General features: G+C 64.4%; 45 protein-coding genes and 2 pseudogenes (1 of these 47 cut by a window edge). 22 read left to right on the top strand and 25 right to left on the bottom strand.

What is annotated here, in order from left to right; all coding sequences use genetic code 11:
- The 3 genes and pseudogenes from Q8R73_RS18230 to Q8R73_RS18220 form a co-directional block, all read right to left on the bottom strand.
- Nucleotides 1-179: pseudogene (locus tag Q8R73_RS18230) on the bottom strand (amino acid ABC transporter substrate-binding protein); the annotation flags it as partial.
- Entirely contained in the window at nucleotides 176-1,057 is an 882-nt protein-coding gene (locus Q8R73_RS18225; RefSeq protein ID WP_305720945.1) for an alpha/beta fold hydrolase, read from the bottom strand. The gene Q8R73_RS18225 and the pseudogene Q8R73_RS18230, both read right to left, overlap by 4 nt.
- The gene (locus Q8R73_RS18220) at nucleotides 1,054-1,470 is read right to left on the bottom strand and encodes a hypothetical protein (RefSeq protein ID WP_305720949.1); all 417 of its coding nucleotides are present in this window, start codon (nucleotides 1,468-1,470) and stop codon (nucleotides 1,054-1,056) included. The genes Q8R73_RS18225 and Q8R73_RS18220 overlap by 4 nt, the downstream gene beginning before the upstream one ends.
- A 326-nt stretch (nucleotides 1,471-1,796) precedes the next feature.
- Between Q8R73_RS18220 and Q8R73_RS18215 the strand changes: the two genes are divergently transcribed.
- The 3 genes from Q8R73_RS18215 to Q8R73_RS18205 all read left to right on the top strand — a co-directional run bounded on the left by Q8R73_RS18215 (nucleotide 1,797) and on the right by Q8R73_RS18205 (nucleotide 4,946).
- Entirely contained in the window at nucleotides 1,797-2,765 is a 969-nt protein-coding gene (locus Q8R73_RS18215; protein ID WP_305720944.1) for a tripartite tricarboxylate transporter substrate binding protein, read from the top strand.
- Nucleotides 2,766-2,938: 173 nt separating this feature from the next.
- The gene (locus Q8R73_RS18210) at nucleotides 2,939-3,424 is read left to right on the top strand and encodes a tripartite tricarboxylate transporter TctB family protein (protein WP_305720943.1); all 486 of its coding nucleotides are present in this window, start codon (nucleotides 2,939-2,941) and stop codon (nucleotides 3,422-3,424) included.
- A gap of 13 nt (nucleotides 3,425-3,437) precedes the next feature.
- Nucleotides 3,438-4,946: a tripartite tricarboxylate transporter permease gene (locus Q8R73_RS18205; protein ID WP_305720942.1), complete on the top strand. Its 1,509-nt coding sequence runs from the start codon at nucleotides 3,438-3,440 to the stop codon at nucleotides 4,944-4,946.
- A 22-nt stretch (nucleotides 4,947-4,968) separates the two neighbouring features.
- Here the strand turns inward: Q8R73_RS18205 and Q8R73_RS18200 are convergent, their stop codons facing one another.
- The gene (locus Q8R73_RS18200) at nucleotides 4,969-5,226 is read right to left on the bottom strand and encodes a hypothetical protein (protein WP_305720941.1); all 258 of its coding nucleotides are present in this window, start codon (nucleotides 5,224-5,226) and stop codon (nucleotides 4,969-4,971) included.
- A gap of 43 nt (nucleotides 5,227-5,269) precedes the next feature.
- Nucleotides 5,270-6,655 carry a M20 family metallopeptidase gene (locus tag Q8R73_RS18195; RefSeq protein WP_305720940.1) on the bottom strand — a complete coding sequence of 462 codons (1,386 nt, stop codon included), beginning with the start codon at nucleotides 6,653-6,655 and terminating at the stop codon, nucleotides 5,270-5,272.
- Between the two features lie 184 nt (nucleotides 6,656-6,839).
- Here Q8R73_RS18195 and Q8R73_RS18190 point away from each other — a divergent pair, with 184 nt between their 5' ends.
- Nucleotides 6,840-8,228 carry an LLM class flavin-dependent oxidoreductase gene (locus tag Q8R73_RS18190; RefSeq protein ID WP_305720939.1) on the top strand — a complete coding sequence of 463 codons (1,389 nt, stop codon included), beginning with the start codon at nucleotides 6,840-6,842 and terminating at the stop codon, nucleotides 8,226-8,228.
- Between the two features lie 124 nt (nucleotides 8,229-8,352).
- On the opposite strand, the gene Q8R73_RS18185 is transcribed toward Q8R73_RS18190, so the two are convergent.
- Entirely contained in the window at nucleotides 8,353-10,014 is a 1,662-nt protein-coding gene (locus tag Q8R73_RS18185; RefSeq protein ID WP_371126125.1) for a thiamine pyrophosphate-binding protein, read from the bottom strand.
- Nucleotides 10,015-10,215: 201 nt separating this feature from the next.
- On the opposite strand from Q8R73_RS18185, the gene Q8R73_RS18180 reads away from it, so the two are divergent.
- Nucleotides 10,216-11,607, top strand: coding sequence for an MFS transporter (locus Q8R73_RS18180; protein WP_305720937.1), 1,392 nt, complete (start codon nucleotides 10,216-10,218; stop codon nucleotides 11,605-11,607).
- A 677-nt stretch (nucleotides 11,608-12,284) separates the two neighbouring features.
- Here the strand turns inward: Q8R73_RS18180 and Q8R73_RS18175 are convergent.
- Nucleotides 12,285-13,412, bottom strand: a complete 1,128-nt coding sequence (locus tag Q8R73_RS18175; protein WP_305720936.1) for an alkene reductase — start codon at nucleotides 13,410-13,412, stop codon at nucleotides 12,285-12,287.
- 176 nt (nucleotides 13,413-13,588) lie between these two features.
- Between Q8R73_RS18175 and Q8R73_RS18170 the strand changes: the two genes are divergently transcribed.
- From Q8R73_RS18170 to Q8R73_RS18160, 3 genes are all read left to right on the top strand, one after another.
- On the top strand, nucleotides 13,589-14,440 hold the full coding sequence (locus Q8R73_RS18170; RefSeq protein WP_305720948.1) for an SDR family NAD(P)-dependent oxidoreductase: 852 nt from the start codon (nucleotides 13,589-13,591) through the stop codon (nucleotides 14,438-14,440).
- A gap of 706 nt (nucleotides 14,441-15,146) precedes the next feature.
- Nucleotides 15,147-15,428: a type II toxin-antitoxin system Phd/YefM family antitoxin gene (locus Q8R73_RS18165; protein ID WP_305720935.1), complete on the top strand. Its 282-nt coding sequence runs from the start codon at nucleotides 15,147-15,149 to the stop codon at nucleotides 15,426-15,428.
- Complete coding sequence (locus Q8R73_RS18160) at nucleotides 15,425-15,862, top strand: type II toxin-antitoxin system VapC family toxin (RefSeq protein WP_305720934.1); 438 nt, start codon at nucleotides 15,425-15,427, stop codon at nucleotides 15,860-15,862. The genes Q8R73_RS18165 and Q8R73_RS18160 overlap by 4 nt, the downstream gene beginning before the upstream one ends.
- Nucleotides 15,863-16,112: 250 nt before the next feature.
- Here Q8R73_RS18160 and Q8R73_RS18155 read toward each other — a convergent pair whose 3' ends face one another.
- Nucleotides 16,113-18,242 carry an acetate--CoA ligase family protein gene (locus tag Q8R73_RS18155; protein WP_305720933.1) on the bottom strand — a complete coding sequence of 710 codons (2,130 nt, stop codon included), beginning with the start codon at nucleotides 18,240-18,242 and terminating at the stop codon, nucleotides 16,113-16,115.
- Nucleotides 18,243-18,461: 219 nt separating this feature from the next.
- Between Q8R73_RS18155 and Q8R73_RS18150 the strand changes: the two genes are divergently transcribed.
- The 11 genes from Q8R73_RS18150 (at nucleotide 18,462) to Q8R73_RS18100 (ending at nucleotide 33,268) form a co-directional block, all read left to right on the top strand.
- Nucleotides 18,462-19,190 (top strand): GntR family transcriptional regulator, encoded by a 729-nt coding sequence (locus Q8R73_RS18150; protein WP_305720932.1) that lies wholly within the window; start codon nucleotides 18,462-18,464, stop codon nucleotides 19,188-19,190.
- Nucleotides 19,191-19,251: 61 nt separating this feature from the next.
- A complete protein-coding gene (gene oxc / locus Q8R73_RS18145; protein WP_305720931.1) occupies nucleotides 19,252-20,985 on the top strand; it encodes an oxalyl-CoA decarboxylase in 1,734 nt (577 codons plus the stop codon).
- Nucleotides 20,986-21,128: 143 nt separating this feature from the next.
- On the top strand, nucleotides 21,129-22,406 hold the full coding sequence (gene frc / locus Q8R73_RS18140) for a formyl-CoA transferase (RefSeq protein WP_305720930.1): 1,278 nt from the start codon (nucleotides 21,129-21,131) through the stop codon (nucleotides 22,404-22,406).
- Between the two features lie 588 nt (nucleotides 22,407-22,994).
- Nucleotides 22,995-23,996, top strand: coding sequence for a tripartite tricarboxylate transporter substrate binding protein (locus Q8R73_RS18135; RefSeq protein ID WP_305720929.1), 1,002 nt, complete (start codon nucleotides 22,995-22,997; stop codon nucleotides 23,994-23,996).
- Between the two features lie 81 nt (nucleotides 23,997-24,077).
- Nucleotides 24,078-24,587, top strand: a complete 510-nt coding sequence (locus Q8R73_RS18130) for a tripartite tricarboxylate transporter TctB family protein (RefSeq protein ID WP_305720928.1) — start codon at nucleotides 24,078-24,080, stop codon at nucleotides 24,585-24,587.
- 64 nt (nucleotides 24,588-24,651) lie between these two features.
- A complete protein-coding gene (locus Q8R73_RS18125; RefSeq protein ID WP_305720927.1) occupies nucleotides 24,652-26,160 on the top strand; it encodes a tripartite tricarboxylate transporter permease in 1,509 nt (502 codons plus the stop codon).
- 169 nt (nucleotides 26,161-26,329) lie between these two features.
- A complete protein-coding gene (locus tag Q8R73_RS18120; RefSeq protein ID WP_305720926.1) occupies nucleotides 26,330-26,761 on the top strand; it encodes a CBS domain-containing protein in 432 nt (143 codons plus the stop codon).
- A gap of 233 nt (nucleotides 26,762-26,994) precedes the next feature.
- Nucleotides 26,995-27,990 carry a nitronate monooxygenase family protein gene (locus Q8R73_RS18115; RefSeq protein WP_305720925.1) on the top strand — a complete coding sequence of 332 codons (996 nt, stop codon included), beginning with the start codon at nucleotides 26,995-26,997 and terminating at the stop codon, nucleotides 27,988-27,990.
- A gap of 157 nt (nucleotides 27,991-28,147) precedes the next feature.
- Nucleotides 28,148-29,122 carry a zinc-binding dehydrogenase gene (locus Q8R73_RS18110; RefSeq protein WP_305720924.1) on the top strand — a complete coding sequence of 325 codons (975 nt, stop codon included), beginning with the start codon at nucleotides 28,148-28,150 and terminating at the stop codon, nucleotides 29,120-29,122.
- A 242-nt stretch (nucleotides 29,123-29,364) separates the two neighbouring features.
- Nucleotides 29,365-30,747 (top strand): cation-efflux pump, encoded by a 1,383-nt coding sequence (locus Q8R73_RS18105; protein ID WP_305720923.1) that lies wholly within the window; start codon nucleotides 29,365-29,367, stop codon nucleotides 30,745-30,747.
- A gap of 217 nt (nucleotides 30,748-30,964) precedes the next feature.
- Entirely contained in the window at nucleotides 30,965-33,268 is a 2,304-nt protein-coding gene (locus tag Q8R73_RS18100) for a PAS domain-containing sensor histidine kinase (protein WP_305720922.1), read from the top strand.
- A 152-nt stretch (nucleotides 33,269-33,420) separates the two neighbouring features.
- Here the strand turns inward: Q8R73_RS18100 and Q8R73_RS18095 are convergent, their stop codons facing one another.
- The 14 genes from Q8R73_RS18095 to Q8R73_RS18030 form a co-directional block, all read right to left on the bottom strand.
- Nucleotides 33,421-36,387: a bifunctional [glutamine synthetase] adenylyltransferase/[glutamine synthetase]-adenylyl-L-tyrosine phosphorylase gene (locus Q8R73_RS18095; protein WP_305720921.1), complete on the bottom strand. Its 2,967-nt coding sequence runs from the start codon at nucleotides 36,385-36,387 to the stop codon at nucleotides 33,421-33,423.
- Nucleotides 36,384-37,850 carry an ATP-binding protein gene (locus Q8R73_RS18090; RefSeq protein WP_305720920.1) on the bottom strand — a complete coding sequence of 489 codons (1,467 nt, stop codon included), beginning with the start codon at nucleotides 37,848-37,850 and terminating at the stop codon, nucleotides 36,384-36,386. The genes Q8R73_RS18095 and Q8R73_RS18090 overlap by 4 nt, the downstream gene beginning before the upstream one ends.
- Entirely contained in the window at nucleotides 37,834-38,514 is a 681-nt protein-coding gene (locus tag Q8R73_RS18085; RefSeq protein WP_305720919.1) for a response regulator transcription factor, read from the bottom strand. The genes Q8R73_RS18090 and Q8R73_RS18085 overlap by 17 nt, the downstream gene beginning before the upstream one ends.
- Before the next feature lie 275 nt (nucleotides 38,515-38,789).
- Nucleotides 38,790-40,379 (bottom strand): Do family serine endopeptidase, encoded by a 1,590-nt coding sequence (locus tag Q8R73_RS18080; RefSeq protein WP_305720918.1) that lies wholly within the window; start codon nucleotides 40,377-40,379, stop codon nucleotides 38,790-38,792.
- A 170-nt stretch (nucleotides 40,380-40,549) separates the two neighbouring features.
- Nucleotides 40,550-41,050, bottom strand: a complete 501-nt coding sequence (locus tag Q8R73_RS18075) for a cytochrome c-type biogenesis protein (protein ID WP_305720917.1) — start codon at nucleotides 41,048-41,050, stop codon at nucleotides 40,550-40,552.
- A 109-nt stretch (nucleotides 41,051-41,159) separates the two neighbouring features.
- Complete coding sequence (locus tag Q8R73_RS18070; protein WP_305720916.1) at nucleotides 41,160-43,142, bottom strand: heme lyase CcmF/NrfE family subunit; 1,983 nt, start codon at nucleotides 43,140-43,142, stop codon at nucleotides 41,160-41,162.
- The gene (ccmE, locus tag Q8R73_RS18065; RefSeq protein ID WP_305720915.1) at nucleotides 43,139-43,657 is read right to left on the bottom strand and encodes a cytochrome c maturation protein CcmE; all 519 of its coding nucleotides are present in this window, start codon (nucleotides 43,655-43,657) and stop codon (nucleotides 43,139-43,141) included. Before ccmE ends, Q8R73_RS18070 begins: the two co-directional genes overlap by 4 nt.
- A gap of 64 nt (nucleotides 43,658-43,721) precedes the next feature.
- Nucleotides 43,722-44,840 (bottom strand): c-type cytochrome biogenesis protein CcmI, encoded by a 1,119-nt coding sequence (gene ccmI, locus Q8R73_RS18060; RefSeq protein ID WP_305720914.1) that lies wholly within the window; start codon nucleotides 44,838-44,840, stop codon nucleotides 43,722-43,724.
- 138 nt (nucleotides 44,841-44,978) lie between these two features.
- Nucleotides 44,979-45,248 (bottom strand): hypothetical protein, encoded by a 270-nt coding sequence (locus Q8R73_RS18055; protein WP_305720913.1) that lies wholly within the window; start codon nucleotides 45,246-45,248, stop codon nucleotides 44,979-44,981.
- Between the two features lie 100 nt (nucleotides 45,249-45,348).
- Nucleotides 45,349-46,749 (bottom strand): hypothetical protein, encoded by a 1,401-nt coding sequence (locus Q8R73_RS18050; RefSeq protein WP_305720912.1) that lies wholly within the window; start codon nucleotides 46,747-46,749, stop codon nucleotides 45,349-45,351.
- A 148-nt stretch (nucleotides 46,750-46,897) separates the two neighbouring features.
- The gene (locus tag Q8R73_RS18045; RefSeq protein ID WP_305720911.1) at nucleotides 46,898-48,271 is read right to left on the bottom strand and encodes a sensor histidine kinase; all 1,374 of its coding nucleotides are present in this window, start codon (nucleotides 48,269-48,271) and stop codon (nucleotides 46,898-46,900) included.
- A 154-nt stretch (nucleotides 48,272-48,425) separates the two neighbouring features.
- Nucleotides 48,426-49,097 carry a response regulator transcription factor gene (locus Q8R73_RS18040; protein WP_305720910.1) on the bottom strand — a complete coding sequence of 224 codons (672 nt, stop codon included), beginning with the start codon at nucleotides 49,095-49,097 and terminating at the stop codon, nucleotides 48,426-48,428.
- Between the two features lie 295 nt (nucleotides 49,098-49,392).
- The gene (locus Q8R73_RS18035; protein ID WP_305720909.1) at nucleotides 49,393-49,575 is read right to left on the bottom strand and encodes a hypothetical protein; all 183 of its coding nucleotides are present in this window, start codon (nucleotides 49,573-49,575) and stop codon (nucleotides 49,393-49,395) included.
- Between the two features lie 112 nt (nucleotides 49,576-49,687).
- Nucleotides 49,688-49,840 carry a hypothetical protein gene (locus Q8R73_RS18030; RefSeq protein ID WP_305720908.1) on the bottom strand — a complete coding sequence of 51 codons (153 nt, stop codon included), beginning with the start codon at nucleotides 49,838-49,840 and terminating at the stop codon, nucleotides 49,688-49,690.
- A gap of 269 nt (nucleotides 49,841-50,109) precedes the next feature.
- Here Q8R73_RS18030 and Q8R73_RS18025 point away from each other — a divergent pair, with 269 nt between their 5' ends.
- Together Q8R73_RS18025 and Q8R73_RS18020 are read left to right on the top strand one after the other, a co-directional pair.
- On the top strand, nucleotides 50,110-51,087 hold the full coding sequence (locus Q8R73_RS18025; RefSeq protein ID WP_305720907.1) for a Ku protein: 978 nt from the start codon (nucleotides 50,110-50,112) through the stop codon (nucleotides 51,085-51,087).
- A gap of 76 nt (nucleotides 51,088-51,163) precedes the next feature.
- Nucleotides 51,164-51,400: a hypothetical protein gene (locus tag Q8R73_RS18020; protein ID WP_305720906.1), complete on the top strand. Its 237-nt coding sequence runs from the start codon at nucleotides 51,164-51,166 to the stop codon at nucleotides 51,398-51,400.
- Nucleotides 51,401-51,420: 20 nt separating this feature from the next.
- On the opposite strand, the gene Q8R73_RS18015 is transcribed toward Q8R73_RS18020, so the two are convergent.
- The 3 genes from Q8R73_RS18015 to Q8R73_RS18005 form a co-directional block, all read right to left on the bottom strand.
- Nucleotides 51,421-51,585, bottom strand: coding sequence for a Flp family type IVb pilin (locus Q8R73_RS18015; RefSeq protein ID WP_305720905.1), 165 nt, complete (start codon nucleotides 51,583-51,585; stop codon nucleotides 51,421-51,423).
- A 470-nt stretch (nucleotides 51,586-52,055) separates the two neighbouring features.
- Nucleotides 52,056-53,654 (bottom strand): porin, encoded by a 1,599-nt coding sequence (locus Q8R73_RS18010; protein ID WP_305720904.1) that lies wholly within the window; start codon nucleotides 53,652-53,654, stop codon nucleotides 52,056-52,058.
- A gap of 301 nt (nucleotides 53,655-53,955) precedes the next feature.
- Entirely contained in the window at nucleotides 53,956-55,551 is a 1,596-nt protein-coding gene (locus Q8R73_RS18005) for a porin (protein WP_305720903.1), read from the bottom strand.
- Between the two features lie 264 nt (nucleotides 55,552-55,815).
- Here Q8R73_RS18005 and Q8R73_RS18000 point away from each other — a divergent pair.
- Nucleotides 55,816-56,337: pseudogene (locus Q8R73_RS18000) on the top strand (thiamine pyrophosphate-requiring protein) (its annotated part continues 1,146 nt past the right edge of the window); the annotation flags it as partial.

The following is a 56,337-nucleotide window of genomic DNA, read 5'->3' as shown; positions in this document are numbered from 1 at the left end:
CCGACCGGCTTCTGGCTGTCGTCGAGGTAGGAGAACGGAACCGACGAGTCGCGGAAGCCGAGGGTGATGGCGCCGGTTTCCTTGATTTTCTTCAGCGTCCCGGTGAGTTCCTGCGCCATCGCCGGTCCCGCGCATAGCGCGGCGGCAAGCGTGTAGCCTATCATAGCATTGTGTTTCATACGTGTGCTCCTTGCTTGGTTGATATCGTCGAGTGCTCGAGGATTTCGCTCAGGACCGGCGCAATATAGCGGCGAAATTGCCCGGGGTTCTCGCTCATCGGAAAATGACCGAGTTGTTCCATGATGGTGACGCTGGCGCCGTCGATCGCGGCGGCGGTTCGCCTGGTGTCTTCGGGGCTGCAGGAGAAATCATACTCCCCGGTCAGCAGATAGAGCGGGCATATGCCGGTATCGATCTTTCCCACCCGGCCGCGCAGGTCGCCGTCGACCCGATAGAAATAAAGATCGCCCTTGAAGATGCCCGGTCCGCCCTGCATGTAGGCCCACAGGGTCTCGCGGCGCGAGGCCTCAGGGCTTTGCGGCGCAATCAGGCCCGACACCAGCGCGGCGCAGACCTCGCCGCCGTGAACGTCCGGACGATGCAGCCAGGAGGTGTCGTACCACGGCGCCTGGAAATCGGCGGCTTCCAGTCCGATCAGGGCGCGAAACTCCGACGCATGGTCGATCGCCAGGTTGAGGACGATGCGGCCGCCGATCGAGCAGCCCATGACCACCGGCTTTTCCAGCCCCAGCGCACGGCAGAAGGCACGGATCGTGGCGGTGTAGCCGGCGGTCGTCAGCCGGTATTCCTCGCCGGTCCAGCCGGCAGGCGGATTGGATTTGCCGTGCCAGGGCATATCGAACGCAATGATACGGAATTTCCTCGAGAACTCCTCGTCGGCGAGCAGATGCCGCCACTGCCGCCCATCGGAGCCCGCCGTATGCAGGCACACCAGCGGAATGCCGTCGCCGTTCTCCTCGAAATAGATGCGATGCATCTCGCCGTCGATTGCGACATGGACATAGCGACCGACCATCGGCTCGATATGGCCGGTCATGTCGGCACCGACGAAGCATGCCGCCGCGGCAGCGCCAGCAAATCCTTGAAGTACTGGAGGTGCGTCATGAACGGATGCAGGTCGCCCTCCAGGCGGGCCTCTTCGCGCTTGGTCAGGGCCAGCAGATCGTGCCAGCCCGGCCGCGGCGCGGGCTCCCAATAGGCAGACCAGGCCGCGGACGTCGCGCGATAGGAGAAACGCCAGGACCGCATCAGGACCGGCGCCGGCGTCAGGTCGACGATCCTGCCGCTGCGGATCGAAACATGAAATGGATGGTCGAGGGGACCCAGCAGGCACTCACAGTCGAGCGCCCGGCCGCGCGCAACCAGTGCAGGCGCTTGCTCGAGCAGCCCGGGAATTCCGGCGAACGCCTCGATCACGGCGGCGGCGGAGGAGATCGGGGATGGCGTCATGCGCTTCAAGCAGGCGTTTTCCTGCAATGCCGACATTGGCAATATGAACGGAACAGGCGCTTCATGTCCCCATATCTATGACCCGAACGTCTGGCCATCGCAATGGGCCGTTTGGGGGACCTCTGCGGCACCGCGGCCGGCGCTTATTTCCATGGCACGGCAGGCTTGCGGCAGGCTTATTGTCGCACGCGTCGATTCCCGACGAAATGTAACCGTTACAGCGATTTACGTGCTTTTCATCCCCGTCGTTTTCGGGGAAGATTGTATCCGAGTAAACCAGAACAAGCCGGCCTCGTCGTGAGCGGGACCGCCAGGGAGAAAACTGAATGTTCCAACGCAACCGTTTGATGATCGCTTTTGCTGCGGTCGGCATGCTCATGTCGGCCGGCGCCGGGGCGCAGGAGTATCCCACCAAGCCGATCACCCTGATCGTGCCCTGGCCTGCGGGCGGCTCGACCGACATTTCAATGCGGGCGATGGCCGAGAGCGCGTCGAAAATTCTCGGCCAGCCGATCACGATCGACAACAAGGCCGGCGGCGGTGGCACGGTCGGCCCCGCCACCATGGCGGCTACCGCCAAACCCGACGGCTACACCATCGCGCAGATTCCGATCACGGTATTTCGTCTGCCCCTGATGCAGGAGACCCCATGGGATCCCGCCAAGGACTTCAGCTACATCGTTCATCTCACCGGCTACACCTTCGGCGTCACCACCAGCGCCGAGTCCCAGTTCAAGACCTGGAAGGATGTGGTCGACTACGCCAAAACCAATCCGGGCAAGGTGACTTACGCCACGCCGGGGGCCGGAACCTCCTTGCATATCGGCATGGAACAGATCTCCGCGCTGGCCGGCATCAAGCTGACGCAGGTCCCGTTCAAGGGCGGCGCCGAAACCAATGCCGCCGTACTCGGCCAGCACACCATGCTGCAGGCCGATTCCACCGGCTGGCGCCCGCTGGTCGACGCCGGCAAGTTGCGGCTGCTGATGGTGTGGACCTCGGCGCGGTCGCCGAATTTCCCCGATGTGCCCACGCTCAAGGAACTCGGCTATCCCATGGTCTACGATTCGCCGTTCGGCATCGCCGGACCCAAGGGCATGGATCCGAAAATCATCGCCAAGCTGCATGACGCCTTCAAGAAGGCGCTCGACGATCCCGCGGTGATCGCGACGCTGGCCAAGTTCGACATGGTCCCGAACTACAAGAACACCGAGGACTACAAGAAGTTCGTCACCGAGGTCACCAACTCCGAACTCAAGGTGATCGAGTCGCTCGGTCTGAAGAAGAAGAACTAAGCGCCATAGTTTCCCGGACGCGGTGCGGCGCTTCTTCGGCGCTGCACCGCAAAGCCGGGACTTGACTTGCTCTGCAAACCCCTGCCTGCAGCGCACCGGCATGGCGCTCGAAGGCGCTTTCAAGCGCACTACTTCCGTAGTACTGCGTTCGGGGAACGCCCGAGAGAAAATCGATGAGCGATGAATCCAACGTAAAGCTCCGCCTCAACAATTCCGAACTATGGGGCGGGTTGATCGGCCTTGCGCTCGGCGTCTTCGTCGTATGGTCGGGCCTCAGGCTCAAGCTCGGCGCCATCAACGACCCCGGCTCCGGTTACGTACTGTTCTACACCGGCCTGCTGATGTGCGTGCTTGCTGCCACCATCATCGTGGCGGCCGTGACCGAGGGCGGCCCGACCTTCGGCTCGCGCTGGAAAGACGCGCGCTGGACCAAGCCGCTGCTGGTCATCGCGGCTCTCATCGCGTTTTCCCTGGCGCTCGACCGGCTCGGATTTCTGCTCTCCACGATACCGCTGATGTTGCTGCTGCTTCGCCTGGTCGATCCGGTGCGCTGGACGCTGGCCATTCCGATCGCCCTGCTTGCGCCGCTCGGCGTGTGGTGGGTCCTGAAGCGCATGCTGCTGATCCAGTTGCCCTCGGGCATCTTCGGAATCGGCTGACTGGATCTTGAACATGGAAACTCTTCTCAATGTCGGGCAGGGCTTCGGCGTCGCGCTGATGCCGGTCAACCTGCTCTACTGCTTCATCGGGGTCTTCATCGGCACCCTGGTAGGCGTGCTGCCCGGTATCGGCCCGATTTCGGCGATGTCGCTGCTGCTGCCGATCACGCTGTCGGGAACACCTGAGTCCGGCATCATCATGATGGCCGGCATCTATTACGGCTCGATGTATGGCGGCTCGACCACCTCGATCCTGGTCAACATCCCCGGCGAAGCCGCTTCGGTCGTGACCTGCATCGACGGCCATCAGATGGCGAAGCAGGGCCGCGCCGGGCCGGCGCTCGGCATCTCGGCGCTGGGCTCCTTCATTGCCGGTACGTTCGCGCTGATCGCGCTGATGCTGGTGGCGCCGGGGCTCGCCAGCGTCGCGATCGCGTTCGGGCCGGCGGAATATTTCAGCCTGATGGTTCTGGGACTGGTGGTCCTGACCTTCCTCACCCAGGGCTCGATGGCGAAGGCGCTGCTGATGGCCTGCATCGGCATCGTGCTCGGCCTGATCGGGCTGGACAGCATCACCGCGATGCCGCGGCTGACCTTCGGCCGCCTCGAACTAATCGACGGCATTGGCCTGGTGCCCGTGGTGATGGGCCTGTTCGGCGTCGCGGAGGTCCTCATCAATACCGAGAAGCTGATCAAGCGCGACGTCATCAACGCCAAGATCACCCACCTGCTGCCGAACAAGGCAGACTGGAAGGCCAGCGCCGGGCCGATCGGGCGCGGCACCATCCTTGGATTCTTCCTGGGGATTCTGCCGGGCGGCGGCTCGGTGATCTCCTCGTTTGCGTCCTATGCGCTGGAGAAGCGTCTGTCGAAAACGCCGGAGCGGTTCGGCAACGGCGCGATCGAGGGCGTCGCGGGGCCGGAATCCGCCAACAATGCCGCCGCCGGCGGCGCCTTCATTCCGCTAATGACGCTCGGTATTCCCCCGAACGTGGTGATGGCGCTGCTGCTCGGCGCCTTCATTGTCCACGGGGTGCAGCCCGGCCCGCTGATGATCACGCAGAACCCCGGCCTGTTCTGGGGCATCGTCGCCAGCATGTATATCGGCAACGTAATGCTGCTGGTGCTGAATCTGCCGTTGATCGGGATGTGGGTTCAGCTGCTGAAGTTACCCTACAACATCCTGTTTCCGCTGATCATCCTGTTCACCATCATCGGCGTCTATTGTTCCAGCAACAATGTATTCGATGTCTATGTCATGATCGCCTTCGGCGTGATCGGCTATTTCATGCGCAAGATCGGTTACGAGCCCGCGCCCCTGGTGCTGGCCTTCGTGCTGGGGCCGATGATGGAGAACAATCTGCGCAAATCGCTGATCCTGTCGCAGGGCGATCTCTGGACCTTCGTGGAGCGCCCGATCTCGGCGGTGTGCCTGGCGATCGCGGTCGTCCTTCTCGTCGGTCCGCTGCTGCCGTCGTTCCGCAAGAAGCGCGAGCTTGTGGCGCTGGAGGAAGGCGCCTAGCTGCAAAACAGTCTCTGATGTTTCAGAGTAATTTGGCGCGGGCAAACAGAGCGCGAAGGGCGTGGGTCGCCTGCACGATCAGCATGCCGTCTTCGGCCGCGGCCTCGAGCGCGGCCTTTGCAGCGCTGTGGAGCGACTTGAATTCCATCCACTCGACCGAGTTGAGGCTGTTGATAAAGTCGTAAGCCTGCCCGACGGTCTCGATCGCGACGGTCTTGCCGTTCAGCTTGACCCGGAACGTCGCCTTCAGCCGAGTCTGGGAGTCTGATATCCTGTTCATCGCAGTACCGTTGTTCAGCGGCGCCGGCAAAGTCAATCGGAACTCATTTGCGAATCGGCGGCCTTTCGCCCAGATCCCAGAACAGTCCTGCCATGATGCCCAGCGCCTCTTCGGTCACGGAGAGCAGAATGTGTTCATTTGGCGCATGCTGGGAACAGCCCGGATAGGAATGCGGTATCCAGATCGTGGGCAGGCCCAGCCCTTCGGAGAACACGTCATTGGGCAGCGACCCGCCGAAATTCGGCAGGATCGCCGGCGCCCTGCCGGTGGTCTGCCGGATCGATTCCGCCGCCCAGCCGACCCAGGGACTGTCGAAATCGGTGCGTGACGCGGCAAAGCTCTGGGCCGCGCTCACCTCGACCACCGCGAACCCGTTGTCGTGCAGATGCGCCCGCACCGCTTCGATGACCTGGTCGATCCGGGTGCCGACGACGAAACGCAACTGCAGCACCGCATGCGCCTCGCCGGGGATGGCATTGGCGGGGCTTGCGATGTTGCCGGACGACATCGCGAGAACTTCGAGCGTGTTCCAGGCATAAAGCCGCTCGGCGGCCGACAATCCCTCCTCGCCCCAATCCTCCGACAGTGCGGGCTCATCGGCCGTCGGCTCGACCTTCACATCGGCCAGCACCGCGCGAATCGCGTTGGAGATTCGCGGGGGCTTCAACTGATCCAGTTGCATCCGTCCCCGGTGGTCGACCAGGCAGGCGATCGCGCCCGACAGGATGGTCGCGGCGTTGGCCAGCACGCCGCCCCAATTGCCGGAATGATGCGCGCCGTCGCGCAGCTTGACGTCGAGATGAATCCGCAAGCCGCCGCGACAGCCGAGGAAGATGGTGGGGCGATCGGCCGACAGCCGCGGCCCGTCGGATGCCAGAAACAGATCAGCCTTCAACTCCTCGCGCAACGCCTCGCATACAACGCGCAAGTCAGGCGAGCCGATCTCCTCGCCGGTCTCGATGATGAATTTGGCATTGAAGCCGAGCTTGCCGCCGCGCGCCGCGCGCACGGCCGACAGCGCCGACAGGTTGATGCTGTGCTGGCCCTTGTTGTCGGCGGTACCGCGGCCATAGACCCGATTGCCCGCCACGGTGGTCCGCCACGGATCGAGATCGTCACGCCATTCGCCTTCCATGCCATCGACGACGTCGCCATGGCCGTACATCAGCACGGTCGGTGCCGAGGCGTCCTCCTGATACTCGGCGACCAGATAAGGGCCCTTGCCGGTGGGCGATTCGATCAACCGCGAGGAAAATTCGAGTTGCGCAAAGGCCGGCTGCAATCCTTCCACGAGGTAGGCGCGCAGGGCATCGCCGCTGCCGGGGTTCTGGCTTTCGGTGCGATAGCCGACCCTGCGGTCCAGTTCGGCAAGGAACTCGCCGGAGTGAAGCTGTTGGCGCGCTCCCGCGATGGCGTCGGCTCTGGTCATGTATTCTCTTTTTCAGTCGCGAACGTTTTGAACTTCGGCCAACGTAGCGAGAACCGGCGCGGGCCGAAAGTGGGCACGACGTAGACAATTTTCTTTGCTAAGCAAAGCCGGAATGCAACAGTTTCATGCGCAGCCCGGCAATTCAGATCGGGCGAACAAGGGTGGGGCCCGGGGTTTGTCGACCATGAAGAAGCAAATCCGGCTCAACGCCTTTGCCATGAACTGCGTCGCGCATCAGTCGCCGGGGCTGTGGACCCATCCGCGCGATCGCACCAGCGAATATAACCGGCTGCCGTACTGGATCGATCTGGCGAAAACGCTGGAGCGCGGCCGGTTCGACGGGCTGTTTCTCGCCGACGTGCTCGGTGTCTACGACGTATTCGGCGGCAGTCCGGACGCGGCCTTGCGCAACGCCGCGCAGACGCCGGCCAACGATCCGCTGCTGCTGATCCCGGCGATGGCCGCCGTCACCGAGCATCTCGGGTTCGGCGTCACCTCCAACCTGTCCTACGAACCGCCCTATACGTTCGCGCGGCGGATGTCGACGCTCGATCACCTGACCGAAGGCCGGGTCGGCTGGAACGTGGTGACCGGCTATCTCGACAGCGCGGCCAAGGCCGCCGGCAAGGACAGACAGACCGGGCATGACGACCGCTACGATGTCGCCGACGAATATATGGAGGTGGTCTACAAGCTCTGGGAGGGCAGTTGGGAGGACGACGCCGTGCTGCGCGACCGCGCGCGGGGAATTTTTACAGACCCGGCCAAGGTGCATCGCGTCGTTCATGCCGGAAAGAACTACCGCGTCGATGCCATTCACCTCTGCGAGCCGTCGCCGCAGCGCACCCCCGTGCTGTACCAGGCCGGCACCTCGCCGCGCGGGCGGCAATTTGCGGCCGACCACGCCGAATGCGTGTTCATGTCGGGGCCGTCGGCAAAGATCATCGCGCCCCGCGTGGCGGCGATTCGCGAACTCGCGGCGAAAGGCGGGCGCAACCCGGCCGAGATCCTGATGTTCAGCATGTTCACCGTCATTCTCGGGCGAACCGAGGCAGAGGCGAAGGCCAAATATGCCGACTACCGCAGCCACATCAATCCCGAGGGCGCGCTCACGCTGATGTCCGGCTGGACCGGCGTCGATTTTTCGACCTACGATCTCGACCAGCAGGTTCGGCACGTCGAGAACGACGCCGGCCGCAGCGCGATGGACAACATCACCCGCGCCGATCCGGACCGGGTCTGGACCGTGCGTGAGGTCGCCCAGCATGTCGGCATCGGCGGCGCCGGGCCGGTCGCGGTCGGCACGCCGGAAACGGTCGCCGACGCCATCGAAGCCTGGTTCGAGCAGACCGACGTCGATGGCCTCAACATGCCGTTCGCGGTCTCGCCCGGCGATTTCGCTGACATCGCCGACATGCTGGTGCCGGAACTGACCCGGCGCGGGCGTTACAAGCAGTCCTATGCGGACGGCACGCTGCGGGAAAAACTGTTTGGCGCGGGGCGCGCGCGGCTCGGCGCACCGCATCCGGCGGTACGGTATCGGCATGACGTGACGACGAAGGCGGCAGAGTAGGTTTCGCTCCGCAGGGTGGGCAAAGGCGCGCTCTTCGCGCCGTGCCCACCATCCATCAAGCGCGCGCAATGGTGGGCACGGCGCAAATGCGCCTTTGCCCACCCTACGGCTCGCTACGACGTTGTCAGACCGTGCCGTCGACCACCACCTCGATCAGCTTCGCGCCGGGCCGGCTGAACGCCGACTTCAGCGCCGCCGCGACATCCTTTGCCTCGGTGATCTGCATCGCTTCGAGCCCGAGCGATTTTGCCAGCGCCGTGAAATCCACCTTGGGATCGGCGAAATCCATGCCGACGTAGTGATCGTCGCCGTGGAACGCCAGCAGCCGCTGCTTGATGATGCGGTAGCCGCCATTGTTGACGATCACCACCGTCAGCGGCAGTTGGTGATGCGCCGCGGTCCACAGCGCCTGGATCGAATACATCGCGCTGCCGTCGCCGGAGAAACACACCACCGGGCGGTCCGGATTGGCGAGGCTGACGCCGACCGAGGCCGGCACACCCCAGCCGATGCCGCCGGACGCCAGCGCATGATAGCCGTAACGGTCGCGATGCGGGCGCAGCGCCAGCATGTGGCGCGACGACGTCAGCCCCTCGTCGACCAGGATGGCATTGTCCGGCATCGCCTCGACCACCTGCAGCGCCAGCCAGTCCGGATCGATCGGGGAGCGATCCTTGTTCTTCGAGATCTGCTCCACCAGCACCTTGCGCCTGGCGGTCCAGTTGCTCGATGCCAGCGCCGCGATCCCCTGCTTGGCACGGCTCTCCAGTGCCGCGCCGCCGGCTGACTTCAGCGCGGGAACCAGCACGCGCAGGGTCTCCCTCACATCCGCTTTCAGCGCGATCTCGGCGCTGTAATTCTTGGCGAGGTCCCAGTCGACCAGCCCGATCTGCACGATCGGCATGCCCTCGGGCAGCGGATCGACCTCGCTGTAGACCGACATCCGCAGCGGATCGGCGCCGAGCACGATCACGAGATCGTAGGGCGACAGCACCTCGCGCACCTGCTTCTGCAGCCGCGACAGCGCGCCCATGAAGCACGGGCTCTCCGACAGGAAATGGGCGCCGTAAGGCGTCGAGCATTGATAGGCGGGAGCACCCAGCGTTTCCGCCAGCGCGGCCGATTCCTGCAGCGCGTCGCTCTTGACGATTTCATCGCCGGCGATGATGACGGGATTCTGGGCTTTCAGGATCCGCTGCGCCAGCGCAGCCAGAGACTCCTCCGATGGCCTGACCCTGGTATCGACGCGGGTCGAACTGCCCAGTTCGATGCCGGCCTCGGCATTGAGAATATCGCCGGGCAGCGAGATGAATACCGGTCCGGTCGGCGGCGTGGTCGCGATCTTGGCGGCGCGCCGCACGATCCGCGGCAGGTCCTCCAGCCGCGTCACCTCGACCGCCCATTTCACCAGCGGCTCGGCCATCCGCAGCATCGGTCCGTACAACACCGGCTCCATCAGGCCATGGCCCTGCTCCTGCTGGCCGGCGGTCAGGATCATCGGCGTGCCGGTGAAGCTGGCGTTGAACAGCGAACCCATCGCGTTGCCGAGCCCGGGCGCGACATGGACGTTGCAGGCGACGAGCTTGCCCGAGGCGCGGCTGTAGCCATCGGCGATGGCGACCACCAGGCTTTCCTGCATCGCCATCACGTAGGTGAGGTCGGGATGTTCCTTCAGGGCATGCATGATCGGCAATTCGGTGGTGCCGGGATTGCCGAACAGATGGGTGATGCCCTCGTCCTTGAGCAGGGCCAGGAACGCCGAGCGCCCGGTAATGCGATTCATCAACTGTCTCCTCCTCGCCGCGGCCGTTACCGTCGGGTTCAGCCATCATGGCTGATCCGCACCGCCGGTTGCAAGGAAGCGCGGTCATGGCTGCCCTGCGCCGCCACGCGCGCCTGCGCTATTGTATTGGCGGTCGGTTGATTCATAGTGGATTTGAAACCGCGGGGCCGAGGGCCGCCGTATCGGGTCGGAGCATTCCCAGCGATGTCGGAACAAGCGGGTTCGGCGACCAGGCCATCTGCGCATGATGGCCTGCCCGCCGAACAGCGGCGCTGGGCAGCAGCGGCGATCTTCATCGCGCTCGCCGTGGCGTCGCTCGATACCGCGATTGCGAACATCGCACTTCCCGCCATCGCCGCCGACCTCAACGTCAGCCCCGCCGATGTCATCTGGGTCGTCAACGTCTATCAGATCGCGCTGGTGGCGACCTTGTTGCCGCTCGGGGCGCTCGGCGAAATCGTCGGGCATGAGCGGATCTATCTGGGCGGATTGCTGCTGTTTACGCTGGCGTCGCTGGCCAGCGCCTGCGCGTGGTCGCTGGAGAGCCTGCTGGTGGCCCGCACGCTGCAGGGACTCGGCGCCAGCGGCCTGATGAGCGTGAACACCGCGCTGGTCCGTTTCGTCTATCCGAGCCGCCTGCTCGGCCGCGCGTTCGGTTACAATGCGCTGGTGGTTGCGACCGCGATGACACTTGGGCCGACGGTGGCGGCCGGCATCCTGTGGCTGGGGCCGTGGCCGTGGCTGTTCGCCATCAACATCCCCATCGGCCTGATCGCGATCGCGATCGGATTGAAGACGCTGCCGCGGCCGCCGCGCGCCGTCCACCGCTTCGACTTTCTCGGCGCCCTGATGGCCGCCGGCGCGCTCGGCCTCATCATCATCGGAATCAGCGGCGCGGCGCATCATGCCGACATCGGGCTGGTCGCGATCGCACTGGTGGTCGGGATCGCGCTCGGATGGCTCCTGGTCCGCCGGCACGCCGACCATCCCGCGCCGATGCTTCCAGTCGACCTGTTCCGGCTGCCGATCTTCGCCCTGTCGGCAGCCACCGCGGTCTGCTCGTTCGTGGTGCAGGGCCTGGCATTCGTCGCGCTGCCGTTCTATTTCCAGGAAACATTGCACCGCACCGCCGTCGAGACCGGCCTGTTCATGACGCCGTGGCCGCTGGTGGTCGCGATCATGGCGCCGATCGCGGGCAGGTTGTCCGACCGCTATCCGGCCGGCATCCTCGGTGGCATCGGATTGGCGCTGCTCTGCCTCGGCATGGGATTGCTGGCAACGCTGCCGGCGGCGCCGGCCACTGCCGACATCGTCTGGCGCATGGCGCTGTGCGGATGCGGCTTTGGCTTCTTCCAGGCGCCGAATTTGAAGGCGCTGATGTCGAGCGCCCCGGCGGGCCGCAGCGGCAGCGCCAGCAGCATCGTGGCGACGGCGCGACTCTCCGGACAGACCATCGGTGCGGCGCTGGCCGCATCCTGTTTCGGCTTCGTCGGCAGCGATGGCGCCGTGGTGGCGCTGGCGCTGGCCGCGGCTGTCGCCGCGCTCGGCAGCCTGATGAGTTTTCTGCGCCTGATCGCGATCCCGCGACCCGGCTGATCGCGTCCGCCACCGCACGTTTCAGAACAGCCCTTCATGCTCGACGCGCTTCTTCCTTTTCGAGCGAAGGTCGCCCATATGGCGTCAGCGGGAAACCGTGCTGCAGACCGTAGGGTGGGCAAAGCTTCCGCCGTAGCTCGAAGAGCGAAGGTGGAAGCGTGCCCACCGGCGTCAACAGAAGTGTGGTGGGCACGGCGAAGGCGCCTTTGCCCACCCTACGAGTGCGACGTGCGTTACGCCTTCTCCAGCGCATCATGCTCCGGATAATCGGTATATCCGCGGCGTCGCCGCCGTGGATGGTCGCGCGGTTGGTTGTACGGCGTCAGCGGGAAACTGAGCTGCAGACCGTAGGGTGGGCAAAGCTTCCGCCGTAGCTCGAAGAGCGAAGGTGGAAGCGTGCCCACCGGCATCAACAGAAGTGTGGTGGGCACGGCGAAGGCGCCTTTGCCCACCCTACGATCGCTGCGCGCGCAACCTTTGCCATGTGCGGTCCGCCTTCATCGCGACTAAGAATCCAACGCCGTCATTCCGGGATGGTGCGCAGCACCAGACCCGGAATCTCGAGGTTCCGGGTTCGATGCGGAGTTTATCATCGGGCCGGCCGAAGGCCGGACCCGGTGGCATCGCCCCGGAATGACGATGGTTCTGCACGACTTCCCCAGCCGATCGACGCTGCGTCACGCCTTCTCCAGCGCATCATGCTCCGGATAATCGGTATATCCCGCGGCGTCGCCGCCGTAGAAGGTCGCGCGGTTGTAGGGCGTCAGCGGGAAACCGTGCTGCAGCCGTCGCGGCAAATCGGGGTTGGAGATGAAGATCCGGCCGAACGCGATGGCGTCAGCGTGGCCGTTCCTGATCGCCGCATCCGCGGTCTCGCCGGTAAAGCCGCCGGCGGAGATCAGAACCCCGCTCCACATCGGCCGGAAAAGCTCCATCGCCGAGGGCACGTTCTGCCAGTTGACCTCGGCGCGGCCGGCGCCGCTGGAGCGCGGCTCGACGAAATGCAGATAGGCGAGGCCGAGCGGATCGAGCGCCTTGATGACGTGGCTGTAGAGCGGCATCGGATCGGGCTCGCCGCTGCCGTTGGCCACGCCATAGGGCGACAGCCGCACGCCGACCCGGTCGGCGCCCCAGACGTCGATCGCGGCCTGCGTCACTTCCATCAGGAACCGGGTGCGGTTCTCGATCGATCCGCCATATTGATCGGTGCGCAGATTGGTGTGCGACTGCAGGAACTGCTCGATCAGGTAGCCGTTGGCGCCGTGGATCTCGACGCCGTCGAAGCCGGCGGCCTTGGCGTTGGCGGCGGCCTGCCGGAAGGCCTCGACCACGCCGGCGACTTCGGAGGTCTCCAGCGCCCGCGGCGTCTCGTAGCTCGTCGACTTGCCGTCCGCCGTTGCGGTCTTCAACTCGGAGGGAATCGGCACCGCCGAAGGCGCCACCGGCAGCACCCCACCGGGCTGGAACGAGGAATGCGAGACCCGGCCGACATGCCAGAGCTGCAGGAAGATCACGCCGCCTTTGGCATGAACGGCGTCGACCACCTTGCGCCAGCCCTCGATCTGCGCGTCCGTGTAGATGCCGGGAACAGCGGGGCTTCCGAACGCGGTGTCTGCCACCGGCGAGGCTTCGGCAATGATCAGGCCGCCCGGTGTGGCGCGCTGCGCGTAATACTCCACATTGAGCGGCCGGGGCGCGAGCGAGGGCTTTGCCGCCCGCATCCGCGTCAGCGGCGCCATCACGAGGCGGTGCCGGAGCTGATAGGGTCCGATGGTGAGTGGTGAAAACAACGACGTGAATTTCATGTCCGCCCCGGTTGATTTTATTTGAGATGGCTGTGTAGCCGGTTCCGGCTGCGCGCAAAAGGCTGACCGAGCGGGATCGCCTGGTATGAAGACCTCCCATGCGGTTTCGTGCATGGTAGGGCGACCGCATGCCAGCTCGCGATGCGGTGGACAAAATTCAGGAGGAACGCGTGTCCCTGTCCCATCCAGCCATCGCCCCCAACCATGTCGCCGTGGTCACCGGCGGCGCCTCCGGCATCGGGCTCGCCGCCGCGATGCGGTTTGCCGGCCTCGGCATGAAAGTCTGCATCGCCGACCTCGGCGGCGACCGGCTCACATCCGCCGAAGCGAGGGTGGCGTCGGTGGCGCGGGGCGCGTCCGCCGATGTCATGGCCATGGCGGTCGACGTCAGCCGCATCGAGGAGGTATCGGAACTGGAGAACGAGGTGCGCAGGCGGTTCGGCTGCGCCGACATCCTGATGAACAACGCCGGCATTCAGCCCGGCAGCACGATATTCGGCCCGCCGGAGAACTGGCAGCGCATTCTCGGCGTCAACCTGTGGGGCATCATTCATGGTTCGCAGGTATTCGCGCCCCGCATGATCGAGCGCGGGCGGACCGGCCTCATCATCAACACCGGCTCGAAGCAGGGCATCACCACGCCGCCGGGCGATCCCGCCTACAATGTCTCCAAGGCCGGCGTGAAGGCTTTTACCGAAGCGCTGCAGCACGAGCTGCGCAACATCGCGGGCTGCAAGGTCAGCGCGCATCTCTTCATTCCCGGCCATGTCTTCACCGCCCTCACCGCGCGCGGCCGCACCGAAAAGCCCGCCGGCGCCTGGACGCCGGAACAGACCGTCGACTTCATGATCGAGCGCGTGACAGCAGGCGATTTCTACATCCTCTGCCCCGACAACGACGTGCCGCGCCGCCTCGACGAGCGCCGCATGCTGTGGGCCGCCGGCGACATCGTCGAAAACCGCCCCGCGCTGTCGCGCTGGCATCCCGATTACGCCGAGGCATTTGCGAGATTCGTGAAGGGGGAGTGACGATGCGAGAGGGGCCTTCAACGCAACGGAACAAGGCGGCGCGATCTCGCGGCGCGTGGCGTCCGAGGTTTGCCGGAAAATTCCCGCCCTCTTCAATCAGAGGGCGCGGGGAATGCCGGGCGCCCGATGCGCCCGATAGCCACGTGTGCTATGGGTAGTGGTAGATGCACACGTGTTGTCAGGTCACACCGGAATCACCCGGCACTCCCCGCGCGATGGTTTAGGCTTATACGTGGTCTCCCCGGTGATCGGCTTTCTTGCCACCGTCACTTGCGGGTCTTACCGCAAGCTTGACACCAGCACCGAGGTGTCAGGACCGCACGATTTCGCATCCGTTTCAGGCACCCTGGTCAGGGAGCACCATCCGCGTCCACCGCATCCCCGTCCCGCACTGGTGACCTTGCGCAACGCCCCTCGCAGTGGGACGGGATGGCGAGACATATAGCCTGATTAATATTTCTGGTAAACCGAATTATTTTTACGCGAAGGACTTGACATGAATTCCGCAAATCCGAAGTGCTTTGCCCGTCGGGTAGTCACAGAAGGGTTTGGCCGCGACGCCATATCGACGTGAGGGCAGCCCCTGACTGGCCTCCCGGCCGCTCGCGAGCTTGGCAGCCTCGGCGGGCGAAAGTGACTTCCCCGCTTGTCCAAAGGCGCCAAGCGACGTATAGTCATACTAGTCACTCTAGTCATGAGAGGCTTTATGACAAATGCCAACAAGACAACTTCGCCGCCTATTGGCGGAACCTGGACTCTCGCCGGCGCCAAGGCCCGGTTCTCCGAGGTGGTTGATCGTGCCCAGGCAAGCCCGCAAACCATCACCCGCAACGGCAAGCCGAGCGCGGTAATCGTCTCCGCCGAAGAGTGGGCACGCAAGACCGTGCGAAAGGGGACCTTGGCCGAATTCCTGCTCGCATCGCCGCTACGCGGCGCCGATCTCGACCTCGAACGCGAGCGCGACACGCCTCGTGACGTCGCACTATGAACTTCCTGCTCGACACCAACGTGCTGTCGGAGGTGCAGCGACCGGCCCCCGATGTGAAGGTACTTGGCTGGCTTGATGCCGCCGACGAGGATCGGGTGTTCATCAGCGTCGCATCCATCGCCGAACTTCGGCGTGGCATCGCCTTGATGGACCGCGGTCGTCGGCGTGATGCGCTGGCGACCTGGCTCGCCGACGATCTGCCGGCGCGCTTCGCCGAGCGGATCCTGCCGATTGATCACGCAGTTGCCGAACATTGGGGCGACCTGATGGCGCAGAGTCGCCGAAGCGGCGTTGCGCTTTCCGTTATGGATGGCTTCTTTGCGGCGACCGCGCTCGCCAGAGAACTCACGCTGGTCACGCGCAATGTCAGGGATTTTACGGCATTCGGCGTGCCGCACCTCAACCCGTGGGACGACCAGTACCTGGAATCATAATTCCGTGTTGCTGCCATCCTTCGAGACCCGGCGAAGACGCCGCTCTTCAGGATGAGGCTTAACTTGTTGAAACACCACAACCTCGTGCTGCGGAGCGAGCGACGCGAGCGTCTCGAAGCATGGGCAGCAAGCGACTCACCGATATTAGATAGTCGGCACCAGAGCCGACCAGCCCGCCCCGTTACCACTCACGCGAAACGCCGCTGTGGATTCCTCCGCAGCGGCGTTTCGTCGTTGCATTGCTGGACGGTTACAGCAGCCCCGCGCCGCGCGCCCATTTGTATTTCGCGCCCAGCACCGCGACCGGGATTTCGGTCGAATAGGCGTAGGCGACGATGCCGTTCTGGTAGAGATAGTCGGCGGCCTCCTCGACTTCGATATCGCCGGCCAGTGAGGCCACGATCGGCTTTTCGATGCCCCTGGCCTTCATCTCGTTCTTCACCTCGACCATGTTGCGCGCGAACACCATCGGCGGCGTCACGATGGTGTGCCAGTAGCCGAGGATCAGCGCGTGGATGCGCGGGTCTTCGAGACCGAGCTTGACCGTGTTGACATAGGTGATAGGCGGCTCGCCGCCGGTGATGTCGATCGGGTTGCCGGCGGCGCCGAACGGCGGGATGAATTTGCGGAACGCGGCGTCGAGATCGGGCGGGATCGTCATCAGCGACAGCTTGTTGTCGATGCAGGCGTCCGACAGCAGCACGCCGGAGCCGCCGGCTCCGGTGATGATGACGACGTTCTCGCCCTTCGGCGTCGGCAGCACCGGAATGCCGCGGGCAAATTCCAGCATGTCCCGCAGCGAACGGGCGCGGATCACGCCGGACTGGTTGAACACGTCCTCGTAGATCTTGTCGTTGCCGGCGAGCGCGCCGGTATGCGAACTCGCCGCCTTGGCGCCGGCCGAGGTGCGCCCTGCCTTCAGCACCACGATCGGCTTCTTCTTCGAAACGCGCTTGGCCACTTCGGCGAAGGAGCGGCCGTCCTTCAGATCCTCGCAATGCTGCGCGATGATCTGGGTGTTGTCGTCCTGCTCGAAGAAAGTCAGAAGATCGTCCTCGTCGATATCGGACTTGTTGCCGAGGCCGACGATCGCCGAGACGCCCATCTTGGCGGAGCGCGAGAAGCCGATGATCGCCATGCCGATGCCGCCGGATTGCGACGACAGCGCCGCCGAGCCCTTGACGTCGTAGGCGGTGCAGAAGGTCGCGCACAGATTGGCGTGGGTATAATAGAAACCGTAGATGTTCGGCCCCATCAGGCGAATGCCGTATTTCTGGCCGATCGCCTGGATTTCCTCCTGGCCCGCGATGTTGCCGGTTTCGGCATAGCCGGACGGAATCAGGATCGCGCCGACCACTTTCTTCTCGCCGCATTCGGTCAGCGCCGCCGCGACGAAATTGGCGGGAATGGCGAACACGGCAATGTCGACCTCGCCGGGCACGTCCTTGATCGACTTGTAGACCTTCTTGCCCATGATCTCGTCGGCCTTGGGATGGATCGGGTAGATCTCGCCCATGTAGCCGCCGTTGATGAGATTCTTCATCACGGAGTTGCCGATCTTGCCGCTCTCGGCGGATGCGCCGATCACTGCCACCGCCTTCGGCTTCATGATCCGGTTCATCTGGCGCACGATGTCGTCATGGTTGGGCCGCGGGCGCGGCGCCGGCGGCGCGAAGTCGACGACGATGCGGACGTCGGCGGCGATCGCATCGGATTTGGTGGCGAACACCGGATTGAGATCCATTTCGCTGATCTCGGGGAAATCGGTGATCAGCTTCGAGACATTGACGATGATGTCGGCGATGGCGTCGCGGTTGGCGGGGTCGCTGCCGCGCACGCCCTTCAGCATCTCGTGGGCCTGGATGCCGTCGAGCATCGACAGCGCATCGTCCTTGCTCGCCGGCGCGAGACGGAAGGTGATGTCCTTCAACACCTCGACCAGCACGCCGCCGAGGCCGAAGGCGACGAGCTTGCCGAACGATCCGTCGGTGACCGCGCCGATGATGACCTCCTGGCCGCCCATCAGCATCTGCTGGACCTGGATGCCCTCGATCTTCGCATCGGCCTTGTATTTTTTGGCGTTGGCCAGAATGGTGGCGTAATTCGCCTCGGCATCGGCAGCGGTCTTGACGCCGACGATGACGCCGCCGGCCTCGGTCTTGTGCAGGATATCCGGCGAGACGATCTTCATGACCACCGGAAAGCCCATGTCGGCCGCGAGTTTGGCTGCCTCGGCGGCGGACTTGGCGACGCCCTCCTTCGGCACCGGGATGCCGTAGGCATCGCAGACCAGCTTGCCTTCCGGCGCCGTCAGACTTGTGCGCTTGTCCGCCTTGACCGCATCCAGAATCCTGCGGACCGCATCTTTGGAACTCGACATTGGCTTCCTCCCTGGCGTCTGTTCTTTTGTTTGCATCGGCAGCGCACGACCGCTCAAGCCAGCGATGGCATTTGGTATGCCAGAGATACGCTTGTCAAGGCAGGCTCTGGGATCAAAGTGCCGAAAACGTTGGCAACTTGACACGCTGGTATTTGGTATGCCAAAAATTGTTTCGGATTTCTTCTGTTAAAAGACGTCTCCTACCGGAGGAGACCCGTCATGCCCGCACGGAAACCAACCAAGGCACCGCCACCCATGGCCGAGGCTGAAATCGCGATCGTCCGCATTGCGCCGGAGACCAGCTTCAAGAACAAGGCCTACGAAGCCTTGAAGGAAGCCATTCTCAAGATGGACATCTACGCGACGCCCGAGCAGGTGATGCTGGACGAGCGCGCGCTGTCCGAGCGTCTCGGCGTCAGCCGCACGCCGATCCGCGAAGCCATCGCGATGCTGGAGCAGGACGGGTTCGTCAAGACGGTGCCGCGCCGTGGCATCGTGGTCGTTCGCCGCACCAAGACCGAGATCGTCGACATGATCCGGGCCTGGGCCGCGCTGGAAAGCATGGCGGCACGGCTGATCACCACCACCGCGCGCAAGAAGGACATCTCGGCGCTGCGCGACTTCTTCAGGGATTTCAGCAAGGACCGCCTGCCGCAGGATCATGTCGAGGAATATTCCAGGGCCAATATCGCCTTTCACCAGGCGCTGATCTCGCTGTCGGAATCCCCTGTCCTGGTCGACATGACCAACGATATCCTGCTGCATGTTCGCGGCTACCGGCAACTGACCATCGGCCGCGTGGACCGCACCGCCACCTCGTTGCCGGAGCACATGGCCATCATCGAAGCGCTCGAGGAACGCGATACCGAGCTTGCGGAGAAACGCGCCCGCGATCACACGCTCGGCCTTGCCGCCTATGTCGAAGCCCACGGGCAAGAGCTTTTTTGACGCGTACGGCCCTCAAGACGACGGACCGGTCCGTTACAAGAAACGATCAGGGAGAAGCGGAATGTCCGCAGTAGTTCAAAGCATCGACGCCAACGCCGCCGACGAACCCGAACAGACCGACGGCTTCAACCTCATCATCGATGCGCTGAAGCTCAACGGCCTGACCACGATCTACGGCGTGCCCGGGATTCCGATCACCGATTTCGGCCGCATGGCCCAGGCCGCGGGCATCCGCGTGCTCTCGTTCCGCCACGAACAGAACGCCGGCTACGCCGCCTCGATCGCGGGATTCCTGACCAAAAAGCCCGGCGTCTGCCTCACGGTGTCGGCGCCCGGCTTTCTCAACGGCCTGACCGCGCTGGCGCACGCCACCACCAACTGCTTCCCGATGATCCTGATCTCCGGCTCGTCGGAGCGCGAGATCGTCGATCTGCAGCAGGGCGACTACGAGGAAATGGATCAACTCGCCATCGCCAAGCCGCTGTGCAAGGCCGCGTTCCGCGTGCTGCACGCCGCCGACATCGGCATCGGGCTTGCCCGCGCCATCCGCGCCGCCGTTTCCGGACGCCCCGGCGGCGTCTATCTCGACCTGCCCGCCAAACTGTTCGGCCAGGTGATGGACGCAGAGGCCGGACGGAAGTCGCTGGTCAAGGTGATCGACGCAGCTCCCGCCCAGATCCCCGCCCCCGACGCGATCAGGCGCGCGCTCGACGTGCTGAAGGGCGCAAAGCGTCCGCTGATCATCCTCGGCAAGGGTGCGGCCTATGCGCAGGCCGACGACGCGATCCGCAGCCTGGTAGAAAGGAGCGGCATTCCGTTCCTGCCCATGAGCATGGCCAAGGGATTGCTGCCGGACACCCATCCGCAATGCGCGGGTGCGGCGCGCTCGACGGTGCTCAAGGACAGCGACGTCGTGATGCTGATCGGCGCGCGGCTGAACTGGCTGCTGTCGCACGGCAAGGGCAAGAGCTGGGGCGATGCGCCGAAGAAATTCATCCAGATCGACATCGAGCCGAAGGAAATGGACTCCAACGTGGAGATCGTGGCTCCCGTGGTCGGCGACATCGGCTCCTGCGTCGCGGCACTGCTCGAGGGCATCGGCGGGAGCTGGACCGCTCCGCCGTCCGACTGGACCGGCGCGGTCAGCAAGAAGCGCGACGAGAACGTCGCCAAGATGGCGCCGCGGCTGATGAATAACAATTCGCCGATGGACTATCACGGCGCGCTCGGCGTGCTGCGCACCGTCATCAAGGAGCGGCCGGACGCCATCCTGGTCAACGAAGGAGCCAACACGCTCGACCTCGCGCGCGGCATCATCGACATGTACCAGCCGCGCAAGCGCATCGACGTCGGCACCTGGGGCATCATGGGCATCGGCATGGGCTATGCCATCGCCGCCGCGATCGAGACCGGCAAGCCGGTGCTCGCCGTGGAAGGCGACTCGGCGTTCGGCTTCTCCGGCATGGAGATAGAAACCATCTGCCGCTACAATCTGCCGGTCTGCGTCGTCGTCTTCAACAATGACGGCATCTATCGCGGCACCGACGTCAATTCGGCGGGTTCGGATCCCGCGCCCACCGTGTTCGTCAAGGGCGCGCGCTACGACAGGATGATCGAGGCCTTCGGCGGCACCGGCGTCAACGCGACCTCGCCGGACGAACTCAGGCGCGCCGTCAACGCGGCGATGGATTCCGGCAAGCCGACCCTGATCAACGCGGTGCTGGACCCGGCCGCCGGCAGCGAGAGCGGCCGCATCGGCAACCTCAACCCGCAAAGCAAGCTGAAAAAGAAATAACGCAAAGCACAACCCATCGGCGTCATTCCCCGCGAAGGCGGGGAATCCAGTAGCCACTAAACCATCGACTGGGACAACGGTGATTACTGGATGCCCGCCTTCGCGGGCATGACGGCACCACAATAGATCTGAGGAGAAGTATTATGACACAGGCGCTGAAGGGCGTTCGCATTCTCGATTTCACCCACGTCCAGTCGGGGCCGACCTGCACCCAGTTGCTGGCATGGTTCGGCGCCGACGTGATCAAGGTCGAGCGCCCCGGCGTCGGCGATATCACGCGCGGCCAGTTGCAGGACGTGCCCAACGTCGACAGCCTGTATTTCACCATGCTCAACCACAACAAGCGCTCGATCACGCTCGACACCAAGAACCCCAAGGGCAAGGAAGTCCTGACCGCGCTGATCAAGAGCTGCGACGTGCTGGTGGAGAATTTCGGCCCCGGCGTACTCGATCGCATGGGATTTCCCTGGGAGAAAATCCAGAGCATCAATCCGAAGATGATCGTGGCCTCGATCAAGGGTTTCGGGCCCGGACCCTACGAAGACTGCAAGGTCTACGAGAACGTCGCGCAGTGCACCGGCGGTGCGGCCTCGACCACCGGCTTTCGCGACGGACTGCCGCTGGTCACCGGCGCGCAGATCGGCGACAGCGGCACCGGCCTGCACCTCGCGCTCGGCATCGTCACCGCACTTTACCAGCGCACGGTCACCGGCAAGGGACAGAAGGTCACCGCCGCGATGCAGGACGGCGTGCTCAATCTGGCCCGGGTCAAATTGCGCGACCAGCAGCGGCTCGCCCATGGCCCGCTGAAGGAATACAGCCAGTTCGGCGAAGGCATTCCGTTCGGCGACGCGGTGCCGCGCGCCGGCAATGATTCCGGCGGCGGCCAGCCCGGCCGCATCCTGAAGTGTAAAGGCTGGGAGACCGATCCCAACGCCTATATCTACTTCATCACCCAGGCCCCGGTGTGGGAGAAGATCTGCGACGTGATCGGCGAGCCCGGCTGGAAGACCCATCCGGATTACGCCAAGCCGCCGGCCCGGCTGTCACGGCTCAACGAAATCTTCGCGCGCATCGAGCAGTGGACGATGACGAAGACCAAATTCGAGGCGATGGACATCCTCAACAAGGACGACATCCCCTGCGGCCCGATCCTGTCGATGAAGGAACTGGCGGAAGACCAGTCGCTGCGTGCCACCGGCACCGTGGTCGAGGTCGGTCATCCCGAGCGCGGCAAGTATCTGTCGGTGGGCAATCCCATCAAGATGTCGGACTCACCGACCGAGGTGACGCGTTCGCCCCTGCTCGGCGAACACACCGACGAAATCCTGCGCCAGGTGCTCGGCTTTACCGATCACCAGGTCGCGGAAATCCACGAGTCCGGCGCGCTCGACCCGCCGCGCAAGGTCGCCGCGGAATAGGCCGCGCTCGAGCCACAGCATTTCCAAAGGTCGCTGGTGCTCCGGCGGCCTTTTTTTATGACATGGCCAAGAGTGGGCTCCACTACTGGCATTTCGTATACCTATCGGTACGTGGGTGGATTTGACCGCGCGCGACGCCGCAGCAAGAGGGGCAACGGGCGGGACGATAATTTGCGGTGGGGCAAGTCTTCCGCCGCTCCGTTCGCTTGCCCGTAGTGGAGGTTCTGAGCGGTGCGAAGATGACAGCTGCGACAAATTGGCCTACCCTTGACAGGCTTCCAATATTCGTTTGCACTCTGGCATATCGCATACCAATATGCCGTCGTTAGCGCATCAACAAGAACAGCGCAGCATGGGGGACAACAAGGACCTGATCCACGGGATCAACGCGACCTTCCGAAGCTTGAGCTCATCCGAAAATAGCGGATGCCACGCCCGAAGGTACCTCATACAATTCTAACAGGCAGCCGTCTCGCGGGGACAATCCCTGCGGCACGTTCGGCCGGGCAGGCCCGAAGGGCCGCCGGAATAAGTTGATGGCAAAGCCGGCCTAGACCGGCGCGCTCGAATGCAATGGGAGAGAAACAAATGAAAAGTTCTGTTTTGCGTCTGGCGCTGGCCACCGTCGCCGCGTTTTGCACGAGCGGCATCGCGTCGGCGGCCTGGGAACCGGTTCGCCCGGTCGAGTTCATTATCCCCGCCGGCACAGGCGGCGGCGCCGACCAGATGGCCCGTACCATCCAGGGCATCGTCACCAAGCATAGCCTGATGAAGCAGCCGATGGTCGTCATCAACAAGTCCGGCGGCGCCGGCGGCGAAGGCTTCCTCGACGTGAAGTCGTCGGCGGGCAATCCGCACAAGATCATCATTACGCTTTCGAACCTGTTCACGACTCCGCTCGCGACCGGAATTCCCTTCAACTGGAAGGACCTGACACCGGTCGCGATGCTGGCGCTCGACGAATTCGTGCTCTGGGTCAATGCCGAAAAGCCGTACCAGAACGTCAAGGACTACATTGACGCCGTGAAGAAGGCGCCCCCGGGCACCATCAAGATGGGCGGCACGGGATCGAAGCAGGAAGACCAGATCATCACGGTCGCCATCGAGAAGGCAACCGGCACCAAGTTCACCTACATTCCCTACAAGGGCGGCGGCGAAGTCGCTGTGCAGCTGGTCGGCAACCACGTCGATTCGAGCGTCAACAATCCGATCGAGGCGGTCGCGCAATGGCGTGGCGGCAAGCTTCGTCCGCTGTGCGTGTTCGACGGCAAGCAGATGGCCTACGGCGATCCCATCGCGGACGGCAAGGGCTGGAAAGATATTCCGACCTGCAAATCGCAGGGTCTCGATATGGAATATCTGATGCTGCGCGGCATCTTCATGTCACCCAAGGCCACCAAGGACCAGGTCGACTACTACATCGATCTGTTCAAGAAGGTGCGCGCGACGCCCGAATGGCAGGATTTCATGAAGAGCGGCGCCTTCAACACCACCTTCATGACCGGCGACGAATATGCCAAGTGGGTCGAAGGCGAAGAAAAGCGTCACCAGGTTCTGATGAAAGAGGCCGGCTTCCTCGCCGGAAACTGATCAGGAAAATAGAGGACGCTCACCAGCGCGGGACGCAGCATCGGCTGCGAAGGCGAAGCTGCGATTCCGCATGGAGTTTTCATGACGACAGATAGTTCAGGCGCTGCCGGCCCAACTCACGGCCCAAGGCACAAGGTTGTGGAGGCCGGCGTCGCCGTGCTGTTCGCGCTGTTCGGGGTCGTCGTGATCATCGGCAGCTGGAAGGCCGGGATCAACTGGGGAGCCGAGGGCCCACGCGCCGGATTCTTCCCGTTCTACATCGGCCTCTTCATCGTCGTCTCCAGCGCCATCAATCTCTGGCACGCGCTGCGCGACGGGGACGACGGCCTGTTCGCCGAGTGGGGACAGCTTCGCCAGGTCATGAGCGTCGTCATCCCCACCGCAATCTATGTCGGCTCGATGCCCTTCATCGGCCTGTACGTCGCCTCGATCATCTTCATCGGCTACTTCATGCGATGGCTCGGCAAGTACCGCTGGCTGACGGTGCTCGGCGTGGCGCTCGGCATGCCGATCGTCACCTATTTCATCTTCGAACGTTACTTCCTGGTCCCGCTTCCCAAAGGGCCGATCGAGGAATGGTTGGGCCTCTAGGCGCCCGGTCGCCAGAAGCGCCAGCTCAACACAAGCGTCAGCTCAGGGCCGCAGGACTTACACCATGGAAGAACTCGTCAATCTGTTTCACGGCTTCGCGGTGGCGCTGCAGCCCTTCAACATCATGGTGATGGTGCTCGGCATCGTGCTCGGCGTCATCATCGGCGTGTTGCCGGGACTGGGCGGCGCCAACGGCGTGGCGATCCTGCTGCCGCTGACCTTCAGCATGCCGCCGACTTCCGCCATCATCATGCTGTCCTGCATCTACTGGGGCGCCCTGTTCGGCGGCGCAATCACCTCGATATTGTTCAACATCCCGGGCGAACCATGGTCGGTGGCGACGACCTTCGACGGCTACCCGATGGCGCAACAGGGCAAGGCCGGCGAGGCCCTGACCGCCGCCTTCACCTCCTCGTTCGTCGGTGCGCTGTTCGCCGTCATCATGATCACGCTGGTCGCGCCGCTGGTCGCCAGCTTCGCGCTGCAATTCGGGCCGGCGGAAAAATTCGCGGTGTATTTCCTGGCGTTCTGCAGTTTCGTCGGTTTGAGCAAGGAACCGCCGTTCAAGACCATCGCCGCGATGATGATGGGCTTCGCACTGGCCGCCGTCGGCCTCGACTCCATCACCGGACAATTGCGCCTGACCTTCGGGTTCACCGAACTGCTCAACGGGTTCGACTTCCTGATCGCCGTGATCGGCCTGTTCGGCATCGGAGAAATCCTGCTCACGATGGAAGAAGGGCTGAGCTTCCGCGGCGGCAAGGCGAAGATCAATCTGCGCGTCGTGATGGAGACCTGGAAGGGCCTGCCCAAATACTGGATGACCTCGCTGCGCTCCTGCATCATCGGCTGCTGGATGGGCATCACGCCGGCAGGCGCCACGCCGGCGTCGTTCATGAGCTACGGCATCGCCAAGCGGGTTTCGAAGAACGGCAAGAATTTCGGCAAGGGCGAGATCGAGGGCGTGGTTGCGCCGGAGACCGCGGCGCATGCCGCCGGTACCGCGGCATTGCTGCCGATGCTCTCGCTCGGCGTGCCCGGCTCGCCGACCGCCGCCGTGCTGCTCGGCGGCCTCCTGATCTGGGGCCTGCAGCCCGGCCCGATGCTGTTCGTCGAGCAGAAGGAATTCGTCTGGGGCCTGATCGCCTCGATGTATCTCGGCAATCTGTTCGGCCTCATCATCGTGCTGACCTGCGTGCCTATCTTCGCGGCGATCCTGCGGGTGCCGTTCAGCATCATCGCGCCGCTCATCCTGGTGCTGTGCGCGATCGGCGCCTATTCGGTTCACTCCAGCACCTTCGACGTGATGCTGATGCTGGGATTCGGCGTCATCGGCTACCTGCTCAAGAAGTGCAACTACCCCCTCGCGCCGCTGGTGCTGGCCATCGTGCTCGGCGACAAGGCGGAAGAAGCGTTCCGTCAGTCGCTGCTGGGATCGCAGGGCTCGCTCGGCATCTTCTTCTCCAATCCGCTGGTCTCCACGATCATGGTGCTGGGGCTGATCGCGCTGTTCTGGTCCGCCATCCAGGAAGTCATCACCCGGTTGCGAGGAACCCGCACCGCGGCCGCCTGACACGTCCGTCACATCCCCTTCCCGCGAAGCGCGCGCCCATCCCTGATGAGCGCGCGCTTTGCATTTGGGCCCATCCCCCCGACGGCGGCGACCATCGATGGCATATTGACATTTGGCATAATGTATACCAAACTTGTTACTTAACCTTTGGCCCCTGAAGGAGGTTGCGATGCAAGTCGGAGACATCCTGCGCAAGAAGACGGCGCGCGTTGCGACGGTTCGGATGAATGAAACCGTGGCCATTGCCGCCCGGCTGATGCGCGCCAGCAACATCAGCGCGCTCGTGGTCAAGGACGTGGTGCGTACCGAAGGCAACACGGCGGTCGGCATGTTTACCGAGCGCGATGTGGTCCGCGCCGTCGCCGAGCACGGCGCGGCCGGCGTCAGCCTGAAGGTCTCGCAACTGATCTCGGTGCAGCAACTGGTGTCATGCAGTTCCACCGATACGCTCGAACACGTGCGTCATCTCATGAACAAGAACCACATCCGACATCTGCCGGTAATAGACAGCTACAGCCTGACCGGCGTCATCAGCATCCGCGATATCTCCACCGCGTTCGACGACGAGGCCATGGCCACACGATCCGTCTCTGCGGCCTGACACCGTCGGCCGCGATCTCCTCAGGCGTCGAAGCACTGCAGCGCGCGCGAACTGCCGGACTGAATGCAGGAATTGTCCGCCCCGCGGAAACAAAGCCCCGTTTTTGCATGATCGCGTTGTTTGAACGGTCCTCGTGCCCGGTAGACATTTGCCGGGCATACCGTCATCCTGCCCCCTGAAATCCAGAAAATTCGCGCGGGTCGCCTCGCGCCGGGGAAACAAAAGGGCCAGTCATGATCAAAACGCGATTCACCGAACTCGTCGGCGTCGAACACCCGATCGTACAGGGCGGCATGCAGTGGGTGGGGCGCGCGGAACTGGTGGCGGCCGTCGCCAATGCCGGCGCACTCGGCCTGATCACCGCGCTGACGCAGCCGACGCCCGACGATCTGGTCAAGGAAATCGCGCGCTGCCGCGACCTCACCGACAAGCCGTTCGGCGTCAACCTCACCATCCTGCCCTCGATCAAGCCGCCGCCTTACGCGGAATACCGCCAGGCCATCATCGAAAGCGGCATCAAGATCGTCGAGACCGCCGGCAACAAGCCGCAGGAACACGTCACCGAATTCAAGAAGCATGGCGTCATCGTGCTGCATAAATGCACCAGCGTCCGCCACGCGCTGTCGGCGGAGCGGATGGGCGTCGACGCCATCTCGATCGACGGGTTCGAATGCGCCGGCCATCCCGGCGAGGACGACACCCCCGGCCTGATCCTGATTCCGGCGGCGGCCGACAAGGTCAAAATTCCGATGATCGCCTCCGGCGGCTTCGCCGACGGCCGCGGCCTGGTCGCCGCGCTGGCGCTCGGCGCCGAGGGCATCAACATGGGCACGCGCTTCATGTGCACCAAAGAGAGCCCGATCCATCAGCTGGTGAAGGAACGGATCGTCGCCAATGACGAGCGCGAGACCGAGTTGATCTTCCGCACCATGCGCAACACCTCGCGCGTCGCCAAGAACGCCATCAGCAGCAAGGTGGTCGCGATGGAAAAGGAAGGCGCCAAATTCGAGGATGTCCGCGAACTCGTCGCCGGCGCGCGCGGCAAGATGGTCTATGCGACCGGCGATGCCGATGAAGGCATCTGGTCGGCCGGACAGGTGCAGGGCCTGATCCACGACATCCCGACCTGCGCCGAACTGGTGGGACGCATCATGCGCGATGCCGAAGCCATCATCCAGGCCCGGTTCGCGGGCATGCTGTCCGGCGGCCACCGCCAGGCCGCCGAATAATCGGGAGAGGCGGGATAAGGTCTCCGCACCCTCCACGTCATTGCGAGCGGAGCGAAGCAATCCATCTTGCCCCGAAAAGAAAGAGTGGATTGCTTCGTCGCTACGCTCCTCGCAATGACGGCCAGCATATGCTGCCAATTGAAAAAGAAGAACGCGCATGAAAGCCTATGTCTATGGCGCCAACGGCGCTGAAATCACCGATGTCGCGAAGCCATCGCCGAAAGCCGCCCAGGTGCTGGTGCGCGTCCGCGCCTGCGGCCTCAACCGCGCGGACCTCGGCATGACCAAGGGCCACGTCCATGGCAGCGCCGGCGGCGCCGGCACCGTGCTCGGGATGGAATGGGCGGGCGAAGTCGCCGAAGTCGGCCCCGAGGCCAAAGGCGTTGCGGTCGGCGACCGGGTGATGGGCTCCGGCGGCGCCGCGTTCGCGGAATACACGCTGGCGGATCACGGCCGGCTGTTCCACGTTCCCTCCAACGCCAATATGAGTTTTGAGGACGCGGCCACCCTGCCCGTCGCGCTCGCCACGATGCACAACGCGGTGGTGACCAACGGCGCGCTGCAGCCGGGCCAGACCGTGCTGATCCAGGGCGCCAGTTCCGGCGTCGGCCTGATGGCGCTGCAGATTGCCAAACTCAAGGGCGCCAAAACCGTGATCGGCTCGTCGACCGACGCGACCCGCCGCGGACGGCTAAAGGATTTCGGCGCCGACCTCGCGGTGGATTCGTCCGATCCCGGCTGGGTCGACCAGGTGCTGAAGGCGACCGGCGGCGAAGGCGTCGACCTGATCGTCGACCAGATCTCCGGACCGGTCGCCAACCAGAATTTGAAAGCCACCAAGGTCAAGGGCCGCATCGTCAATGTCGGCCGGCTCGGCGGCACCCACGGCGATTTCAATTTCGACCTGCACGCCGCGCGCCGCATCAACTATATCGGCGTCACCTTCCGCACCCGCTCGATCGAGGAAATCCGCGAGATCTTTGCCGAAGTCCGCAAGGATATCTGGGGCGCGGTGGAATCGCGCAAACTGCAATTGCCGATCGACAAGGTGTTTTCATTCGACGACATCGGCAAGGCGTTCGACCACATGGAAGCCAACCGGCACCTCGGCAAGATCGTGGTGACGCTGTAATCCTTCAGGATCGATTCAATGACGCTGTAACGCGAGATCGCGTAGGGTGGGCAAAGGCGCGCCTTCGCGCTGTGCCCACCAGCCGTCCCGTTATTTTGAATGGTGGGCACGCTTCGCTTTGCCCACCCTACGCGCCGCTTCCTAAATCAGAACAATTCGCAACAATCCTTGCTGCGAATGAGTGCGATAGTGCACTCCATACGCGCTTTTAACCTGCATGACGGCCTGCTACACCCCGGCGCATGGCCTACCCCGTTCACACCCTCAAAACCCGCGTCGCGGCGATTTCGATTTTCGCCAGCGCCGCGATGGCAGCGGCGAAACTTGCCGTCGGCATCGCCATCGGCTCGCTGGCGCTGATCTCCGACGCGTTGCACAGCGCCATCGACATGCTGGCCACCATCATCACCTGGGCGGTAGTGCGGGTTTCCGACCGGCCGGCGGACGACGAGCATCATTACGGCCACGGCAAGTTCGAGAGCCTTTCGGCGCTCGGCATCACCGCCCTGCTCTATCTGCTGGCGGGGGGCATCCTGGTCGAAGCCTGGGGCCGACTGAGCGAACGCGCACCGCCGCCGACCATCTCGGCAATCCCCTTCATCGTGCTGGTCGTCGAGATCGCCGTGAACTTCTGGCGCGCGCGCGCGCTGCACCGCGCCGCGCGCGAAACGCACAGCCAGGCGCTCGCCGCCGATGCACTGCATTTCGCCTCCGACATGTTCGGTTCCTTTGCCGTCATCGCCGGCCTCATCCTGGCCGGCCTCGGCTTCTGGTGGGGCGACGCGGCGGCCGCCATCGCGGTTGCCCTGATCATCGGCCTGCTCGGCGTGAGAATGACGCGTTCCACCGTGGAGACCCTGCTCGACCGTGCGCCCGCAGGCGTCTCCGAGAAGGCCGACGCCGCGATCCGGACGGCGCCCGGCGTGGTCGATGTCGAGCGGCTGCGGGTACGGATGGTCGGCGCGACCCATTTCATCGACGCCATCGTCCAGGTTCCGCGCACCTATCCGATCGACCGCGTCGAGCAGATCAAGCGAGCGGCGCAGCAGGCTGTCAGCAAGGCGCTCGGTGACGCCGACCTGACATTCACCGCGGTGCCGGTCGCGCGCGACAATGAAAGTGTGCGGGAACGCATCATGGTGATCGCCCGCAATTCCGGCCTCGCGATCCACCACGTCACAGTGCACGACCTCGGCGGCAAGCTCACCGTCTCCATCGACCTCGAGGTCGACGGCGACATGCCGCTGACGGCGGCCCACGACATCGCCCACGGGCTGGAACGCAACATACGCGACGAGTTCGGCGAGGATGTCGAAGTCGACACCCACATCGAACCGCTGGAACCGGAATTGCCCCAGGGAACCGATGCCGCGCCGGAACGCGTCGAAACCATCAAGGCGGCGTTGGCGCGCTTTGCCGCCGACGGCGCCATCCACGACGTGCACAATGTGCGGGTGCGCAACACCGATGCCGGCGAAATCGTCAACTTCCACTGCCGCGCCGCGCCCTCGATGAGCGTGATCAAGGTGCACCAGAACGTCGACGAGATCGAGCGCGCGCTGCGCCGCGCCTTCCCGACGGTGAAGCGCGTCATCAGCCATGCCGAGCCGCCGCACGCGCGCTGAAATTTCGCCGCCGGGCGCGCGTTCTCCTTTCGGACTCACCCGGCCGGTATTTTTGCGGGCAATTCGAGTCCCGATTCCCCGTTGGACAAGATTTATTTTTAATTAACGAATCGTTGACTCTCGACAGCCCGGCCAAACTGGATTCAAATCGCTGTGATTCGAAAGTGACTGGGGCCAGTTTCGAATTAGGTGCAAGAGCTCTCCGAGGGGTGCAGGTATGGCGCGCGCAGACGCGGCGAGCGCGTGCGTTCAATCCGATTCGATCAAGGGATTGGCGCAATCGATCGCGAAACCAGCCTACCATCGGCTGTTGGTAGCGGAGCCTGCGCTCCGCCGCGCGGTGCCCACCCTGATCATTGCCTTCCTGATCACGATCTGCCTCGGCGCCTTCGTCCAGGTCGTCGATCAGAACCGGCAGAAGCGCGCGACCCTCAAACGCGATCTCGCGGCGGTCGCCGATCTGCTCACCGAGCGCCTCGACCGCATCACCTCGGTCAGGCAGGATCGGGCGGCGAACATCGCCCGCCTGCAGAGCCTGCTGCCCGGGCTCATTCCGTCGTGGGGCGTCGCCGCCGGGCGACACGTCATCGTCACCGGCGCCGACCAGCGTGTTCTCGCCCGGGTCCCTATCGAGATCACGCTGGGCGATACCGCCGGCATTCTGGAGGCCATCAGCGCCGCGCTGGCGCTGACCGGGACGTCGCAGCAGGGCCACGTGGCCGACATCGTGCTGCCGAACGGCAACGGCGCGCTGGCGATCCAGCGTGTCGTCAAATCGCTGCCCGGCCAGGTCATCATCATCCAGGAGAAGGTCGATTCGCTGTGGCGGTCGGACGCCGCGCTGTCGGTGACGCTTTCGGCCACCACCGGCTTCGTCGTGCTGATCCTCGGCTTCGCGTTTCACTGGCAGTCGACCCGCGCGCGCGAGGGCGACCTCATCAACGACGCGGTGCGCGGCCGGATCGACACCGCGCTCAACCGCGGACGCTGCGGATTGTGGGACTGGGACTTGTCACGCGGCAGGATTTTCTGGTCGCAATCGATGTTCACGATGCTGGGGCTCGACACCCGCAACGACCTTCTGACCTTCGGCGAAGTCAACGCACTGGTGAAATCCGACGACATCGACCTGTTCGCCATCGGCGACCAGCTCATCTCCGGCAAGATCGACCACATCGACCAGAGCTTCCGGATGCAGCATTCCAACGGCCACTGGATCTGGCTGCGGGTGCGCTGCGAACTCAGCCGGGGCGAAGCCGATGCCGGCCTGCACCTGATCGGAATTGCCGTCGACATCACCGAGCAGAAGAGCCTCGCCGAGCGGACCGTGGAGGCCGATCTGCGGCTGCGCGACGCGATCGAGACCATCCCGGAAGCGTTCGTGCTGTGGGATGCGGAAGATCGCCTGGTACTGTGCAATTCGCACTTCCAGCGCCTGCACCGGCTGCCGGATACGGCGGTGACGCCGGGCACCTCCTATGAAACCGTGATCGAAGTCGGCAGCATGCCGGAAGTCCGCAGCAGGCTGCATGACTCCGCCGCCCTGGCGCCGGGTGCGCGCACCTTCGAGGCGCAACTGGACGACGGCAACTGGCTGCACATCAGCGAGCGCCGCACCAAGGATGGTGGCTACGTTTCGGTGGGTACCGACATTACCCGCATCAAGGAACACGAACAGAAGCTGGTCGACAACGACCTGCGCCTGCGCGCCACCGTGATCGATCTGAAACGTTCGCAGGTCGAGCTCGCCGATCTCGCCGAAAAATACTCCGAGGAAAAGAACCGCGCCGAGGAAGCCAACCAGACCAAGTCGAAGTTCCTGGCCAACATGAGCCACGAGCTGCGCACGCCGCTCAATGCCATCATCGGATTTTCCGAGATCATGGAAAGCGGCATGTTCGGCACGCTCGGCTCGGAAAAATACCAGGAATACTGCCACGACATTCTCACCAGCGGGCACTATCTGCTCGAAGTCATCAACGACATCCTCGACATGTCGAAGATCGAGGCCGGCCGGATGAAGCTCGACATGGAGCAGCTCGACCTGTCGAAGACGCTGGCGGAATCGCTGCGGGTGGTATCGGGCCGCGCCGACGACAAGAACCTGAAACTCGACGCCGATATCGACGGCGCCATTTCGGTGGTGGCCGATCGCCGCGCGGTCAAGCAGATCATCGTCAACCTGCTGTCCAACGCGGTGAAGTTCACACCCGACGGGGGCAAGGTCGTGGTGCGAAGCCGGATGCTCAGCGACACCATCGTGCTGATGATCGCCGACACCGGCATCGGCATCGCGCCGCACTCGCTGCAGCGGCTGGGCAGGCCGTTCGAGCAGGTCGAGAGTCAGCTGACAAAAACCTATCACGGCTCCGGGCTGGGACTGGCGATCGCGCGATCGCTGACCAACCTGCATGGCGGATCGATGAAGCTGCGCTCGAAGCTCGGCACCGGCACCGTGGTCTGCGTTTCGCTGCCGCGCGACGCCAGCAAGGCCAAGGCGAAGATTTCGGAGGCGGCGTAGAGCGATTTTTCGGACGTCATTGCGAGCGGAGCGACCGTAGCCCGGATGAAGCGCAGCGCAATCCGGGAACCAGGCGCCCCGGATTTCGCTGCGCTTCATCCGGGCTACCGGTTGCTCAAAGTCGTCGCCGCCGGGATTCCTTCGAACCGCTCTCAACTCCGCCCTTCGACGATATCGGTAAACACCCGCCTCACCTCGGTCTGGGTCTCCTTGACCCGCGCCTGCAGCGAGGAGAAGTCCGGGGCGTCGCCGGCCCGCGCCAGCACGCGCAGGAGATCCTCGCCGGATGTTTCCGGCTTGAATTTTTCGGTGACGCAGAGCCGCAGGATCTGCGTCAGGTCGTGGTAGAGCCGCGTCGCCGACCGCAAGGTCTCCGCCGCCGGTTGCGGCAGCACGCCGAGCCGGGCGGCGCTGTCCAAGACCTGCAGCGTGGAGACGTCGAGAATTTCCGGCTTGTCGGCGGCGTGAACCAGCTGAAGATATTGCGCGATGAAGTCGATATCGACCATGCCGCCGGCGGCATATTTCAGATCCCAGACGTCGCCCTCGCCCTTCTCCTGCGCGATGGCGCGACGCATGTCCGCGACGTCGCCGGCGACGGCGGCGCGGTCGCGCGGCCGCGTCAGCACGGCGCGAATGACGCTCTCGATACGGGCGCGAAGCTCAGGCGGCGCCGAGATCACCCGCGCGCGGGTCAGCGCCATGTGCTCCCAGGTCCAGGCTTCGTTTTCCTGGTAGTCGGCGAAGGAATCGATCAGCGAAGCCACCGGCCCGGCGCGCCCCGACGGGCGCAGCCGCATATCGACGTCGTAGAGCACGCCGTAATTGGTCCGCGTGGTGAAGGCGCTGATCAGCCGCTGGGTGAATCGGGCGAAATACTGCGCGCCGTGCAGCGGCCGCTCGCCGTCGGAATCGGGATACTCATGATCGAAATCATACAGCAGGATCAGATCGAGATCGGATGAGGCGGTCATCTCGCGGCTGCCGAGCCGGCCCATCGCGACAATCGCGGTCTGCTGCCCCTTGATGCGGCCATGCTGGGCCGCGAACCGGTCGGTGACCAGGCCATGCACGGTGTGGACGATGCCCTCGGCGACGTCGGCAAAGGCGATGCTGGCCTGCTGGGCCGAGACCGTGCCGGACAGGATCCGCGTGCCGATCAGGAACAGGCTCTCCTGGCCGAACAGCCGCAGCCGGTCGAGAAACTCCTCATAGGCACTGGCGTCCGCCAGCGTCGCCGCGAGCCGCATGGACAGTTCACGCTGGTCCGGCATGGCGCCGAAGAAGCGCGGATCGATCAGCCCGTCCATGATCTGCGGCTGCCGCGCCAGCATGTCGCCGAGCCGGGGCGCCGCGCCGAGGATTAGCGCCACCAGTTCGACCAGCTCGCGGTTCTGGTTCAGCAGCGAGATCAGCCGCCCGCCGCGCTGCAACGCCCCGAGGAATCGGTCGAACGCCGATACCGCATTGTCGGGCTCTTCGGAATGCGCCAGGCCGTCGATCAATCCCGGGATGAAGTCGACGAAAGCCTCGCGTGTCGCTTCGACGCGCAGCGCGCGATAATCGCCGGTCAGCCATTGCTGGACGGTTCCCGCCACCACGACAGGCTTCTTGAAGCCGAGCGAGACCAGGTGTTCGATCAACCTCGGATCGTCGGGACCGGCGCTGTAATCCGCCGCCGGCAGTTGCGCGGTGCCGGCCGGATCGCCCTCGAACAGCTTGCCGTAATGCCCCTGCACGATGTTGAGGTGGCACAGCAGGTCCCTGGCGAACGCGGCGCGGCTCTCATGGCCGAAGAAGTTCGCAAAACGCTCCATCGCCTCGGCGTCGTCCGGCAGCGCATGGGTCTGCTCGTCCGCGACCATCTGCAGCCGGTGCTCGACCCGGCGCAGGAAGATGTAGGCCGCCGCAAGTTCATCGCGCGCGGCAAAGGTGATCCAGTTGCTCGAGGCCAGCACATCGAGGGCTTCCAGCGTCGGACGGACCCGCAATTCCGGATGCCGGCCGCCGGCGATCAATTGCTGGGTCTGCGCGAAAAACTCGATCTCGCGGATACCGCCGCGCCCGACCTTGACGTTGTGCCCCTCGACCGCGATCTCGCTCTGGCCGCGGAAGGTCTGCATCTGCCGCTTCATGTCGTGGACGTCGGCCAGGGCGGCGAAGTCCAGATGCTTGCGCCAGACGAAAGGGGCGATTTCCGCCACCAGCGCTTCGCCTGCTTTGGCATCGCCGGCGCAGGGCCGCGCCTTGATCATGGCCGCGCGCTCCCAGGTCCGCCCGTCCCGCTCGTAATAATGCAGCGCCGCGGCCATCGAGATCGCCACCTGGGTGGAGGACGGGTCCGGCCGCAGCCGCAGATCGACCCGGAACACGTAGCCGTCGCCATTGCGCTGCTGCAAGATCCGCGCGAGCGCCTGGGTGACTCGCACGAAGAAGGTCTGCGGCTCGATGTCGGGCGCCAGCGTCGGCGCGTCGGAATCGAAAAATACGATCAGATCGATGTCGCTGGAATAATTCAGTTCGCCGGCGCCCATCTTGCCCATCGCGAGCACGACGAGGCCGCTGTTGTCCTCTGGGGTATCGAAGCTCGGCGGCTTCAGCCTGCCGCGGCCGGCTTCCTGGCGCAGCAGAAAGCGCAGCGCCGCCTGCACCGAGGCAACCGCGAGATCGGTCAGTGCCGCCGTCACCCGCATGACAGGCCAGAGGCCGCCGATGTCGCACAGCGCGATCAGCAGCGCCGCCTCGGATTTCATGCGGCGAAGCAACTGCATCACGTCGGCTTCGGCCGACGCGGCCGCGACATCGCGGCAGGTGCTTTCGATCAGCCGCGCCAGATGGGGCTCCGGCTCGCATTCGAGCAGCCGGATCGCGCGCGCGGCGTCGGCGCGCAGGAGATCGAACAGATAGGGTGAGGCTTCGGCGATGCCGAGAAGAATGGTCCTGGCGCGCGGGAACCGGCCGGTCAGGTCGACGATCGCAGCCGCCTGCACCGGCGTCAGATCGGTCAGCCAGTCTGCCAGTCGCTGTTCGGCTTTATCGGGAGCGGACACATGCGGTCCGTCCACAAACCGCGCGGCCAGACGATGTTGGTCCGCGTCGCCTTTCGCGGATGAGTTCATGCCACCTTCTGTGGCACATCCGGCGTTTGAGCCGCAAGCCTGTCACTGGCGCCGGCCCGGGCCGGGATCGCCAATGCCGCCATGAGGCCGGGATTGCCGTCACCGAGACGGAGTTCGCCGCCATGCAGCGTCGCCACCGCCGAGGCCAGGCTGAGGCCGAGCCCGGAGCCGGGCTGGGTGCGGCTGGCTTCCAGCCGGACAAACCGCTCCACCGCGTGGCCGCGGTCGGCTGCCGGTATCCCCGGCCCATGGTCGGTGACGCTCAGCAGCACCGAAGCACCGTCGCGCCGCGCCTCGATCAGAATTTCAGGGGCGGCGCCGACCGCGCCGGGCCCAAGCGGCTGAATGGAGGGAAGCGGCTTGCCGTATTTGATCGCATTCTCGACCAGATTGGCCAGCGCCTGGCTGATCAGTTCGCGGTTGCCGTGGACAGGAGTCGGTACGGCCTTGACCTGCAGGCTCATGCCGCTGTCTTCGGCCAACGGTTCATAGAGTTCCTGGATCCCCCTGGCGACGTCGGCGGCGTCGAAATCATCCATGTTGCCGCGCGCCTGCCCGGACTCGGCGCGCGCGATCATCAAGAGCGCATTGAAGGTGCGGATCAGGCCATCGGATTCCTCGATGGTGCGCTCCAGCGCGCTGCGGTAATCGGCTTCGCTGCCGGATTTCGCCAGCGCCTCTTCGGCGCGATTGCGCAGCCGTGTCAGCGGCGTCTTCAGATCATGCGCGATGTTGTCGGAAACTTCCTTCAACCCCATCATCAGGGCCTCGATCCGCTCCAGCATGGCGTTGAGGTTTTCCGCCAGACGGTCGAGTTCGTCGCCGCTGCGCCCGACCGGCAGCCGTCCGCTCAGATCGCCCGCCATGATGCGCTGGGCGGTGCCGGTCATGGCGTCGATCCGCCGCAGCACCCGCCGCGCCACGAAGATGCCGCCGCCGAGCCCGAGCACGATGACGACCAGCAGCGACCAGTTCGCGGCCTTCACGACGATGCCGAACAGCCGCCGCCGTTCCTCGAGGTCGCGCCCGATCAGCAGCCGGAAACCGCTGGAGAGTTCGGTGACGTTCACCAGCGCGCGATGGTGACGGTTTTCCTGCTCATCGAGCCGCCGGTAGGCGGTCTCCGACCAGCCCAGGGTCGCCATCACGCCCGGCGCCAGCGAGCCGACATTGCCGGCAACGGCCTGCCCGGTCGGCGTGGTCACGAGATAGAGATTGGCGCCGGGCCGCAGCGCCCGGTTCTCGATCGTGAGCACCAGCCCGCGCAGGCCGCGCCGGGCATAGATGTCGCTGATCTCGCCGATCTCCGCATTCACGGTCGTGGTGATCTGCTCGGTGATCAGCCGGCGCGTATTCCAGGCGAAATAGACCAGCAGCGAAGCGGCAAACAGCGCGAACAGCAGCAGGTAGACCAGCGTCAACCGGAACGCGGTGGTGCGGATCAGTTTACCGAATGCCGTCACGGATCATGTATCCCGCGCCGCGGATCGTGTGCAGCAAGGGCCGCTCGAAGCCCTTGTCGATCTTGGAGCGCAGCCGTGAAATGTGCACGTCGATGACGTTGGTCTGCGGATCGAAATGATAGTCCCAGACGTTTTCCAGCAGCATGGTTCGCGTCACCACCTGCCCGGCATGCTTCATCAGATATTCCAGCAGCCGGAACTCGCGCGGCTGCAGCGTCAATTCGTCCTTGCCGCGCGCCACCCGGTGCGAAAGCCGGTCGAGCTCGAGATCGCCGACGCGATAGCTGGTTTCCTCGGCCGGACCGCCAAGACGGCGCGACAGCACCTCGACGCGCGCCAGCAGCTCGGCGAAGGCATAGGGTTTTGGCAGGTAATCGTCACCGCCGGCGCGCAGGCCCTTGATGCGGTCGTCGACCTGCCCGAGCGCCGAGAGAATCAGCACCGGCGTGCGGTTGCCCTTCTCGCGCAAGCTCCCGATCACCGACAATCCGTCGCGCTTGGGCAGCATGCGGTCGACCACCAGCACGTCGTAGTCGCCCGATTCGGCGAGCGACAGGCCTTCCTCGCCGTCGCCGGCGAGATCGGCAATGTGGCCGACCTCGCGAAACGCCTTGACCAGATAGTCGGCGGACTCGCGGTCGTCTTCGATGATCAAAAGGCGCATATGGCGATCGGTCGCGGTCAGGGATGTTGAGCTTTCTGTCACCATGGCGCGACCGGCATCCTCATGCAAGGCGACCTGGCGCCTCGCGGTTAGCGAAAAAAGCGGGCGGTGAAGCTGGGGGACTTCACCGCCCTTTAGACCCTTCCGACGGAGGGGGGCGTATTCCACCGAAAGGGAACTGGTGGGAGCGGGCTTTGAGGCCCGCCCCCCGGAAAGAGCCGTCGGCGGGGGCGACTATGCCGGCGACACCTTCCATCTGTTCAACGGTCCGAAGCTCAGCCCTTTGCCAGCGGCACCGCGACGAAGCGCGAAGATCCACCGCTCTTGACCCGCATCAGCACGCTGTTCTTGTTGTCGGAGCGCGCGGCGTTGATGGCTTCGCGCACGTCTCCGGCATTGGTGACGCTCTTGCCGGCGACTTCGAGAATCACGTCGCCTTCCTTGAAGCCGCGCTCTGCCGCAGCGCTCTTCGGAACGACCTCGGTCACCACGACGCCGTCCTTGCCGGCGCCGGCAACGCTGTTGGCCGGAGCGAGCGTCAGGCCGAGCCGCGGCTCGTCGGTGCCCTTGCTCGCACCGCCCTTGTCCTTGTCGGTGTCGGCCTTGGCTTCGACGGTGTTCGGCAGCTGGCCGAGCGTCAGGTTGATGACCTTGTCCTGGCCCTTGCTCAGCACGTTGAGCTTCACTGCAGCGCCGGGCGCGAGGGCGCCGATGGTGCGGGCGAGTTCGCGGGCATCCTTGACCGGCTGGCCATTGACCGCCGTGATGACGTCGCCGGAAGCGATACCGGCCTTTGCCGCCGGACCGTTGGCCTGCGGTTCCGCCACCAGCGCGCCTTCGGCCTTCTTGAGCCCGAGGCTGTCGGCGATGTCGGCCGTCACCGGCTGGATCTGGACGCCGATCCAGCCGCGGCTGACCGAGCCCTTGTTCTGGAGCTGGTCGATCACGCTCTTCACGGTCGATGCCGGGATCGAGAACGCAATGCCGACGCTGCCGCCGGACGGCGAATAGATCGCGGTGTTGACGCCCATCACTTCGCCGTCGGTGTTGAAGGCCGGGCCACCGGAGTTGCCCTTGTTAACCGGCGCGTCGATCTGGATGAAATCGTCATAAGGTCCGCTACCGATGTCGCGGCCGCTGGCCGAAACGATACCGGCCGTCACCGAGCCGCCGAGGCCGAAGGGATTGCCGACCGCCAGCACCCAGTCGCCGATCCGCGGCTTGCTGGTGGAAAGCTTGGCGAACGGGAAGTCGGTGCGGCCGTCGACCTTGATCAGCGCGAGGTCGGTGCGCTGGTCGGTACCGATCACCTTTGCAGTGTAGGTCTTGCCGTCGTCCATCGTGACTTCAACCTTGTCGGCGCCGTCGACCACGTGGTTGTTGGTTACGGCGAATCCGTCCGGCGAGATGAAGAAGCCCGAACCCTGACCCGATACCGGGCCGCGGCGGGGTCCACCGCGCATGCCGGGGGGCAGGCCGTCAGGCCCGCCGAAACGCTTGAAGAAACGCTCCATCGGCGAGCCCGGCTGGAACGGCGAGTCGTCGTTGGTGCCGGAGCTGTCGTCCTTGGAAGCGGTCTTCTCGGCGATATTTATCTTGACCGAAATCACCGACGGCTTCACGCGCTCGACGATGTCGGCAAAGCCGATCGGCTTCTCCACCTTGCGGACTTCGGCGCTGACCTGCGCATGCGCGGCGCTGCTGAAGACATCGACCGGGCCGTGCGACGGGCTGAAGCCGTAGACGGCAACGCCGAGGCCGGCCACGACCGAGGCCATAAGCGCAAACTTGCGGGCGGAGAACAGCTGGCGGCGCGGCGCGCGGTACGACGGAAGCGAAGAGAAATCGGTGGGACGTTCGGTCATTTAGCAATCTCCAGAGCCTGATTCGACGGTGCGGGGGCGAGCACCTTACGGGTCTGAAGATGGGGGTCGCAGCCTTACCGCGCGCTGGCGGGGGAATTAAACTTTTGTAATGATGGCGTATCTCCAATGCGGCGGAATATCGCAGGATGACAGCGGCCTTGGCTGCGGGGCTAAAGCGGTTTCTCGGACGACGCTTCCGCGTCCAGCAACCGTTCCAGCCGGGCTTCCTCGTCCGCTGTCAGCTTGACCAGGGATTCGTCTTCCCTGGCACCGGACCCGGAACGGCGCCGCATATTGACCCACAATGCGAGCCCGCCACCGGCCAGCGCCAGCGGCGGCAACAGCCACAGCAGCAGCGTGTGGGAGTTGAACCTGGGTTTCAGCAGCACGAACTCGCCGTAGCGCGCCACCAGGAAGTCGATCACCTGGGCGTCGCTGTCGCCCGACGCGATCCGCTCGCGCACCAGGAGGCGCAGATCGCGCGCCAGTGGTGCGTCGGAATCGTCGATCGACTGGTTCTGGCACACCATGCAGCGCAATTCGCGTGACAGATCCCGCGCCCGCGCTTCCCTGGCCGGATCGGACATCACCTCGTCAGGCTGCACGGCATGGGCGCTCGATGCGGCAAGAGCCGTCATGAAGACGAATAGAATCGCAAACAGCTTCGGCATATTCTCTCCTCATGAGGAGCATCCGAGGGATGCGTCTCGAAGGATGGCGTCACCAAGAATTCATCCTTCGAGACGCCGCTTCGCGGCTCCTCAGGATGAGGAAGAGTTCCTACTCCGCCGCCTGCAAGCCGCGCGCGGCCTTCGCGGGCTTCGGGGCCCCGACCCGCAGCCTGCGGTCCGACAATGACAGCACACCGCCGAACGCCATCAGGATCGGGCCCCACCAGATCAGCAGCACCATCGGCTTGTAATAGATGCGCACCGCGATCGCGCCATCGGCGGCGGTCTCGCCCAGCGAGATATAGAGCTGGCTGGCGCCGTTGGTCAGCAGCGCTGCCTCGGTGGTCGAGGATGCCCTCGCGGCGAAATTGCGCTTCGACGGTGTCATCTCGCTGAGCCGCTGGCCATCGCGGCTGACCGTGAACTGCGCCAGCATCTCGCTGAAATTCGGTCCCTTGCGCTGCGTCACGTCCTCGAGTTTCAGTTCATAGCCGGCGATTTTCGCCACATCGTCGGGCCGCATCGATCCGATATATTCGCTGTTCCACGTGGTTTCGCAGACGATTCCGATCAGGGCGACGCCGACGCCGGCATGCGCGAACGCCGAGCCCCAGGTCGCACGCGGCAATCCCCGCGCGCGCCGCGCCGCCGTTGTGAACGGCACCCGGAACAGACCGGTGCGCTCGGCGAGGTCGGTGAGCGCACCGCCGATCACGAAGACGGCGAGCCCGATGGCGAGCGGCGCGAAGGCATTGCCGCCGCGCGTCCACGCCCACAGCATGGCGACCGCGAGCAGCGCCGCGATTCCGGCGGCGGTCAGGCGCTGCGCCGCGCCGAGCAGGTCGCCGCGCTTCCACGCCAGCAGCGGTCCGAACGGCACCGCGATCATCAGCGGCAGGAACAGCGGCCCGAAGGTCAGGTTGAAGAACGGCGCGCCGACCGAAATCTTGTCGCCGGTCAGGACTTCCAGCGCCAGCGGATACAGCGTTCCGATCAACACGGTGGCGCACGCCGCGGTGAGGAACAGGTTGTTGAGCACGAGCGCGCCTTCGCGCGAAATCGGCGCGAACAGCCCGCCCTGCTTCAGCGCCGACGCCCTGAAGGCATAGAGCGAAAGGCTGCCGCCGATGAAGATGCAGAGGATCAGCAGGATGAACACGCCCCGCGTCGGATCGGTCGCGAACGCATGCACCGACGTCAGCACCCCGGAGCGCACCAGGAAGGCGCCGAGCAGCGACAGCGAGAAGGTCAGGATCGACAGCAGGATGGTCCAGACCTTCAGCGCGTTGCGCTTCTCCATCACGACAGCGGAATGCAACAGCGCGGTGCCGGCCAGCCACGGCATCAGGGAGGCGTTCTCGACCGGATCCCAGAACCACCAGCCGCCCCAGCCGAGTTCGTAATAGGCCCAGTAAGATCCCATCGCGATCCCGAGCGTGAGGAAGATCCACGCCACCAGCGTCCAGGGCCGCACCCAGCGTGCCCAGGCCGCGTCGATCCGGCCTTCGAGCAGTGCGGCCACGGCGAATGAAAACGAGATCGAGAAGCCGACATAGCCGAGATAGAGCATCGGCGGATGCACCGCGAGGCCGATGTCCTGCAGCACCGGATTGAGGTCGCGGCCCTCGATCGGCGGGCTGGCGATGCGCAGGAACGGGTTCGAGGTGATCAGGATGAACAGGTAGAACGCGCTGGCGATCCAGCCTTGCACCGCCAGCACATAAGCGCGCAGCGACAGCGGCAGGTTGTTGCCGAACGCGGCGACCAGACCGCCGAACAGCGCCAGGATCGACACCCACAACAGCATGGAGCCTTCATGATTGCCCCATACGCCGGTGATCTTGTAGAGCAGCGGCTTGGATGAATGGGAGTTTTCGTACACGTTGACGACGGAGAAGTCGGACGTGACGTACAACATGACCAGTGCCACGAACGACACCGCGACGAACATGAACTGCGCCAGCGCGGTGGAGCGCGAGACATTCATCAGGGCGGGATCGCGCCAGCGCACGCCGAGGATCGGCACGGTGGACTGGATCAGCGCCAGCGCCAGCGCCAGCACCAGCGCGTAATGTCCTGACTCCGCGATCACTGGGAAACTCCCTGGTTCGCCTGCGGCGCGCCTTGTGCCGCGGCGGCGGGTTTGGCGCTGTAATCCGGCTTCTTCGCGCCGTAATCGTCTTTCCAGTGTCCCTGCTTCTTCAGCGCGTCCGCGACTTCCTTCGGCATGTAGGTTTCGTCATGCTTGGCAAGCACGGTATCGGCCTTGAAAACGCCTGTTGCATCGAGGGCGCCCTCGGCGACCACCCCCTGCCCTTCGCGGAACAGATCGGGCAGAATGCCCTTGAAGGAAACCGGCAGCGCGGCGCTGCCGTCGGCAACCTGGAAGGTGACCGCAAGATTGTCGCCGCGCACCAGCGATCCCGGCTGAACCAGACCGCCGAGCCGGAACCGCTTGCCGGCGGCGACCGGCTTTTCCGCCAGCATCGTCGGCGTCGAGAAGAACACGATCGAATCGCGCATCGCGTTCAGCACCAGCGCCGCCGCGACGGCGAGCACCGCGAGCGAACCGCCGATCATTGTCAAACGCCGCTGCTTGCGCGTCATGCCTCGCCTCTGGTCTTTCGCCCGATGTGATCCGAAAACCGCGTCACACGTTTCGGCATCATGCTTATCCGTCGAGCCCGAGATTCTTCAGGCCCTCATTCAGTTCCCGCAGCCGTGCTTCGTCGTTGGCAACGGCCTGTCGGGCGTCGCCGAGCGCGGACCTCGCCTTGTCGCGATCGCCCATCACCATATAGGCACGCACCAGCCGCAGCCATCCTTCGACATCGTCGCCGTTCTGCTTCAATCGGGTGGCGAGGCGCTCGACCATGCCGCGGATCATTTCGCTGCGGTCGGCCTCCTTCATGTCTTTTGCCGCGGCCATCGCCTCGTTCGAGAGCACCGGCGCCCCGGGCAACGGGACCGGCGCTCCGCCGACCCGCGCCAGGGCGGCCTGCACCAGCGGCCGCCACGGCGCATCCGGTGGCGCTTTTGCCAGCATGGCACGCCAGATCGAAGCGGCCTCGCTGCCGCGTCCGTCCTGCTCGGCAGCCAGCCCCAGGAAGTAGCTCGCCTTGACCTCGTCGGCGTTCATCGCGACAGCGCGTTCGAATTCGGTCTTCGCCTCCGCGGTGACCACGCCGCCCGCAGCGGCGGCCAGCGCTTCGCCGAGATCGGACCGGCGCTCGGAACTGTCGCCATTATACGTGATCGAATTGCGGTAGGCGCGGACAGCTTCGTCGAAGCGGCCGAGCCGCGCCAGCACCGGCGCCAGCACGTTCCAGCCCCGGCCATCGGTCGGATTCTTCTCCAGATGCGCCTCGACCTGCGCGACCATGTTTTCAAAGGGCTGGGCGGCATCGGGCGCGCGGGCGCGCTGGGCCAGCGGGAAATCGCCGAGACGCGGCGATCCAAGCGGGAGGTAAGTCGCCACCGCGATGATCGGGAGGCCGATCAGCGCCAGCATGGCTGCGGATCGGCGCAACCTGACACTTGATGCGACCGGCGCATCGTCCTGACTGTCCCTCGCGGCCAGCAGCCGGCGGCTGATCTCGACGCGCGCGGCTTCAGCTTCGGTGGAACCGATCAGTCCGCTGGCGACATCGCGGTCGATCTCGCCGAGCTGATCCCTGTAAACGGCAGCCTCGCTGCCTTCGCTCTGCGGCCGGCCGGCCCGGCGCAACGGCCAGAGCACGGCGAAGATCGCCGCGACGGTCATCAGCGCGAACACAAACCACAGCGTCATCAGCCCAAGTTCCGGTGGAACGGCGCCACAGCAGGCGCCGATGCGCCGCTTTACACCACGGGCGGCGACCCGGGCAATTGACAATTATCAATCTGCCTGCGACGCGGGGAAAGCCCGAAAACCCACGCAAAACCGGTATTAGCCGACGTGAAACCCGACGCTTTGCGCGACCGGGGCGCCGTGCCCGTTCAGCGCTTTCAGATAATAGTCGCCCGGCTCGACCGTGGCCGGCAGCCTGATCCGGAGCGAGCCGGCGGGGGCCGGCGACGCGATCGTCGTGATCGGGTCGGTCAATTGCCGATCATTGGTCTTGTCGACCAGGACCACCTTGGCGCCGATCATCAGGTTTCGATACGTTGCGGAGACGACGCGGTTTTCGATTTCCACGTAATTAATGATTGAGTTCATATTGCAAAATTCAATGACTTGATGAAACCGGCACCGCGAGGTGTACGTCCCACGCCGAAATCAGTCAATCAAAATTGCAACCTATAATTTTACCAACTGTTTAACTAGCGCGCGACGGCTTGCGTTCGACGGTCTGCGCGTTTTCGGCCGCCCTGCTCATCAGCGATGCATAGTCCTGGCCGAACAATACCTCGCAGAAGCGGATCGCCGCCCTGACCTGCATCTGCCGGAAGCCGCGCGTCCTGGCGTCGCCGCCACGCAGCGATTGCACCAGCGACTCCGTGGACTTCTCGATATATTGCTGCAGGTCGGAGTAGGTCCGCAGCGTGACCTCGTTGATCGCGAGCTCGCTGGCATAGGTCCGGCATACCGCGACGAAATCGATCAATGCCGCGGTTTCATCGACATCGGCGTTGTCGATCTTGGCGCCGACGGGAATATCCTTGTCGGCCCGCTGTCGCAGCAGGCGCCGGACCCGGCCGGGCACGCTGTCGATTTCCGCTTGCAGGGCGTTGGAAATATCGGCCCGGATCGACGTCAGCTGCTTGCCCCAGGAAGAATCGTTGCGCAGATCGAGTTCGGTCCGCAAGCCGCGCACGCCGTCATGAAGGGTCTTGAGCTGGTCCGCAACGGTGTCGAAATGGCCGCGCTTGATGTCGGTCCGCAGACTGGCCGCGAGCATCGACAGGTCATGCAGCGCAATGGTGACGGCAACGCCGTAGGGCGTCGCCGCAACCCGGATCTCGTCGTCGGACGCGGCCATCTTGATGGCCAGGCGGATGATCTGCCACGGCGCCGGCAGCCGCTGCATCACCAGCGACAGCGCGAACGGCAGCAATTGCGGGGTTTGCAGCGAAGGAACGTTGAGGCACGCGCTGATCGAGGCGATCTGCGAATCCGCGAATACGCGCAGCAGGCTGGGAAGCCGGCCGTTGAGGGTATCGATGGCTTCGCGGGCCTGCAGCACCGAGCCGATCGGCAGCACATCCTCGATCACCTTGGGCGGACCGATCCGGGTCAGCGCGCGCTGATGGTCGCCGCCGGGTACCGGTTTGGCGATCCTGAAGATCGCATCCGCCGCGGCGTGCTGAAACTTGCGGACGGCCACTTCGAGCTCGGACGTCGACCCGCCTTGCTGCACCCGCTCCAGCGCCGCTTCGAATTCCCTCGCCTGGTCGGGCGCACCCTCGCGGATCAGCCACTGCCAAACCGGCAGCAACGACGTGCGGCGAATCTGACCTGGCCGCACCGGAGCGCTGCCTTCGACCAGAAACGGCTCGAGCGGGCGGAACAGCAGGCGGGCCGGATCGTCGACGCGCGGCTTCGCCTCTTCATCGGTTCCGCGCACGATCTTGCGCAGTTGTTCGAGCACGAAGGTGGCCACCGTGGTGTCCTCGCCCCGCTCGATGGCGCGTTCGAACTCGCGCATCAGCAGCGCCTGCGCCTGCGGCGGAAGCTGCGCGAGATAGTCCCTCAGCCGCTCGATCGATGTCTGGCCCATGCGCCCGGTATGGATGCGTGTTTCGCTCGGACGGCAGTCGGCGTCCACCCGTCATTATAAGAGCCCCGGCGTTAAGAACCCGTTTAGGAATAATGCATTGCCAGGGTGCCGCCCCCTGTCAAAACGCGGCTGGCAGGCTGGACGAGGCTCACACCCCCGGCAGCACCAGTTCCGCCCGCAATCCACCTATCGGCGCGTCGCCGAGGGTAAGGCTGCCGCCATACAGGGCCGCGAGGTCGACCACGATCGACAGCCCCAGCCCCGACCCCGGCATGGATTCATCCAGCCGCTGGCCCCGGCGCGAAACCTGCGCCCGTTCAGCCGCCGACAGGCCGCGCCCGTCGTCGTCGACGATGATGCGGAGCATCCGGCCGGCGCCCGGCTCGGCCGCCGGTTCCACCACGACCTCGATGAAGACCTGCGCCGCCGCCCATTTGCAGGCATTGTCGACGAGATTGCCGGCCATCTCCTCGAGATCCTGCCGCTCTCCGCGAAACTTCGCCTGGGCGTCGGCCTTGACGCCGATGGCGATGTCGCGATCCCGATGAATCTTTTCCATGGTCCGGCGCAATGCCTCGATCGCGGGCGCGACCTCGGTGACGGTGCCTATCACGGTGAGCCGCGCGGCGATGCGGGCGCGCTCCAGATGGTGCGCGACCTGGTCCCTCATCACATCGGCCTGCTCCAGCACCTTGGCCGCGAACGGATCGCCGCCGCGCGCGGAGGCTTCGTTGACGATGACCGAGAGCGGCGTCTTGATGGCGTGTGCGAGATTGCCGACATGGGTGCGGGCGCGCTCGACGATTTCCCGGTTGGCATCGATCAGCGCGTTGGTCTCCCGCGCCAGCGGCGCGATCTCGACCGGGAACTCGCCCTCCAGCCGTTCGGCGCGGCCGGAACGGACATCGGCGATCGAATCCGAGATGCGTTTCAGCGGCGCGAGCCCGAAGCGGACCTGGAAGATGGTGGTCAGCACCAGCACGATCGACAATGCCGCGAAGGTACTGCCGAGGTAGTAATCGAAGCTGCGGGTTTCGTCGAAAATCTCCGAGGCATCGCCGGCCACGCTGACCAGGAAAAAGCCGTCGATGCCGAGGTCGACCGGCCGTTCCACCATCCGCAACAGCTGGCCCTCGGGACCATCGACATAGCCGAGGCGAACGCCGGCCGCGGTCAGGTCAGCGCCCTGCTCCTCGAGCTTCGGCAGCTTCTTGTCCCACAGCGAACGCGACGCGCGCAGCTCGGGCTTGTCGCCATCCGCGCGCGCGATCTGCCAATACCAGCCGGACAGCGGCAGTTCGAACAGCGGTTCGCCGAGCGACTGGAACTGACCGGGCGTGCTGTCCGGGGTTGCCACTTCCGCAATGATGGTGCGGAGATAAAGATTGAGGCGGCGGTCGAACGCGCGCTCGGTCGCGTCGCGATAGACCGAGGACAGTACGATCCCGGTGAGGAGCAGGATCACCACCACCCAGGCGGTCGCCGACAGGAACAGACGGGTGGCGAGCGAACTGCCGCGCATCAGGACGTCATCCCGAAGCGCAGGTCGAAACCCAGGGGGCAACACGGGGCGAAATGCAGGTGTCCGGGACACGTCCCGATAAGGCTTTGCCGGTTTTCAAACTGGATCATGCCCGGACCAGAGCGCAAGCCGGGGGCCCGATCAATACCCTTGATCAGGCGCCCGGCGAGGGCGGCGTCAGGAGATAGCCGAGGCCACGCACGGTCTGGATGATGTCAACGTCCAGCTTCTTGCGGATACGGCCGACGAAAACTTCGATGGTATTGGAGTCACGGTCGAAATCCTGGTCGTAGAGATGCTCGACCAGTTCGGTGCGCGACACCACGCGTCCGGTGTGGTGCATCAGATAGGCCAGCAGGCGGTATTCGTGCGAGGTCATCTTGATCGGGTTACCCGACACGCTGACCCGACCCGTCCTGGTGTCCAGCGACACCGGCCCGCAGGTCAGTTCGGATTGGGCGTGGCCGGCGGAGCGGCGCAGCAACGCCCGGATCCGGGCCAGCACTTCCTCGAGATGAAACGGCTTGGCGACGTAGTCGTCGGCACCGGCGTCAAAGCCCTGCACCTTGTCGCTCCAGCGGTCGCGCGCGGTGAGGATCAGCACCGGCATCGCTCGGCCGTTGCGGCGCCACGCCTCCAGCACCGAGATGCCGTCCATTTTCGGCAGACCGATGTCGAGCACGACGGCGTCGTAGGGTTCGCTGTCGCCGAGAAAATGTCCTTCCTCGCCGTCGAAGGCGCGGTCGACCACATAGCCGGCATCGCTCAGCGCCGTCGTCAGCTGACGGTTGAGATCCGGATCGTCTTCCACGACGAGCAGGCGCAAGCTGGTCTTCCCCAAAATTTTCCGGCAATTTGCCGCCATCCAGATGAGGCGTTGCGGCGTGAATGCCGGATGAACACGGATCGATTCGCATCATTACTTTTTCTTCATGACCGCGTCGACCGCTGTATGACCGCCCCAGAGGGCGAGGCAACGGCTGGTTCCAGGGCAGACCATCGCTGCCTGCGTCCAAATAATCCGACAAAGCGAGCGCTATTGAACAGCGAGTCGCGCGCGTTCGGAGTCAGGCTGGTGCATCACCAAGAGGCCCTTTGGCGATTGCTGGTGACAGAGAGTTTCAGGCTCCCGCCTCCTCCATGAGGACCGTCACGTCCCGCACAGGCAGCAGCGGGAGAGGCGTTCGCTCTCCGGGACGCTGCTGTTCGTCCTGCCGACCTTCGCCGTCGCTGCGACGGCTTCGGAATGTCGCGGTGGTTTTCGACGCATTGAATTCGGCGACCGACGGCTCGTGGCTTTGCATGGGCTGTCGCCTCGCCGTCCGAGGCCCGATGTCGGGCGTTTCCTCCCAGACTGCCCGGCGGCCCCACGGCTGCCGGGCGCTTTTGCGTCAGGAGCCAGGTGTCTGCGGACGCTCAGGTGCGGAAGAAGACGAACCAGACCACGCCGAGGATCAGCACCGCGAGTCCGGTCGAGATAGCAAGCAGGGCAAGCACCGACGGCCCCGGCTCGGCCTGGCGGGCTTCCGTCGCGGTTTCGACGATCTGGTCGTCGCGCTTAGTTGCCATGGTGCCCTCCTGAAGCGCCCCGAAAAAACTGCAAGTCATTGCGTCGTAACGCCAGAACGCAACGCCCGGTACCGGATGATGTTCCGGGATTCGAGGCCTGTGCTGCCAAATCGCCGCACTCCGTGGCCGGCGCGGACGGGCTCTCACGCCGTGCAACCATCCCGCTTCGCCACGGTTAACGCCGTTAGGAGATTCCCGCCCGGTCCGCTTGAAACCGGTTCCTCCGGTGGTATCCTCACCAGTCGCCTGTTGCGTTTTTGGAGTATCCCATGGCCCCCCGCGCCAACTGGAAAGGCTTTCTGCGCCTTTCGCTCGTGACCTGCCCGGTCGCCCTGTATCCGGCGACGTCGGATACCGAGAAGGTCTCCTTCAACCAGATCAACCGCAAGACCGGCCACCGCATCAAATATGCCAAGGTCGATGCCGATACCGGCGAGGAAGTCGCCGCCGAAGACATCATGAAGGGCTACAAGATCGACACCGACACCTACATCGAGGTGTCGAAGGACGAACTCGAAGACATCGCGCTGGAATCGACCCGCACCATCGAGATCGACGAGTTCGTTCCGAAAACGGACATCGACAACCGCTATCTGATCCGTCCCTATTACCTGGTACCGGACGGCAAGGTCGGCCATGACGCCTTCGCGGTCATCCGTGAGACCATTCGCAGCATGAACAAGGTGGCCATCGGCCGCCTGGTGCTGACCAACCGCGAACACATCATCGCGCTGGAGCCGCTCGACAAGGGCCTGATGGGCACGTTGCTGCGCTACCCCTACGAGGTGCGCAGCGAGAAGGAATATTTCGAAGACATTCAGGACGTCAAGATCACCAAGGACATGCTGGATCTCGCCAGGCATATCGTCGAACAGAAATCCGGCTCATTCGAGCCCGAGCAGTTCGAGGATCGCTACGAATCCGCGCTGATCGAGTTGATCAATCAAAAACGCAACGGTTTGCCCATCGCCGCGAAGGCCGCGCCGAAATCGGGCGGCAACGTCATCAATCTGATGGACGCGCTGAAGCGCAGCCTCGCCAGCGAGAAGCAGTCCGCCCCTGCCGCCGCCAAAGCCACCGACAAGACAAAGGGCAAGAAGCCGCGCAAGGCCGGCGCCGGCCAGCGCGAGATGCTGCTGCCGATCAGCGGCAGCGGCAAGCGCGCGGCGAGACAGGAGCCGAAGCAGGATCCGAAGAAGGCCGAGAAGCCGGCGCGCGCGCCGGTGCGGTCGAAAAAGGCGGGCTAGATGCGACAGCGCCCGCCGCGGCGCGCGATCGCCAACGGCCGGGGCGTGACGGCCTTGCAGCACCCCCTCGCCTGAGATGCCGTGGTCGGCGCCGTTCGATGAGCCGATCCGCTTGCGCGGTGGCGCCAGGCTGACCACGCTGCAGCATGCCGCGGATCATGTCATGAAGCTGCCGAAAGCCGTTCAGCAGCAGGAGTGCTGGCAGATCGCGGTGGAGAACCTGATCAATGCCGCCGAGCTCGGCGGCGGCTGGCTGATGTTCGCCCGGATCGGGATGTTGCGGGCGCTGAATGGAGACGGCGAAGGCCGCTAGCCGCGCTCAAACCGCAAGCTCTACTTCAGCGATGAATTCACCGAGGTAAAGCTGCCGCTGAGGGAGGTGCCGATGCCGTTGACGGCGGCGATGATCACGAAGGCGATCCCGGTCGCGATCAGGCAATACTCGATGGCGGTGGCGCCGGACTGGTCATAGACGAATTTTGAAAAGAGCCGTCGCATCCAGAACTCCTGTCGACGCGCCACGGATTGGTCCCGTGCGAATATGTGGCAGAAGCTAGATCGGATTGGTTGACGGTGGATTGAAGAACAGGCTGAACGATCAATTAAGGCCGACCCCGGTATTTGCCGGATTCGCCGACGCCGCCTGCGAGCGCAGCGTTCGCACCGGTATTCATACGGGACCCAAAATTTACCTTTGATTGCACGCCTGGCTCACATGGTCTCCGCATTGGAGTGAGCAGAAATGCCGGCCCCGCGGGACTCGAGAAAGAACTATATCGGCATCGTGAACGACAGGGTCGCGGAGCAACGCGCCGTCGAGTCACTGTCGAAATCCGGTCACTTCGTGAAACAGTATTTCCTTGCCTTGATGGCCGTGCTGAAACGGCGACGTGAGACGAGAAGCTGACTTTGCTTCCCGCCTCACCTCGCCTGACTTCACAGCATAACTTGAACCTGGACGCTCGCGATCAGAAGTTACGCTGGGCGCGAACCTGCAGCAGGACCGTGTCCTGGTCCTTGAACTCGTAGAGCGCGTTCGGCTTCGGCGCGGAGGCGGTGAAGACCGAGCTGCCCGACATCTTCTGATCGAGGTGGAACCACTGAACTTCGGCCGAGAACGTCAGGTTCTTGACGGGAGTCCAGCGGGTGATCACGCCGAGCTGGGAGACGTTGAAGTCCGGATTGCAGGTATAGTTGCCGACCTGGTTTCCAACGGCTGCCTGCCCCGGATGACTCGCGGCGAAGGCGGCGCAATAGGCACCCTTGGCAGTGGTCACGCCGAGCCCGTTGATGTTGTCGTTGGCGCCACCGTCATAGCGGATGGCGGAGTAGCTTCCGAACAGGCTGGTCGACCAGTAGGGATCCCAGTTGTGGTTGAACGCACCGCGAATGCCCCAGGCCGTCGTGAGCTTGAGACCGCCGGTGCCGGCGGCGCCGGGGAAATAAACGGCGTCGGTGGTCGCGCCAAAGCCGACGCTCTGGTAGCCGAAGCTGCTGTCGCTGAACATCGCGAAGCTCGGCGAGCTGCCGGAGGTCCCGATCACCTGCTTGGTGGCGCCCTTGGCGTAGCTGACGTCGATCTTGATGTCGTCGCCCTTGCCGGTGGGAATGTTCTTGATCTGCAGCGCCGCCATCACCGAACCGCCCCACTTGCTGTCGGGGTGGCCGCTGATTTCGGAAAGGTTGTTCGGCACCGCGCCGGCCGCCAGCGTGTTGTAGGATGCATTCACGAGATGCGCCCTGCCCGAGAGCTGGAACAGGCCCCAGGCCTGATCGATGCGGATTCTGCCGACGATGTCGGGAGCAACCGCGCCGCCATAGGCGTTGGCGCCCGTTCCACTGGTGCTGATCGCGCCGGGGATGCTCAGGTTGTTGACGGTTGTGCGGTTCCACACCGTCGGATCTTCGAGGCCGATGCTGCCGGAGATGCCGTTGCCGAATTCCGCGGTGTACTGGATGTTGTTGACGCCGGTATCGGTGACATGGCCGCCAAGCAGGTTCGAGGTGATGTTGCCCGGGGCACCGTGCCAGGGCGTTGCATAGGCCGAGGCGGATTTGCCGAAGGTGAAGCCGGCGAACTGGATGAACAGGAATTCGACTGCGACGTAACCGCCGCCCGCCGTTGAAAGCAGGGCGCTGCTGAGGCCCGAACTCTGGGAGCCGACCGAACCCGCCGGATTGGTGCTTCCGAAATTCTGGAACTGGAAGTCACCCTGACCGAAGGTGCGCACGACGCCGTATTCGGTGGCGGTGCGGGTATCGATCTGCAGCGCCATGCGCGAACGGCCGACGAAGTCATCGGCATAGCGGTTGTTCTGGCCGAGATCGCCGCTCCAGGCCGGCGAACCGTGCGCACCGCCATTGAAGGTGGTGTCGACACGCAGATAGCCGCCGACCTTGATGCAGGTGTCGGTGCCCGGAATATAGAAGAAGCCGGCGCCGTACAGCGAGCAGATCCTGACATATTCGACGGCCTTGGCCTTGACCGGGAGGTCGGCCGCCTGGGCTGCGCCGATGGCGAGAAGGCTCGCCGCCGAGCCGAGGATGAGTTTTCGATACATGGTCATTCTAATTCTCCGGTATGAACCACAAGCCTGCACTGCATGATCTCGATGCGTGCGAAGCCAGTAACGCACTGTTCATCCCGGCGAATGACACGGGGGTGACACGGCCCATTTTCGGCGCGCCTGTGGCCCCTGTGCAACGCAGTGACGCGCGCCGCAGTGATTCCCAGCGAGGAAAAAAACAGCGGCAATGACGTTCCATGTCATCAACCATACACATTTGCCGCATGGCGGACGGCCACGCGGCTTCGCCGTCGCGGCATGCCCCGAAATTCCCTGCCGGGATGCTGGATCGTCGCGAAGATCAGAAATTGCGTTGGGCGCGGACCTGCAGCAACACCGTGTTCTGGTCCTTGAACTCGTAGAGAGCCGCCGGCTTCGGTGCGGCCGCGGTAAACGCCGAACTGCCCGACATCTTCTGATCGAGGTGAAACCAGAGCGCCTGAACCGAGATGGTCAGGTTCTTGACGGGAACCCACCGTGTCATCACCCCGAGCTGCGAAACGTTGAAGTCGGGATTGCAGCTGTAGTTGCCGGCCTGGTTTCCAACGGCTGCCTGGCCCGGGTGACTGGCTGCGAAGGCAGCGCAATAAGCGCCCTTGGCGGTGGTCGTTCCGAGCCCGTTGATGTTGTCGTCGGCTCCGCCGTCATAGCGGACACTGGAATAACTCCCGAACAGGCTGGTCGACCAGTTGGGATTCCAGTTGTGGTTGAAGGCGCCGCGGACACCCCAGGCCGTGGTCAGCTGGATGCCGCCCGTCCCCGCGGCGCCCGGGAAATAAACGCCGTCCGTGGTCGCCCCGAAACCGACGCTCTGGTAAGCAAACCCGCTGTCCCCGAACATGGCGAAGCTCGGCGAACTGCCACTGGTCGCGATCACTTGCTTGGTGTGGCCTTTGGCGTAGCTCACGTCGATCTTGATATCGTCGCCCTTGCCGGTCGGGATGTTCTTGATCTGCAAGGCTGCCATCACCGAACCGCCCCACTTGCTGTCGGGGTGACCGCTGATCCCGGAGAGATTGGTCGGGACGCTCCCGGCGCCCAGCGTGTTGTAGGAGCCGGTCACCTCATGAGCCGCGGCCGAAAGCTGCAACAAACCCCAGGTCTGGTCGACGCGGATGTTGCCGACGATGTCGGGCGCTCGCAGGCCGGCATACGCGTTCGAACCGGTTCCGTTGGCGCCGATCGCAGCGGGGACGCTCAGATTGTAAACGGCCGTGCGGGTCCAGACCGAGGGATCATCGAGACCGATGCTGGCGGACAGGCCGTTGCCGAACTGCGCGGTGTACTGGATGTTGTTGATACCGGTATCCGTATTGTTGCCGCCGAGCAGGTTCGCACTGATGTTGCCCGGGAAACCATTCCACGGCGTCGAGTAGGCGGACGACGACTTGCCGAAGGTGAAGCCGGCGAACTGGATGAAAAGATACTCGACCGCAACATAGCCGCCGCCGGCGGTGGAAAGCAGTGCGCCGTTGAGGCCGGTGGTCTGGCTACCGACCGAACCTGCCGGGTTGGTGCTTCCGAAGTTCTGGAACTGGAAATTGCCATGGCCGAAGGTGCGCACGACGCCGTATTCGGTGGCGGTGCGGGTGTCGATCGATAAAGCCATCCGCGAACGGGAGAGGAAGTGATCGCGAAAACGGTTCTGCTGGCCGAGATCGCCGCTCCAGGCCGGCGCACCGTGGGCACCGCCGTTGAAGGTGGTGTCGGCGCGCAAATAGCCCCCGAGCTTGATGCAGGTATCGGTGCCGGGAATGTAGAAGAATCCGGCACCATAGAGCGAGCAGATCCTGACATGTTCGATCGCCCTGGCCTTGACCGGGAGGTCGGCCGCCTGCGCACCACCCGCGAGCAGCAGCGCCGCCGCTGAGCCGAGGATTAGGTTTTTGCTCGCCATGGGAGTTCCCCGATTCGCGTTTCATGCAGATGCATATGTCATACGCCCGTCAGGGTAAAAACCGCAGGCGGTAATCACACGCCGTGATCGGGACAGCAATTTGGACCGGGGCTGTGTTCTTTACGCCACGTCCGGAAAGTTACGGGTTCCGTGATTGAGGCGGGTCGGATGGCGGTGCGATGCATATCAGAGCCTCGCGGGTAAGCCGGCGCGCGCCTTTACCGAACGGGAGATTCCTGTTCCAACTATCCGCCAAAGGCCGCGCCCTCAAGATCGGCCATTTCAAGGGAGAACGGCATGAAGCTCGGCACCGCCATCGCAGAAATCATGAAGCGGGAGGGTATCGAGATCCTCTGCGGTTATCCGGTCAACCACCTGATCGAACATGCCGCCGCCGTCGACATCCGCCCCGTGATGGTGCGGCAGGAGCGCATCGGCATCCACATGGCGGATGCGATCTCGCGGGTCACCTCGGGGCAGACCATCGGCGCCTTCTGCATGCAGCATGGCCCGGGGGCCGAAAACGCCATGGGCGGCGTGGCGCAATGCTACGGCGAGTCGGTGCCGGTGCTGGTGCTGCCGATGGGTTATGCGCGGCGGCTGGCCCATATCGACCCGAACTTCAATTCCAGCCAGGCGATGCGGGCTTTTTCAAAGTCGTCCGAGCCGATCAACATTGCCGCCGAAGTCTGCAACATTTTTCGACGCGCATTCACCAGGCTGAAGAACGGCCGCGGCGGGCCTGTCATCGTCGAAATTCCGGCCGACATGTGGAACGAGGAGGTG

The sequence above is a fragment of the Bradyrhizobium sp. genome (assembly GCF_030697065.1).
Lineage (GTDB): Bacteria > Pseudomonadota > Alphaproteobacteria > Rhizobiales > Xanthobacteraceae > Bradyrhizobium.
Note: the sequence above shows the minus strand (reverse complement) of the source record. Positions and strands in the feature narration are given on the sequence as shown.

Coding starts and splice junctions, on each gene's coding strand:
- Q8R73_RS18095 (WP_305720921.1), bottom strand. CDS start 36,387: ATGAACTCATCCGCGAAAGGCGACGCGGACCAACATCGTCTGGCCGCG.
- Q8R73_RS18150 (WP_305720932.1), top strand. CDS start 18,462: ATGCCCGCACGGAAACCAACCAAGGCACCGCCACCCATGGCCGAGGCT.
- Q8R73_RS18020 (WP_305720906.1), top strand. CDS start 51,164: ATGCCGTGGTCGGCGCCGTTCGATGAGCCGATCCGCTTGCGCGGTGGC.
- Q8R73_RS18210 (WP_305720943.1), top strand. CDS start 2,939: ATGAGCGATGAATCCAACGTAAAGCTCCGCCTCAACAATTCCGAACTA.
- oxc (WP_305720931.1), top strand. CDS start 19,252: ATGTCCGCAGTAGTTCAAAGCATCGACGCCAACGCCGCCGACGAACCC.
- Q8R73_RS18005 (WP_305720903.1), bottom strand. CDS start 55,551: ATGGCGAGCAAAAACCTAATCCTCGGCTCAGCGGCGGCGCTGCTGCTC.
- Q8R73_RS18010 (WP_305720904.1), bottom strand. CDS start 53,654: ATGACCATGTATCGAAAACTCATCCTCGGCTCGGCGGCGAGCCTTCTC.
- Q8R73_RS18160 (WP_305720934.1), top strand. CDS start 15,425: ATGAACTTCCTGCTCGACACCAACGTGCTGTCGGAGGTGCAGCGACCG.
- Q8R73_RS18015 (WP_305720905.1), bottom strand. CDS start 51,585: ATGCGACGGCTCTTTTCAAAATTCGTCTATGACCAGTCCGGCGCCACC.
- Q8R73_RS18050 (WP_305720912.1), bottom strand. CDS start 46,749: ATGGGCCAGACATCGATCGAGCGGCTGAGGGACTATCTCGCGCAGCTT.
- frc (WP_305720930.1), top strand. CDS start 21,129: ATGACACAGGCGCTGAAGGGCGTTCGCATTCTCGATTTCACCCACGTC.
- Q8R73_RS18085 (WP_305720919.1), bottom strand. CDS start 38,514: ATGCGCCTTTTGATCATCGAAGACGACCGCGAGTCCGCCGACTATCTG.
- Q8R73_RS18130 (WP_305720928.1), top strand. CDS start 24,078: ATGACGACAGATAGTTCAGGCGCTGCCGGCCCAACTCACGGCCCAAGG.
- ccmI (WP_305720914.1), bottom strand. CDS start 44,840: ATGACGCTGTGGTTTGTGTTCGCGCTGATGACCGTCGCGGCGATCTTC.
- Q8R73_RS18030 (WP_305720908.1), bottom strand. CDS start 49,840: ATGGCAACTAAGCGCGACGACCAGATCGTCGAAACCGCGACGGAAGCC.
- Q8R73_RS18100 (WP_305720922.1), top strand. CDS start 30,965: ATGGCGCGCGCAGACGCGGCGAGCGCGTGCGTTCAATCCGATTCGATC.
- Q8R73_RS18180 (WP_305720937.1), top strand. CDS start 10,216: ATGTCGGAACAAGCGGGTTCGGCGACCAGGCCATCTGCGCATGATGGC.
- Q8R73_RS18055 (WP_305720913.1), bottom strand. CDS start 45,248: ATGAACTCAATCATTAATTACGTGGAAATCGAAAACCGCGTCGTCTCC.
- Q8R73_RS18155 (WP_305720933.1), bottom strand. CDS start 18,242: ATGTCGAGTTCCAAAGATGCGGTCCGCAGGATTCTGGATGCGGTCAAG.
- Q8R73_RS18135 (WP_305720929.1), top strand. CDS start 22,995: ATGAAAAGTTCTGTTTTGCGTCTGGCGCTGGCCACCGTCGCCGCGTTT.
- Q8R73_RS18120 (WP_305720926.1), top strand. CDS start 26,330: ATGCAAGTCGGAGACATCCTGCGCAAGAAGACGGCGCGCGTTGCGACG.
- Q8R73_RS18025 (WP_305720907.1), top strand. CDS start 50,110: ATGGCCCCCCGCGCCAACTGGAAAGGCTTTCTGCGCCTTTCGCTCGTG.
- Q8R73_RS18215 (WP_305720944.1), top strand. CDS start 1,797: ATGTTCCAACGCAACCGTTTGATGATCGCTTTTGCTGCGGTCGGCATG.
- ccmE (WP_305720915.1), bottom strand. CDS start 43,657: ATGACGCGCAAGCAGCGGCGTTTGACAATGATCGGCGGTTCGCTCGCG.
- Q8R73_RS18165 (WP_305720935.1), top strand. CDS start 15,147: ATGACAAATGCCAACAAGACAACTTCGCCGCCTATTGGCGGAACCTGG.
- Q8R73_RS18195 (WP_305720940.1), bottom strand. CDS start 6,655: ATGACCAGAGCCGACGCCATCGCGGGAGCGCGCCAACAGCTTCACTCC.
- Q8R73_RS18190 (WP_305720939.1), top strand. CDS start 6,840: ATGAAGAAGCAAATCCGGCTCAACGCCTTTGCCATGAACTGCGTCGCG.
- Q8R73_RS18035 (WP_305720909.1), bottom strand. CDS start 49,575: ATGCAAAGCCACGAGCCGTCGGTCGCCGAATTCAATGCGTCGAAAACC.
- Q8R73_RS18075 (WP_305720917.1), bottom strand. CDS start 41,050: ATGCCGAAGCTGTTTGCGATTCTATTCGTCTTCATGACGGCTCTTGCC.
- Q8R73_RS18200 (WP_305720941.1), bottom strand. CDS start 5,226: ATGAACAGGATATCAGACTCCCAGACTCGGCTGAAGGCGACGTTCCGG.
- Q8R73_RS18205 (WP_305720942.1), top strand. CDS start 3,438: ATGGAAACTCTTCTCAATGTCGGGCAGGGCTTCGGCGTCGCGCTGATG.
- Q8R73_RS18045 (WP_305720911.1), bottom strand. CDS start 48,271: ATGCGCGGCAGTTCGCTCGCCACCCGTCTGTTCCTGTCGGCGACCGCC.
- Q8R73_RS18125 (WP_305720927.1), top strand. CDS start 24,652: ATGGAAGAACTCGTCAATCTGTTTCACGGCTTCGCGGTGGCGCTGCAG.
- Q8R73_RS18115 (WP_305720925.1), top strand. CDS start 26,995: ATGATCAAAACGCGATTCACCGAACTCGTCGGCGTCGAACACCCGATC.
- Q8R73_RS18175 (WP_305720936.1), bottom strand. CDS start 13,412: ATGAAATTCACGTCGTTGTTTTCACCACTCACCATCGGACCCTATCAG.
- Q8R73_RS18220 (WP_305720949.1), bottom strand. CDS start 1,470: ATGACGCCATCCCCGATCTCCTCCGCCGCCGCCGTGATCGAGGCGTTC.
- Q8R73_RS18080 (WP_305720918.1), bottom strand. CDS start 40,379: ATGACCGAACGTCCCACCGATTTCTCTTCGCTTCCGTCGTACCGCGCG.
- Q8R73_RS18225 (WP_305720945.1), bottom strand. CDS start 1,057: ATGACCGGCCATATCGAGCCGATGGTCGGTCGCTATGTCCATGTCGCA.
- Q8R73_RS18105 (WP_305720923.1), top strand. CDS start 29,365: ATGGCCTACCCCGTTCACACCCTCAAAACCCGCGTCGCGGCGATTTCG.
- Q8R73_RS18110 (WP_305720924.1), top strand. CDS start 28,148: ATGAAAGCCTATGTCTATGGCGCCAACGGCGCTGAAATCACCGATGTC.